This is a genomic window from Candidatus Pelagibacter sp. HIMB1517, from assembly GCF_052047895.1.
Lineage (GTDB): Bacteria > Pseudomonadota > Alphaproteobacteria > Pelagibacterales > Pelagibacteraceae > HIMB114.
Genome location: NZ_JBNAIW010000002.1, coordinates 1 through 57671 on the forward strand (window position 1 = coordinate 1; position 57671 = coordinate 57671).

The window sequence follows — 57671 nt, forward strand, 5'->3', positions numbered from 1 at the left end:
TATATATTTCCAAGAAAAATTAAAAATAAAACTAAAGGAGCAACTATTAATGAAAAAATAATTCTATTAACTAAGTTTATAGTCATGATCCATAATTCTTTTGTGTTTTATTAAATTTTTCAATAATTCTTTTTAAATTATTTATTTTGAATTCAGGCCACAAATCATTAACAAAATATATCTCTGAATATGCAGATTGCCATAATAGAAAATCACTTAATCGATTATATCCACCTGTTCTTATAATTAAATCAGGGTCACCACTACTAAATGTATAAAGATATTTTTCTATATTTTTTTTAGTAATTTTATCTTTTTTTAAATTTATTTTTTTTATTGTATTTATAATTTCTAATTTTGAACTATAATTTAATGCAACATTTAGAATTAAATTATTTGATTTAAATGAAAATTTTTTATTTGTGATTTCAATCAATTTTTTAATATTTTTTGGCAAACCGTTACTCTCACCAATAAAATTTAAATTTATTTTATTTTTAAGAAAAAAATCTTCATTTTTCGGCAAATAAGTTTCGATCAAAAAAAAAATATTTTTTAACTCTTTTGATTTTCTTTTTAAAAAATTATCTCTTGATAGTACGTAAAGTGTAAGATTTTTAATTTTGTTTTTTAGACAATAATTAATAATTTGACCTATTTTTTTTACACCTTCTTTATGGCCTAACAATCTACTTTTAAATTTTTTTATACCCCATCTACCATTACCATCCATGATTATGGCAATATGATTTGGATTTTTCATACTTTAAGAATTTCTTCTTCTTTTTCTTTTATTTTGACCTCCACTTTTTTAACAAAATCATCAGTAATTTTTTGTAAGTCATTTGATAACTTTTTACTTTCATCTTCACTAATATTCTTGTTTTTTTCTTCTTGTTTTAAAAAATCCATTCCACTTCTTCTTATATTCCTGATGGAAACTTTGATTTTTTCAGATTGTTGACTTACAATTTTTGATAATTCTTTTCTTCTATCTTCATTTAATTTTGGTACTGGTATTCTCAGCAACTGACCATCGACAATAGGATTTAAATTTAAATCACTTTCCCTAATAGCTTTTTCACAAAATTTAACATTATTTGCATCCCAAACTTGAATTGCTAAGGTTTGTGGGTCTGAAACACTTATTGTAGCAACTTGATTAATTGGCATGGATTGGCCATAAACCTCAACCTTTACCAAATCTAACATAGAAGAGTGTGCTCTTCCAGTTCTTATGGTTGAAAGATCTTTATTTAAAGAAATAATTGAGTCTTCCATTTTTTTTTCGAAAGATTTTAATCTACTGTCCGTAGTCATTTTTTTATTTTGCTAAAGATTTTACTTCCTCACTAAAATCAGTTTTTTTAACCTCAATACCTTCACCTACTTTAAACTTATAATAGCTAATTATTTCAAAATTATCTGAATTATCTTTATTAAATTTATCGATAGCTTTTTTTACTGTTAAGTCTTGATCAACAACCCAGCTTTGTCCTAATAAAGTATTTTCTGATATTACTTTATTTAATTTTCCAGTCATAATTTTTTCGATTATCTCAGGTTTTTTTCCTTCTTTACTAAGTTGCTCTTCAATTATTTTTTTTTCACTTTCAAGAAAGTTTTTATCTAAATTCTTTTCATCTAATGCCATTGGTGACATTGCAGCTATATGCATACAAATATTATTTGCAAAATTTTTTGATTCATCTTTATTTGATTTATATTTAATTACAGATACGATTTTTCCAGTTAAATCACTCGATTTATTGTGAATATAATAACTGATTTTCTGCCCATCTTTATTAATATTTTCAAATCGCCTTAATTTAATATTTTCTCCAATTTTTGAAATTAGATTAACAATAGACTCTTCAATGGTAGAATCGTTTAATTTTTGATTTTGCAATTCATCTAAGCTATTTGCGTTCAAACTAACTTCAGAAACCTTTGAGCAAAATTCTATAAATTCATTATTCTTTGCAACAAAGTCAGTTTCGGTATTAATTTCTGTTAAAGTAAAATTATTTTGATTTTCACCAATAATGATTAATCCTTCAGCGGCGTCTCTTGAGCTTTTTTTTGATGCTTTCAAAACACCTTTTTTTCTTAAATACTCTACCGATTTATCTATATCGTTATTATTTTCTTTAAGAGCATTTTTGCAATCTTGCATACCTGCTCCTGTAACTTCTCTTAATTCTTTAACTTTCTCAAGCACTGACATTTTTATCTTCCTTGTTTATTTCTTTTTTATTGCTCAATTTTTGATCTTTGGAATCTTCAGTTGATTTTTCTTTTTTTTCAGAAACTTTGATATTTTTCTTTGCATCTAAAATAGTTTTTTTAATTAAATCACAATAAAGATTGATTGACCTACGCGCATCATCATTTCCTGGAATTGGAAAATCAATATTATCCGGATCAGAATTACTATCTAATACTCCGATAATAGGAATATGAAGTTTTTTAGCTTCCAAAATAGCTAACGACTCAATATTTGTATCTATCACAAAAATTATATCTGGAAGCTTTTTCATCTCAGAAATTCCGCCTAAAGATCTTTCTAGTTTTTCTTTTTCAAGATTCATTTTAATTAACTCTTTTTTTGTAAAACCAGAGTCTTCTTGTAGTAAATTTTTCTTAAGGTTTTTTAATCGTTTTATTGAATTACTAATTGTATTCCAGTTAGTTAACATTCCTCCTAACCATCTAAAATTTACATAATAATTGTCCGTTTCTTTGGCAACTTCGGCAACAAGTTCTGAAGCTTGTTTTTTGGTAGAAACAAATAATACTTTGCCGCCACTTGATACAGATTTGTGTAATTCTAAAAGAGCAGTTTTTAAAAGCTCTAACGTTTTTGACAAATCAATGATGTGAATAGAGTTTTTTTCTCCAAAAATATAAGGCTTCATTTTTGGATTCCATCTAAAAGTCTTATGACCTAAATGCACACCTGCCTCTAACAGGTCTTTTACTGTTACTTCTGGTAAGTTCATTTTATCCTTTCCGGTTAATCCTCCAGAGAAGCTACTGCATATGCAGACCGGGGGCATAAAGCCACTTTCTCTGTGCGTATTTTATGTGGCTTATATAACTCAATGCTAAAATTACAACTGAAAATTTATTAAAAAATTGGCTTTATTTGGTAATTTTCTAGGAACTCAATATCAGATGGCCTGACATTTGATTTATGGTGAAGTTTAAAAGAATACTCTGAATTTTTATCCTTATAAATAATATTTACATTTGAAGAACCTTTCTCTTTCAATCTACTTTTAATAACATCTAAAGATTTGATATTATCAATTTCGAAACTAACTTGATCAATTGTTTGATTTTTCAAATCATCTATAAAAAATATATTTTCTAAATTAATTCTTTCAATATTATCTTTATTGGTCTCCTTCTTTACTTTTACTAAAAAAGAATTTCCAACAACAAGATTATGTCTATTTTCTACTAATTTTTCTGAAAATATGAAAAGTTCATACATTGAACTTAGATCAACTAATTTAATAATTGCATAAGGATTTCCTTTTGCGGTTTTTTTTTCTTGAATTGAAATTAATGTTCCAGCAATCATTCCGTCTTTAAGGGCATTAGTGTTTTTTAATTCTTGATATGAATATACGTTATATTTTTTTAATACTTGAAGGTTTGATTTTAACGGATGTTCTCCAACAAAAAAACCAATTGACTCAAATTCTTTTTTTATTTTTTCATTTTTGTCCCAATCTAATACGTTAAACTCTTTTATATCTTTTTGATCATTCTCAATATCATTTGAAAATAATTGATCTTGTTCATTTTCGCTAACTTTATCAGAAGATTTTGATTGTTTTATGTATTCTGGAACATTCTCAAAAAGTTTTTTTCTATTATTGTCTAAAATATCTAATGATCCAGACTTAATTAATCCTTCTAATTGTAGCTTATTTAAGTTTTTACTTTCTACTCTGCTTAAAAATTCAGAAATTGAATTAAATTTTCCATTTCTCTCTCTCTCATCTACAATTTTTGAAATAGCGTCATAACCAACAGCTTTTATTGCTGATAATGCGTAATAGATAGTTTTATCACGAGGTAAAAATTCTGCATATGAAAAGTTAATATTTGGTGGCTTTATATCAATTCTTAATCTTTTTAATTCTTCATAAAAGAAATTTAATTTATCAGTATTAGATAGTTCTGTATTCATAGAAGCGCAAAAAAAATATATTGGATAATGGGTTTTAAGGTATGCTGTTTGAAAAGCAATTAATGCATATGCGGCAGCATGACTTTTGTTAAAACCATATTGTGCAAACTTTTCTACTAATTGAAAAATGTAAATAACCTGATCTCTTGAAATACCATTTTTAACAGCCCCATCTATAAAATCCTTTTTTTGACGCTCCATTTCTGCTGATTTTTTCTTACCCATAGCTTTTCTTAAAATATCTGCTTTACTTGCACTAAAACTTGATAACGCTTGAGCAATTTGCATTACTTGCTCTTGATAAATTATTACCCCATATGTTTCCTTTAAAATATTTTCTAATTTTGGATGAATGTAATCAACTTCCTCTTTTTCATGTTTTCTAGAAATATAAGTTGGAATATTTTGCATTGGGCCAGGTCTATACAATGCTACTAATGCTATAATATCTTCAAATTTATTTGGTTTTAACTGCTTTAAAACCTCCCTCATGCCAGAGCTTTCAAGTTGAAATATACCCATAGTTTCTCCAGAGCTAAGGAGTTCAAAAGTTTTTTGATCTGCTAAATTGATTTTACTAATATCAAAATCAGGTTTGTCTTTTTGAATAAACTCAATAGTTTTTTTTATTACTGTTAAAGTTTTTAAACCGAGAAAATCAAATTTAACTAAACCAGCGTCTTCTGATGATTTCATATCAAATTGTGTAACTGGAATTGGCAAGGTTGAAGATAAATCTTTATAAAGAGGAACTAGTTCATCTAAATTTCTATCACCAATGACAACACCCGCTGCATGTGTAGCTACGTTTCTATATAACCCCTCAAGTTTCAAAGCATAATTAATTAATTTTTTTATTACTGGATCATTTTTTTCAGCTTCTTGTAATCTTGGTTCTATTGCAATTGACTCTGCTAATGACAACGGTCTCGACGGATCGAATGGTATCATTTTGCAGAGCTGATCTACTCTTCCATAAGGTAAACCCAAAACTCTACCAATATCTCTTAATGCCATTCTAGCTTGAAGTTTTCCAAAAGTAATGATTTGCGCAACTTTATTAGGATATTTGTCTTTAACATAATTGATAACTTCATCACGACCTTCTTGGCAAAAGTCGATATCAAAGTCTGGCATTGATATTCTATCTGGGTTTAAAAAACGCTCAAAGAGTAGACCGAATCTAATAGGATCTAAATCTGTGATAGACAAACACCAGGCAACAAGCGATCCAGCACCCGATCCTCTTCCTGGCCCAACAGGTATATTATTTGATTTAGCCCAATTTATATAATCAGATACAATTAAAAAATACCCTGAAAATTTCATTTTTGAAATTACGGAAACTTCATAATTCAGTCTGTCAAAATAATTTTTTTTGGTTACATTTTTATCAGTATTTACACCTAGCCTTGGATAAACGTATTTTTCTAATCTTTCTTCTAAACCTTTCTCTGCTTTATCTTTTAATATTTGATTTGTATCTTTTCCATTTTCAGAAAAAGATGGAAGTAATGGATTACTTTTTTTTGGAAAATAATTAAATTTATATTTAAAGTTTTTGTTATTTTCGAGAGCGTCAGGCAAATCAGCAAAAAGATTGTCAAATTCACTTGTTTTTTTAAAATAATGCTGATTGGAATATTTCAACCTGTTTTTTTCATTAACATAATTTTTTTCACCAACGCAAATAAAGGCATCATGAGCATTATATGAATCTTGTTCCAGATAAAATACTTCATTGGTTGCAATTAATGGTATACTTGTATCAGATGATAATTTAATTAACTTTTTTTCAAGTTGTTTTTCATGAGGCTCATCATGTCTTTGAATTTCTATATAAATATTATCATTAAAAATATCTTTAAGTTTTTTTACCTCGTTGAAACAGTATTCATCTTTATTTTTTACTAATAAATCTGAAAAAAAACTAAAGCTTCCGCCAATTAGTATAATTATTCCCTCATGATATTTTTTTAATATATTTAAATTAATATTTGGCTTATCGTCATGTTCTTGTAGATCGAGATAAGATTTAGAAGATAGTTTTAGTAAATTTTTATAACCAATTTGGTTTTTTGCATATAAGGATACTGTTCCGTAGGTTGTTTTTCCATCTACATTTTCTTTTATATAAATTTTTGTTCCTATTATAGGTTGAATGCCTTCATTCTTAAGCTGAGAAGAAAATTCTAAAGCTCCAGATAAGTTTTCAGAGTCACAAAGTCCTACTGCTGTAACACTATGCTCTTTACAATAATTAACCAATTTATCAATTTTTATTGCACCTTCACAAATTGAAAACTGGGAATGTATTTTTAAATTAATTGCTTCTACAGACATTAATTAAAATTAACAGTTCCATTTGAAATTGTTAATTCTAAATCTGACTTATTAACAAGTGATTTATTGTGAGTTGCAAACAATATTAAAGAATTTTCATCTTTAAAATTTATAAACATATCTAAAATTACTTCTGCATTTTTTGAATCTAAGCTTCCAGTTGGTTCATCTGCTAAAATAAGCTTAGGTTTGTTTATTAAGCTTCTAGCAATGGCAACTCTTTGTTGCTCTCCACCTGATAATTCCTTTGGTGTATGATTTAACCTGTTTTCTAAACCAGCTTTTGTTAATAAATTTTTAGCCAACTCTAAAGATTTAGATTTGCTTTCACCCGTATAGAGATTGGGTAACATTACATTTTCTAATGCAGTTAAATCTGAAATTAAATTAAAATTCTGAAAAACAATTGAAATATTTCTTCTTCTATAGTCAGATTTCTCTTTATCACTTAAATTAAATAAATTCTTTGAAGTATCTAAATTATATTCTCCTCTATCGGGTATATCTAACAATCCTAGTAAATGAATAAATGTTGATTTTCCAGAACCTGACGGCCCTGTTAGTGCAATCAATTTATTTGTTGTTAAATCAAGGTTTATATCATCTAAAACTACAATTTCGTCAGTCGAATCAATAAATTTTTTTTTTAAACTTTTAATTTGCAAAAAACTTTTATTCATTTTTTAAGTTTTTAATTGGTTCAAGTTTGGAGGCGCTTAAAGCAGGAAATAAGGATGCAATAAAAACAATTAAAATTGAAAAAATTGAAATCAATAAAACAGAGTCATAATTAATATAAGATGGCAATTCACTTAAAAAATATATTTCTGAGGGAAAAATATTAATATTAAAATTATTATTCAAAAAACTTCTGATATTTTCTAGATAATAAGATATAAAAATACCGAGAATAACACCAAGTGCCGTTCCTAATAAACCTATTGTTGTTCCAGTTAGTAGGAAAATTTTAAGTATTGAATTTTTTCTAAAACCTATTGATCTTAAAATCGATATTTCTTTAGATTTGTTTTTAATCAAAATGGTTAATACCGAAATTATATTAAAAGCTGCAACAACTATAATTAAAGTTAAAATAATAAACATTACATTTCTTTCAACCTTTAGAGCATCAAAAAATGTTTTATTACTATCTACCCATGAATATATGAGACGATCATTATATTTTTGTTTCAAGACACTTGTAAAGTTATTTGAGTTGTCAGGGTTGTTTATTCTTATTTCAATTTCATTTTCTTTATTTGAAAAAAATTTACTTTGATCTAAATTTGAAATTAGAAAGTTATTATCAAATTCATACATTCCAGTATTAAATATAAAACTAACTTTAAAATTAAATTGTTTTGGCAAAATTCCAAAAGGAGTTGTTTCTGTGTTATTTGATAATAAGGTTAGATTATCACCTACACCTAAAGACAATTTGCTCGCCAATTCTAATCCTACTCCAATTCCATTTTCATTTACTTTCCCTTTAACAATAGAATTTTTTAGAAAATAAATATCTTTTATCTCATTTTTAGAAAAACTTTTTACTAAAACTCCATAATTTTTAGTTTGTGTAAGAATTAATGCTTCAGAATTATTTACTAGATTAAGATCTGATATTTTAAAATTATTTTTTTTAGCAAGGTTTATGATGCTTTCTTTTTCTAAATTATATTTTCCTTTAGACTGAAATGAAATATGTGGTTGGTACCCTAGAAGTTTGTCCAGCAAATCTATTCTAAAGCCATTCATAACAGACATTACTATAATTAATGTCGCTACACCCAGCATTATTCCAATAAAAGAAAAATTAGATATGACTCTTAAAAAACCATCTTTGTTTTTTGGTTTTAGATATCTTGAGATAATTAAAATTTCAGCTTTATTTATCAATGTTATAGATTTCTTTTAACCTATTAATAACTTCTTCTTTTGATAGAATTAATTTTTCTTCACCAATTTCTTTAAATTCGAATTCATCTTTTTTTAATTTTGATCCAATTATAATTTGATATGGAATTCCAATTAAATCAAAGTTTTTAAATTTACTAGATGGATTTTCAGATGTATCATCTAAAATTGGATCAAGATTAGCATTAATTAAATTCTGATATATTTCATTGGATTTTTGATCAGCTTCATCTCCATTTTTTCCGAGATTGATAATTGCTACTTTAAATGGAGTAACTGTCTTTGGCCATTTCATAAAAGTACCATTGTATTTTGCCTCAATAATTGCTGCTGGTAACCTTGAAACACCAATTCCATATGAGCCCATTTGAGGGTTTATATTTTTTCCTTCTTTATTATTAACTAAAGCTTTCATAGATTTTGAATATTTGTCACCAAAATAAAAAATGTGACCAATTTCAATACCTTTCGTCCTTAATTGATTTTCTTTAGATACATTTTTTTCAAACTCATTAACATCATGTTTTTCATCTGTAGCTGAATAAAATTTGGAAAATCTTTCTATAATTTCATTAATATTTTTTTCTGAATAATCTACTTCATTAACATCTATATCTAATAAATTTTTATCTAAAAAAACTTCACTTTCACCAGTATCTGCTAAAATTATAAACTCATGAGATAAGTCTCCTCCTATTGGTCCAGTTTCTGCTTTCATAGGAATTGCATTAAGTTCAAATTTTTGAAAAGTTTTAAGATATGATAAAAACATTTTCTTATAAGAAAACTCTGCAGTATGTTTATCTACATCAAAAGAATAAGTATCTTTCATTAGAAACTCTCTACATCTCATAACACCAAATCTTGGTCTTATTTCATCTCTAAATTTCCATTGAATATGATAAAGCATTAAAGGTAAATTTTTATAAGATTTAATATTATCTCTAAAAATTTGAGTAATTAATTCTTCATTTGTTGGTCCATATAACAAATCCCTTTCATGCCGATCAGAAATTCTTAGCATTTCTTTACCATAGTCATCATATCTGCCACTCTCTTTCCAAATATCTGCAGATTGAATTGTTGGCATTAATAATTCTATAGCTCCAGCTTTATTTTGTTCTTCTCTAACAATTTGCTCAATATTTTTTAAAACTTTAAAGCCCATTGGTAACCAAGAGTAAATACCTGAGGCGGACTGTCTTATCATACCAGCTCTTAACATTAGTTGATGAGATTTAATTTTAGCCTCTGAGGGATTTTCTTTCAAAATGGGTAAAAAATAATTTGATAATTTCATTAAGATAAAATTTCTCTAATGTTTAAAATATTAAAATAAGTCAAAACAAAGATGATCGCAAATAATAAAGACGTAATAAATGTCGTTATAACTAATTTTTTAACAATATTTGGGTTGGTAGGCGCTCCAGGATCGGTGCCTTCAATTATATCTCCTTTCTCATGTTGTGAATTTATATTTCTAGGTAAAATTATAAATAAAACAAGCCACCATAAAATTATAAAAACAACAACTGATCCTGTAATGGACATTATAAACGAATTAAGTTTATATTAGTAAAAGGTTTTTTTGATAATCTAGATTGTAAAATTTTTCTGAGAGAGTTTTTTAAATTATCAATAAGATTATTTTCCTGTTTTTTATTATTCAGAGAGTAACTTCTGCAAATATCCAATATTTTATCTTCTAATTCATATTTAATTTCATTTAATTCCTGATCGTGCAAAGGAAGTCCTCTAAGATTTATCAAAGGAGATCTTTCTACATTACCATTTCTTGAAATTATTAAATTAATATCCATTAAACCATTATATGAAATATTTTTTCTCTCTTTTAGAGCTGGAGACTCCTCATCAATTAATCTATTACCATCGACTAAGAGCTTACCAGAATTTACTTTATTTATTATCTCTGCTTTATTTGGAAAAATCTTAAGAACATCTCCATTTTCTATCAACATTGGTTGCTTTATTTTTTTTTCCTTTGCAAAAAGGTTGTGCTCTTTTAAATGACGGTGCTCACCATGAACTGGTACTGAAATTTCTGGTCTAATCCAATCATACATTTCATGCATTTCCTCTCTGCCAGGATGACCAGATACATGAATAAATGCGTTCTCCTCAGATATAACGTTTATACCTCTTCTTACTAAAATGTTGTGCATTGAATAAAGTTTTTTTTCATTACCTGGAATAATTCTTGATGAAAAAATTACAGTATCATCTTGTGCAATATTAATATCAGGATGTGTTTCGTTACAAATTCTATTCATTGCTCCTTTTGGTTCTCCTTGGCTTCCAGTACAAAGATAAACAATTTTTTCCCTTGGCATTTGTTTAGTATCTCTTGGATCTAATGGTGGTTTGATATCAGAAAAATATCCACAAGATTTTGCAGTATTAAATATTCTATGCATAGACCTACCAACTAAACTCACATGTCTTCCAACTTTTTCAGCACATTGAAATACAGTTTGCATTCGAGCAGCATTAGAAGCAAAGGTTGTTACTATTATTCTTTTTTGTTGTTTTTCAAAAATTCTAAGCATACTTTCTTTGACATCTTTTTCTGAACCAGATCTTCCTTGAGTAAAAATATTAGTTGAGTCGCAAATCATTGCTAATATCCCCTTGTCTCCAATTTCCTTTAATTTTTTTTCATTAATATTATTACCCATCATTGGATTAAGATCACATTTCCAGTCACCGGTATGAAAAATTTTTTTACCCTTGTATTCAATTAACAATGCGTTGGGCTCTAAAATTGAATGTGTTAAAGATACGAGATCAATTTTTAAAAATTCTAAATTTATATTTCCATTCAAAGGAATTATTTTCAAATATTCATCTATATTAATTCTTTTTTCTTTAAATTTTTCTCTAATTAATGCACCCGTGAAAGGTGTTGCAAATATATTAGTTTTTAAATTTGGCCAAACATGTGTCAAAGCACCTATGTGATCTTCATGACCATGAGTTATTATAATTCCAGCACAATTATTTTTATTTTGATAAATAAAGTCTGGGTCAGGAATTATAACATCAATCCCTGGAACGTTTTCTTCTGCAAAAGTAATGCCACAGTCTACCATTAACCATTTATGATTATTAGGCTCACCAAAACCATATAAATTCATATTTGCGCCAATTTCACCGGATCCTCCAAGAGGACAAAACAAAATTTCTTCTTTAGAACTCATCAAAAATTTCTCTATTCTGTTTAATAGTTTTAACAAGTCCATAAAGGGTAATGTCTTGATTTACAATTGTTTTATACTTTAGGGATTTTTTAAATAATTTTGAATAACCACCAGTTAAAATAATAAGGTATTTTTTTTTGGATTGTTTTTGAATTTTATCAATAATGCCGTCTATCAAACAAGTATATCCAATGAATACACCTGATTTGATAGCTGTAATTGTATCTTTTCCAATGACATTTTTTTGTTTAGTAATTTTTACCAAAGGCAATTTTGCTGTAAATCGATTTAAAGCTTTCAAGGCTAGCTCGATGCCTGGTGCAATAACTCCTCCTTGATAAATATTGTTTTTTTGAACAATATCAAATGTCGTGGTAGTGCCAAAATCAATAATAATACAATTTTTGTTGTAACAGCTTAAAGCGCCTACAGAATTTACAATTCGGTCTGAACCAACTTGAGATTTTTTTTTAACATTAATTTTAATTGATTTGGTAATTTTTTTATCATTAAATTCATAAAGTTTTATATTTTGCTTAGAAGTAAATGATTTTATAATATTAAAAATTTTTGGAACAACAGAAGTTGAAAATATCAATCTAATATTATTTTTTTTTAAATAAGATTTAATGAATGATAAAGTTTTTTTTGAGAATGTAAGTAAAGAGATTGGTTTGGTAATTTTATCATTTCTGGGGTTGTATAAAGCTAATTTTATACTCGTATTACCAATATCAACTAATAAAATCATTTTATAATTTATTAAAATTTTTTTTTATAAATTCTAAAAAGTCTAACTTGTTAACCTTTTTTTTTAAATATTTATTTAAAAATGTAGTTCTATATTTTTTTAAGTTAGGACTCGAGGCTAAATTAAGCCCAATTCCAGCTATTACAAATAAACTTTTATTATTTTTATAACTCTCAACTAATATTCCGCATATTTTTTTATTATTTATCAGAATATCGTTAGGATCTTTAATTTGAATATTTTGTTCTTTTAAGCCTTTTTTTATTAAAAAATTTTTTACTATTTTTAAAACTTTATACTGATATTTTATAATATCTCTTTGTAATTTAATTTTTTTATAAAAACTTAAAAAAATATTTCCTTTTTTTGAAATCCATTTATTTCCATATCGTCCTCTTCCATTTGTTTGGATTTCTGCAGAAACAATACCATTTGTTGAGATGTTATTCTTAATTAAATTAATACAAAATTCATTTGTACTGTTTGTTTTGTCCAATAAAGAAATATGCGGTAAGTTCAAATTTAATTAAAAACCTTAGATGCCATTTCAGTTATATTAACTAAAAAAGATGGATTTATAAAATAGAACAAAATTAAAAAAGACGATGAAAACAATGAAAATTTCATACCAAGTCCAGATATATCATCAAATTTTTCTTGTTCAGTGTCAAAATACATAATTTTTATTATTCTTAGATAATAGAAAGCTGATATCACCGAACTCAACAAACCTATCACGGCCAAAATATACATTTCTGACTCTATTACAGATTTAAAGATGTAAAACTTTGCAAAAAATCCAGCTAAAGGTGGAATGCCTGCAAGTGAAAATAGTATAATACAAAAACAAACAGCAACTACTGGGTGGTTTTTTGATAACCCTCCTAAATCTCTTATGTCTTCGCAATACTTTTTATCTCTACTAAAAAAAAGAATTGAGGTAAAAGCCGCAATATTCATCACCACATAAATAAAAATATAAGATAATGTTGCAGAAATACCTGATAAAGATCCTGTAGCAAGACCCGCTAGACCATAACCCATATGCCCAATGCTACTATAAGCCATTAGTCTTTTTATATTTGTTTGACCTATTGCGGCTACTGATCCTAAGATCATTGATGCAACTGATATAAATATAATAATAGTTTTCCATTCAGCAAAAGCTCCACCAAAAGCAACAAATAAAATTTGAATAAATGCACCCATACCTGCAACTTTTGGGGCAAGAGCAAAAAACGCTGTAACCGCAGTTGGCGAACCCTCATAAACGTCTGGCGTCCACATATGAAAAGGTACAGCAGAAACCTTAAATGCCAATCCAACGATAACAAAAACTAAACCAAATATTAAACCAATATTTTCAACAGTAAAATTCTCGTTAATAATTAAATAATTAGTAGAACCAGTGAATCCGTAAATCAATGAACAGCCGTATAAAAATAATCCTGATGATAATGCTCCTAAAACAAAATACTTAACACCAGACTCAGAGGATTTTAAAGAATTTCTGTCAATTGAAGAGAGTACATATAATGATAATGATTGTAACTCGATACCTAAATATAGGCCAATTAAATTGTTTGTACTCACCATCACAAACATTCCTAATGTTGAGCATAAAATCAGTATCATATATTCAAATTTTTCTATCTTTAATCTTTTTAAATATTGACCCGTAAAAATTAATGAAAAGGCTGAAGAAATTAAAATAATTATTTTTAATAAATTTGAAAAATTATTAATTGAATAATTATTATTAAAAATCAAAATCTGGTTATCATAATTAACATACACAAGCGGTATACAAATTAATAATAATATAATGGTTATTTTTTTAATTAACGAAAAAGAATTTTTTAAAAACACACCCGCAACTAATAAAAACAAAAGTGAAAGCGTTAGAAAAATTTCAGGAAAAATATTTTGTAATTCTATCATTTTATTTAACAGCTCCCGCCAATTTAATATAATCCGTCATATTACTAGAAACCTTGTCAACACTTGATGAAATTAGATCAAGTATTAAAGCAGGATAAAAGCCTAAAACAATAGTCATGATTAATAATGGCGTTAATATTAAATACTCATTTTTGTTTAAGTCAGCTAAATTTAGAATTTTTTCGTTTGTTATTTTTCCAAACACAACTCTCCTATATAACCACAAGCTATAACAGGCAGATAAAATCACACCTGTTGCTGCAAAAAATGCAATCCAATAATTGTATTTAAAAGACCCAATTAAAACTAGAATCTCACCAACAAAACCACTAGTTCCGGGCAAACCTAAACTGCCTAGCGTAAATACCATAAACATTACCGCATACTTTGGCATTATATTTACAACACCACCATATTCTGAGATTTCTCTTGTATGCATCCTGTCATAAACTACACCTACACATAAAAATAAGGCGGATGATATTATTCCGTGACTAATCATTTGAAATATGCTTCCTTCAATGCCTTGTTTGTTAAACACAAAAATACCTATTGTTACAAAACCCATATGGGCAACGGATGAATATGCTATTAATTTTTTCATATCTTTTTGCACAAGGGCAACCAAAGATGTGTAAATAATTGCGATAATACTTAAGGTAAAAACCAATGGAGCAAAATAAACTGATGCATCTGGAAATAAACCCAAAGAGAACCTTATAAAACCATAACCCGCCATTTTAAGTAAAATTGCAGCTAAAATTACTGATCCAGATGTGGGCGCCTCAACGTGTGCATCGGGTAACCAGGTATGAACCGGCCACATCGGTGTTTTGACAGCAAAAGATGCAAAAAAACCAAGCCATAAATATTTTTGATAATCTTTATTAATTTGAATATTTAATAGTTTTTCAACATCCAAAGTTCCTGCATCAAAATAAATATAGATAATTGAAATCAACATAAATATTGATCCAAACAGAGTATATAAAAAGAATTTAAACGCAGAATATACTCTTTTTTCACCGCCCCAAATTCCAATAATTAAAAACATTGGAATTAACCCAGCTTCAAAAAATAAGTAAAAAATAAACAAATCTAATGAACAAAAGACACCTATCATCATTGTTTCCATTAAAAGAAGGGCAATTAAGAATTCTCTCAATCTTTTTTTAACACTATTAATCGTTGCTAAAATACAAATTGGAGTGATGAAAGTAGTTAGTAATATAAATGATAGAGAAATTCCATCGATTCCAACTTTGTAATTTACAAAATTAAATATCCAGTCATGTTGCTCAACAAATTGGAAGTCAGGATTGTTATAATTAAAATTATTTAATATTAAAATTGAAGCTAAAAATACAATTCCGCTTGTTAATAAAGAAATATAACCTGATGTTCTGTTAACAAATTCTTCTTCCCCTTTTAAAAAAAGTAAAAAGAAAACACCAATTAAGGGTAAAAAAGTTGTTAATGTTAAGATAGGTATTTCGTTCATATTATTAAATAAGTTAATAAAATTGTTAATCCAATTAAAATCACAAACGCATAATGATATAAGTAGCCAGATTGAAATAATACAGCACGATCAGATAAAATTTTTATTATCTTTGCAAATCCATTTGGTCCAAAACCGTCTATAATTTTTACATCACCCTTTGACCAAAAAAATGAACCAATTGCTTTAGCAGGCTTTGTAAATAAAAAGTCATACAATTCATCAAAGTACCACTTATTAAGTAAAAAATTATATAATGGCTTATGTGTTTGTTTTAAATTTTCTAAAATTTTTTCATTTCTAACATAAAAATAATAAGCAGCGAATATTATGATAACACCAGAAATTGGAGTAAATAATAAAAACCATAAAGGAGGATGTTTTAGCTCAAACTGTTCTTTAAAAAATATAGCTGATTTCCAAAAATTTTGATGATCAGTACCAATAAATATATCTTTAAATACAAAGCCTGCAAATATTGCACCTATTGTTAATACAAATAACGGAATTAATATTACTGGAGGTGACTCATGAACTTTGTCGAATTCATAATTTTGATTTTTATAATTTCCATGAAATGTTTTATAAATTAATCTCCAAGAATAAATTGATGTTAACAAAGCAGTGAAAACACCGATTGATGTTGCATAAATACCCATACTGTTCGTTGAAAAATACGCAGCTTCTAAAATTGCATCTTTTGAATAAAATCCTGATAAAAAAGGAAACCCAGTTATGGCCAGAGTTCCAATAACCATAAAAGCATATGTGTATGGAATTTTTTTATAAATTCCTCCCATTTTTCGAATATCTTGCTCTTCATGCAAGCTGTGAATTACAGAACCTGCACACAAAAATAATAAAGCTTTAAAAAAAGCATGAGTAAACAAATGAAATATTGCGATATGATAAGCACCTATACCTGCTGCAAAAAACATATAGCCTAGCTGACTGCATGTAGAATAAGCTATGACTTTTTTAATATCGTTTTGAACCAAACCAATAGTGGCAGCAAAAAAAGCAGTTGAAGCACCAATGGTTACAATTAAGCTCTGTGAAAAAGGTGAAAATTCAAAAATCGGAGAGCATCTTACTACTAAAAATACACCTGCTGTAACCATTGTAGCTGCATGAATTAATGCTGAAACTGGTGTAGGTCCTTCCATGGCATCTGGTAACCAAGTGTGGAGGAAAAGTTGAGCTGATTTTCCCATAGCACCTATAAACAAAAATACACAAATATAAGTAATTAAATTTCCATCTGTTCCTATAAAATTAATTTTTTTATCGAGTAAACTTGGAACTGCCTGAAATACTTCTGAAAAGTTTAAAGAGCCTGTATATTTGTAAATTAAAAATATTCCAATTGCCAAACCAAAGTCACCTACTCTATTAACTACAAATGCTTTTATTGCAGCAGCATTTGCACTTGGTTTTTTAAACCAAAATCCAATTAACAAATAAGAAGCTAACCCAACGCCTTCCCATCCAAAAAATAATTGTAAAAAATTATCTGAAGTGATCAGCATTAACATTGCAAATGTAAATAAGGATAGATAGCTCATGAAACGCGGTTTATCTGGATCATGACTCATGTAACCAATTGAGTATACATGAACTAAAAATGAGACTGATGTTACAACTACTAACATTACAGCTGTAAGTGTATCAATATAAATAGACCAATTTAAATTAAGCTGACCTGACGAAATCCAGTTAAAAATAACAAAATTTAAAACATCAGATCCAATGATGAATTGATATAAATAATAACAAGATATTATAGCTGATAAGAAAATTAGTGAACTTGTAATAATCTGTGAACCAAGATCACCAATTTTTCTTCCAAATAAACCTGATATTAAAAAACCGATCAAAGGTGCAAAAATAATTGTATAAGCCACGATCTAACCTTTTAAAGTATTAATGTCTTCAACATGAATACTTCCTTTATTTCTAAAAAATACTACTAATATCGCTAAACCAATGGCAGCTTCACCTGCTGCAACCGTTAAAACAAACATAGTAAAAACCTGTCCAACTATATCTTGCAAATAAACTGAAAATGAAACTAAATTTATATTTACTGAAATTAAAATTAATTCAATTGACATTAAAATCACAATTAAATTTTTTCGGTTTAGGAAAATACCAACAATACCTATGGTAAAAATAACAGCGCCAAGAAATAAGTAATGGCCTAAAGAAATATCAATCATTTAATTTAACTCCTTTAAAGCTTTCAACATCTTCTAATGAAACACCATCGTCTCTTTCTCTAGAAACTTGTTTAGTAATATCTTGTCTTTTTAAATTTTCTTTTTGCCTAAAGGTCAATAAAATTGCACCAATCATCGCAACCAATAAAATTAATCCTGAGATTTGAAAATAATGAATATAGTCAGTGTATAATACATTTCCTATTGCCTCAGTATTGGTTAAGTTATTATTAATTTGAATTTCAGAAGTTTTAATAAAACTGTCTTTATATTTCCATGTTCCAATCATCATTCCAATTTCAATTAACAGAACCAAACCTATTAATGAACCAAAAGGTAGATAGCTTAAAAAACCAGCTCTAAGTTCTTTAAAGTTTACATTTAACATCATAACGACAAATAAAAATAAAACAGCTACCGCTCCAACATAAACAATCAATGTAAGCATACCCAAATACTCTGCCCCCATCATAATGAATAAACATGAAATGCTAACAAAATCTAAAATAAGAAAAAAAACGGCATGAACAGTATTCTTTGAGGAAATTACAGCTAATGAAGAAATAATTGCTACAAAAGAAAATAAATAAAAAATTAAAGCATGCGCTAACATAATTACCTATAAGGTTTATCCAATTTAATGTTATTTGCGATTTCAGACTCCCAACGATCGCCATTTTCGAGAAGCTTTTCTTTTGTGTAGTATAATTCTTCCCTGGTTTCAGTTGTAAATTCGAAATTAGGTCCCTGAACAATTGCATCTACTGGACAAGCCTCTTGGCATAAACCGCAATATATACATTTCACCATATCAATGTCGTATCTCGTGGTCCTTCTTGAACCATCATCTTTAGGCTCTGACTCAATGGTAATTGCTTGAGCCGGGCACGCAGCTTCACAAAGTTTACAAGCTATACATCTTTCTTCACCATTAGGATATCTTCTAAGAGCATGCTCACCTCTAAACCTTGGACTAATGGGACCTTTTTCAAAAGGATAGTTGACTGTTGCTTTTGGCTTGAACATAAATTTGATTGCTAAATATAATCCTTTAACAAACTCACTTAAAAATATTGTTTTTAATAATCTATTAAATTTCATATTAATTCACCGGCAACATTTTAAAATAAACTAAAAAACCTGACACAAGAATTACCCAAGCTAAAGATACAGGTAAAAAGACTTTCCAACCTAATCTCATTAATTGATCATATCTATATCTAGGAACAATTGCTTTAATTAATGCAAAAGCAACAAACAATAAAAGAATTTTTAGAACTAACCATAAAGGAGAAGGTATTGCATTTAATGGAAAAATATCTGCTGGAGGTAACCACCCTCCTAAAAATAATATAGAACCCATAGCACACATTAATAAAATATTTGCATACTCACCTAACCAAAAAAGAGCATACATCATACCGGAATATTCTGTTTGATAGCCAGCAACCAACTCTGCTTCTGCCTCTGGTAAATCAAATGGTGGTCTATTCGTCTCTGCTAAAGCTGATATAAAAAAAATTACAAACATTGGAAAAAGTGGAATTGCAAACCAAACTTTTTTTTGTGCAACCACAATATCAATTAGATTCAAGGATCCAACACACAACAAGACCGTCACTATAATAAAACCTATCGAAACCTCATAAGAAACCATTTGCGCAGCTGATCTTAACGCTCCTAAGAAAGGATATTTTGAATTTGAAGCCCAGCCCGCCATAATAATTCCGTAAACACCAAGAGATGAGACAGCGAATAAATACAAAATACCAACATTGATATTAGCTACATAAATATTTTCACCAAATGGAATTACTGCCCATGCCAATAAGGCCAATGACATCGTAACAACTGGGGCTAAAATAAATATTACTTTATTTGCACCAGCAGGAATTATAATTTCTTTAAAAATATATTTTAAAGCATCCGCTGCAGTTTGAAGTAAACCAAAAGGTCCTACAACATTTGGTCCTCTCCTTAATTGAACCAAACCCCAAACTCTTCTATCTACCCAAACAATCATTGCTACCGCAATAAGAACAGGTACGAGTAAAAACATAATTTTTAAGACATCAAAAAATATGATATTTAAATAATTGTTTAACATTAATTTTCTGTTCCAGTTTTTCTTGGTTGTTGTTTAGCTAATTTGCATTCATTCATTGTTTGAGAAGATCTTGCCACAATATTCGTTTGATAGTAATCGATATTATTTATTTCAATTAAATGGTCTTTTTTAACATGTCTTTCAATTTTAAGATTTTCAATATCTGATGGTTGAATTTCATCATAAACGCCTAAAGATTTATGTTCACTAATCATTTCTTCTCTTAAACTTTCAAAAGAAACATAATGATGATTAGATCCTTTGCTTTTTGCAATATCATTAAATATTTCAAAATCTTCTTTTGCAAAACCTGGAGGGTAGCTGGCTTTATAAGATCTTTGTACCCTTCCTTCTAAGTTTACAAAAGAACCATTTTTTTCTGAATAAGCAGCGCCTGGTAAAATTACATCAGCAATTTTAGAATTTTCACCACCATGAGAACCTTGGTAAATAATAAATTGATTGTTTTTTTTATCTATATTCACTTCATCAGCATTTAATAAATATAAAACATCAGCATCATAAACTTTCTGCAAATTTTCTGTTTGCAAACCTAAAATTAATGAACCTACATTTGATGCAGACTGGTGAAGTATATTAAAGCTATCTAATTTATTAATATCTTTTAATAATGTTTGAACTGAAGAAATTACATTTTTAGATATTTCAGATTTTAAAACACTCTCACCTATTATAATTACAGGATTTTTTGCTTCTTTTAATAGTTTTGATTCTGAGATATTGCCAAATACCAAATCATCTAAAATTGAAATATTATTACCAATAACCTTAAATTTATAATGCTGATCTCCAGGATCTCCGATTGAGAATACTTTGCATCCAGATTTAACTGCTTTTCTAATTCTTGAGCTTATTATCGTGGCTTCTAATCTAGGATTTGCTCCAACTAATAAAATAAAATCAGCTTCATCAATTTTACTTATTGTTGTGTTAAATTTAAAATTAAAAGTATTTGATGTATCGAATAAAATATCCTTTTGTCTAAAATCAACTAATTCAGAATTAAAAACATTATTAAATAACTTTTTAAAAGCATAACTTGTTTCAAGATCAACAAGTTGACCAACTAATCCACCAAAAGTTTTTTTATTTTCTAAGTTTTGATTTATAAAACTTAAAGCTTCTTTCCATGACACCTCTTTAAATTCTCCATCTTTTTTAATGTAAGGTGCATCTATTCTGTTATTTAATAAACCATCACAAGCATAACGGGTTTTGTCTGATATCCATTCTTCATTAATTTCATCATTAATTCTTGGTAAAACTCTTTTAACTTCCCAGCCTTTTGAATCCATTCTAATATTGGAACCAACAGCATCCATAACATCGATAGTTTCAACTTTATTAAGCTCCCAAGGTCTTGCTTCATAAGAATAAGGTTTTGAAGTGAGTGCACCAACGGGACATAAATCAATTACATTTCCAGACATTTCAGATTCAATTGTGTTTTCTAAGAAGGTTGTAATTTCCATATTTTCACCGCGATTAATTGCTCCTATTTCAGAAACCCCTGCTACTTCTTCAGAAAATCTAACGCATCTAGTACAGTGAATACATCTATTCATGTGAGTTTTGATTAAAGGACCCATATATTTTTGATCAACTGATCTTTTGTTTAATTCATATCTGGATCTACCACCTCCATAATTAAATGCCTGGTCTTGAAGATCACATTCACCTCCTTGATCACAAATCGGACAATCTAATGGGTGGTTAATTAATAAAAACTCCATGACGCCTTCTCTTGCTTTTTTTACCATCGGAGTATTTGTTTTTATCACTTGTCCATCCATTACAGGCATCGCACATGATGCTACAGGTTTAGGTGATTTTTCCATTTCAACTAAACACATTCTGCAATTACCAGCTATTGATAATCTTTCATGATAACAAAATCTTGGAATTTCTTTTCCTGCAGCTTCACACGCTTGCAGTACTGTTGACCCAGCTTCAACTTCTACTTCTATTCCATCAACAGTTACTTTTGGCATTAAGCAATCTTTCTATTAGCTAAGTTTGAACACTTCTCTTCCATTTGTTCTCTAAAGTGTCTTAATAAACCTTGAACTGGCCAAGCTGATGCTTCACCAAATGCACAAATCGTGTGTCCTTCAATTTGTTTTGTAACTTCTAACAACATATCAATTTCATGTATTTCAGCATCACCTCTATTAATTCTTTCCATCATTCTCCATAACCAACCAGACCCTTCCCTGCATGGAGTACATTGACCGCAACTTTCATGTTTATAAAATCTTGAAATTCTTGAAATGCAAGAGACGATATCTTGTGATTTATCGATCACAACTATTCCTGCAGTTCCCATCCCACTTTTGGCTTCTACCAAAGCATCAAAGTCCATCAAAATATTATCACAAACTTTTTTTGGTAATAGTGGCATTGAAGACCCACCTGGAATTACTGCTTGCAAATTATCCCATCCGCCTATGACGCCACCCGCATGAGTTTCAATTAATTCTTTTAACGGTATGCTCATTTCTTCTTCAACGTTGCAAGGGTTAACAACGTTACCTGATATACAGAAAATTTTTGTTCCTCTATTTTTAGGTCTTCCAAAAGATGCAAACCATTCGGGTCCGCGTCTTAAAATTGTAGGTACAACCGCAATAGTTTCCACATTATTTACAATTGTTGGACAGCCATACAAACCAACTAATGCTGGAAATGGTGGTTTTAATCTTGGCTGACCCTTATTACCTTCTAAACTCTCTAACAATGCAGTTTCCTCACCGCAAATATATGCACCGGCACCGAAATGAATATACATATCAAAATCCCAACCACTGCCAGCTGCATTTTTTCCAATTAAATTTTTTTTATAAGCTTCATCGATAGCTTGTTGTAAAACTTTACCCTCATTAACGTACTCTCCTCTAATATAAACATAACAAGCTTTAGCTCCCACAGCGTATGCAGCTATCAAAGAGCCTTCGATTAATTTTTGTGGTTCATATCTAAGTATATCTCTATCTTTGCAAGTTCCTGGTTCAGACTCATCCGCATTGATAACAAGATAATGAGGTCTATCAGTAGTTGGTTCTTTTGGAGCAAAAGACCACTTCATTCCAGTTGGAAACCCTGCACCACCCCTTCCTCTTAATTCAGATTTTTTTACTTGATCAATGATCCACTCTTTTCCTTTTGCAATAATTTCTTTTGTATCTTTCCAATCACCTCGGTTTAATGCGTTAGAAAGGTTAAAGCTTTCATCTCCATATAAATTTTTAAAAATTCTATCTGTATCTTTAAGCATTTTTATTTAATAGTGTTGTACGGTTTTGAATTGGCTCTGAGCCTTTTCTCCCGGATTGAGAACCTATATTTGGCAACTTACCTTCTTTAAAACCTTTAATGATAGTCTCAGCTTTTTCAGCATTTAAATCTTCAAAATAATCATCATTAATCTGAACCATTGGAGCGTTAACGCAAGCTCCTAAACATTCAACTTCTATCCATGAACTATCTAATTCCTTATTTAAATGTCCTTGTTTTTCAGAAATATGTTTTTTGCATACTTCAACAACTTTTCCTGATCCTCTAATCATGCATGGTGTTGTTGTGCATACTTGAACAAAATATTTTCCAACAGGTGCTAGATTATACATTGTGTAAAACGTAGCAACTTCATATACCTTAATATATGTAATTCCTAACATATCTGCGATTAATTGAATTGCAGCAAGTGGTATCCAATTATTATTTTGTCTTTGAGCGATATATAAAAGAGGCATCACCGCACTCTTTTTTTTATTCTCAGGATACTTCTTTAAAACCTCTTCAATCTTCTTTTTATTTTCATCTGTAAACGTAAAAGATGAAGGTTGATTTTTAGCTACATGTTTTCCGCTCATCGATCAACTTCTCCAAAAACAATATCCATTGATCCGAGTAACGCTGGAACGTCAGCTAACATATGACCTTTAATTAAATAATCCATTGCTTGTAAATGTGTAAAACCTGGTGCTTTAATTTTACAACGATAAGGTTTGTTTGTTCCGTCAGCTACCAAATAAACTCCAAATTCACCTTTTGGAGCTTCAACTGCTGCATAAGTTTCACCTTTTGGAACACTATAACCTTCGGTGTAAAGTTTGAAGTGATTGATCAATGCCTCCATTGAAGTTTTCATATCTGATCTCTTTGGAGGTCCAACTCGAGTATCCAAAGTCATAATCGGACCATCTGGTAAATTAGAAAGAGCTTGAATTATAATTTTTACACTTTCTCTCATCTCTTCAATACGACAAAGATATCTGTCATAGCAATCTCCGTTTTTTCCAACTGGTACTTTAAACTCATAATTTTCATAACCATCATATGGCTGAGATTTTCTCAAATCCCAAGGTATGCCTGAACCTCTAATCATAACTCCTGAGAAACCATGATCTAAAGCTTCTTGAACAGAAACAATTCCAATATCAACATTTCGCTGTTTAAAAATTCTATTATCAGTTAATAAATTTTCTAAATCATCAATTACTTTTGGGAAAGATTTACAAAACTCTAGAATATCCTTGTCTAATCCGGTTGGTAAATCAATATGAACTCCGCCTGGTCTAAAGTAATTAGCATGTAATCTTGAACCTGAAACTCTTTCATAAAATACCATTAATTTTTCTCTTTCTTCAAACCCCCAAAGAGAAGGTGTTAGCGCTCCAACATCTAAAGCTTGTGTGGTGATATTTAAAATATGACTTAAAATTCTACCAATTTCACAAAAAGCAACTCTGATATTTTTAGCTCTGATTGGAACGTCAATGTTAAGTAATTTTTCTACAGCAAGCGCAAATGCATGCTCTTGGTTCATCGGTGCTACGTAATCCAATCTATCAAAATATGGAACGGCCTGAGTATACGTTTTATGCTCTATTAGCTTTTCAGTTCCTCTATGCAACAATCCAATGTGTGGATCTGCTCTTTCAACTACTTCTCCATCCAATTCTAAAATGAGTCTTAAAACACCGTGCGCAGCAGGGTGTTGTGGTCCAAAGTTTAAATTAACTGTTTTGAATTCTTTAGACATTATTCCCCACTCTTTTCTTGTTCTTTTTTAATGTAATCAGGACCTTGCCAAGGACTTTTAAAATCAAAATCTCTATAGGCTTGTTGCAACTTTACTGGGCCGTAAACTACTTTTTTTGTTTCTGAATCGTATCTAACTTCTTTATAACCAGTTAAAGGAAAATCTTTTCTTAAAGGAAAACCTTCAAAGTTATAATCTGTTAAAATTCTTCTTAAATCAGGATGATCGCTAAATTCAATCCCATTCATATCGAAAACTTCTCTTTCCAACCAGTTTGCAGAAGGAAATACATTGGTTAATGTTTGAATTTTTTGCTGATCCTCTAAATCAATTTTAATACTTATTCTTAAATTATTTTCATGACTTAAAAATAAATAAATAATTTCAAAACGTTTTTCTCTATTTGGATAATCTACTGCAAGAATATCAACTAGTTGTCTAAATTTTAAATCTGAATGTCTTTTTAATTGAACAACATTATCAATCAATTGATCTACATTGCAGTGACAAACTAAATTATCATTTTGAAGTTCAATTTTAGCAAATCTAAAATTTGGGCTTCCTTCAATGATAGTTTTCACTTCATCTAATGATTTCATTATCGTTGTAAAGATCCTTCTCTTCTTATTTTTTTTTGTAATTGTAATATTGCATATAATAAAGACTCTGCACTTGGAGGACATCCTGGAACATAAATATCAACGGGAACAATTCTATCGCAGCCCCTCACTACAGAATAAGAATAGTGATAATAACCACCACCATTTGCACAGCTACCCATTGAGATAACATAACGGGGCTCTGGCATTTGATCATAAACTTTTCTCAAAGCTGGTGCCATCTTGTTTGTTAAAGTTCCTGCTACAATCATAACATCGGATTGTCTTGGTGATGCTCTTGGCGCTGCGCCAAATCTTTCAAGATCATATCTAGGCATTGAAGCTTGCATCATTTCAACTGCACAACACGCAAGTCCAAATGTCATCCAATGTAATGATCCAGTTCTCGCCCAATTAATTAAAGTGTCGCTTGCAATGGTAACAAAACCCTTTTCAGAAAATTCTTCTGCAACTTCTCTAAACTCTTGTGGAATCTGATCTAATTTTGACACCGCACTCATACTATTCCCAATCTAATGCTCCCTTTTTCCACTCATAAATAAAACCTACGGTCAAAATAAATAAAAAGAACATCATCGACCAAAAACCTAGTAAGCCAATATTTCCTAAAGAGACCGCCCATGGAAATAAAAACGCAACTTCAAGATCAAAAATAATAAATAGAATTGCTACTAGATAAAACCTAACATCAAATTTCATTCTTGCATCATCAAATGCTTCAAAACCACACTCATAAGCAGAAAGTTTTTCTGGATCAGGATTGCTTGGAGAAAATAAAAAATTCACAACAATAAAAGCAAATCCAAGACCAATAGAAATGAAAAGGAATATTAAAATAGTTGCGTAATCTCTTAAAAAATCGAATAACATTTGAGCATGTTTATATAGATAATCAAGCTTGGATAAATGTGTATTTTTGACCTTTAAGATCTAAATTGTGAACTGTTTCCAATCGATTTTAAGTTTTTTGTTACGATTAATTGAGTTTAATAGGGCTTTTAATAACGGTAACTTATTTTGGCCAACTAAAGTTAAAATTTTCTTACCAGCCGACTTCACTACTTCTGCACCTTCAACAGTAACGCCCTTCATTTGTTTTTTAATGATTGATTTAAACAAATAACCTTGTCCCAAATAAGAACCCAATTTTGCATTTCTTCCGCCAAGAACACTTACATATAAATCTCCAGCTCCAGCTAAACCAAAAACAGTTTCAGAATCTCCACCAAACTTTTCGGCAATGTATTTCATTTCTTTCAATGATTGTTCAAATAAACCTGATGAAGAATTAAAAAAATTTTCTTTTTTATTTTTTACTAAATCACCAACCTGACCTATCGCAGAACCAATGACGGTTGCATAGATATTTTTTATTGCAGCACATATTTCAGCTCCCTGAATATCTCTTGAAACTTCAGGATGATAATATTTATTTTCTAAAATCTTTTTCACATAGAGTGCATACGAAGTATTTCTAGATGCAAACAAAGTTCTTGTGTGGGCTTTATTAATCAACTCTTTTGCCAAGCATGGACCCGCAGACATAATAATTTTATGATTAAAACATTTAGTAAAAAAATAATCACTTATTGGTACTAATTTTCCCTTAAGTTGTGCAATCCCTTTAGTAATTAATAAAATTGGACAATCTATTTTTAATTTATTTAAAATTTTAATCGCCCAGTCAATTCCTTTAGTATTTGTTCCAACTATAATTAAATTTATACTATCGTGATTGATTAAATTAATTTCATCCTCATTATAAAAATGAATATTTTTTGAATATTTTAATTTAAGCGACTTATCTTTTCTTGTTTTTTTTAAGATATTAATTTTTTTTCGATCAAAAGGACTTCCGATTACAGAAGTTTTAGTTTTATTATGATCTAATAAAGAAGTGTAAGCATTACTTGCAACACCAAATCCTAAAACTAATGTATGAATTTTCATCTTAATTTAAAATATTTTTTCAAAAATAACTGTATCAAAAAACCTAGTAAGATTAAAAACAAAAACATTAAATTACCCATAACTTGAAATGGAGTTTTTTTGTTAAGGGTATTGTAAGTAGAGACAAAAGATGACTGTTTATAAGGCGAAGAAATATTTGACGAAACACCGTAAGGGTTTATGCTGGCTGACAATCCTTGATTAGTTGATCGAAAAATATGTTTTCCCTCTTCTATTGCTCTAAAAATAGAATGAGAGAAATGTTGATATGTACCAATTGATCGATTGAACCAAGCATCTTCTGATAAATTAAATATTACATCATAATTATTTTTATTTATATTTAAATTACCGGTATCTATAACTTCGTAGCAAATAAGTGGTAATATCAAATTTCCATTTATATTAATTTGATTTCTATTTTTACCTTTTGAAAACGATTGGTAACCAAAAGTAACTTTTTTTAAATTTAGTTTTGCAATTAAACTTTCAAAAGGAATAAACTCTCCAAAAGGAACAAGGTGAATTTTACGGTATTCATTAACCACTTCACCACTTGCATTAAAAACTATGAAAGTATTATAGATTTTACCTTGCTCATCCTTAGTATTTCCTCCTAATATAATTTTTTGATTATCTTTAAATTTGTCTTTAATTATATTTTTAAAATTATTTTTGCTGACAAAAGAATACGAGCCCTCAGGCCATAGAAAAATTGAGTTATTTTTTTTTTCATTAGGTTTACTAATTTTGATTAAATTTTTTAAATAATCATCTGGATAAGATGATATTTCAATTAAACCTTCATTAGGTTGCACAACTACAACCTCTTGATCTTTAGTCTCTAATTTAATTTGAAGTCTTCCAGTACCATACATGTAATTAATACCTATTATTAAAATAAAAATTAACATTCTGTTCACTGACTTTCTTTTGTTCTCACAAAAAAATAAATATGGAAAACAGAAGAAAAAAATGGTTATAAAATTTAAACCAAAGGTCCCAATAACATTTAAAATCTGAATACTTTGTATTTCATCACTTAAAGCGTAGACAAATAAGTTCCATGAAAACCCTGTAACGTAAGATCTAATATATTCTGTTAAAGCTAAAATGATTGTAAAATTTAATATAAAAAAAAAACCAAACTTAAAAAAACGTCTAAAAATATAAAAACCAAATCCATAAAACAAAGATAAGACAAAAGGTAAACCAATTATTGCAAAAGGCTTTAAAACCAAAACTTCAGGGTCAAAATTTAAAGAGTAACTAATCCAATATAAAGAAAAAGAAAAATAACCAAAAGCAAAACTCAAACCATAAATAAAGAAAACTTTTGGCCCATTAAGCTCGTTAATTTTTAATAGATATAAAAGTGCAGGAAAGATAATAAAACAAAAACTCACATTATTATATGGTGGCAATGAAAAAGAAAGTAATGCACCCAATAAGAAAATTATTATAAAACTAAATTTACTTTTTAAAAATTGTTCAAAATTCATTTTACTAATGAATATAATTATTTAATTGGTAATTTATCTGCCTTCCAAGAAGACTTATAAACTGTATCTGATCTTAAAAACCCATCTGAAACATTAAATGTTTTAAATCCTTTTTTTTCAAAAATTTCAGCTGCATTTTGTGAACGAGCTCCACTTCTGCATATAAAAAAAATATTTTTATCCTTGTCTAAATTTAAATTATCAATCTCTTGTTCAAAATTTGGGTTGAACTCTCTTTCTTCACCCTTTTGGAATTGATATGATACAAAATGAGTAACAAGTCCCAATGCTTCACCATCCGGTCTTCCAACAACATCCCATTCTTCTGGAGTTCTAACGTCAATTAAATAGTGACCGTCTTTACCTGCTAAATCTTTAAGTTCTAAAGCTGTAATTTGTTTGACCATAATTTTACTTTTATCTTACTAATTAAAAATAAAAAAGTATTGATTAAAGCGGTTAATTTGGGTTCGTTTGTCCAACTTATAAAGTCATGTGGGAAAGTGTAGGATTTTGTAAGATGGTGCCCAAAGAGAGAATCGAACTCCCGACCTACTGATTACAAATCAGTTGCTCTACCAATTGAGCTATTTGGGCACGTGGCGATTATTATAATTAAATTCTCAAAAATACAAATGAATTGTTGAGTTAAATAAAGAAAAAAAATAAATAACTATCAATGATTAAGCAGTATTTTTGCAAGTGTTGTAATAAAAAACAAACTAGTTTTTTGACGCCTAAAATTCTAAGAAAATCAATCTACCAAGATCAATATGAAATAATCTTTAAAAAAATTTGCAACCACTGCTCTCAAAATAATATCTATCTTTTAAAAAAATCTTCAAAAACGTATGAATTAAGATGGAAGGAGCTAAGTGATCTTGAAGAAAGAAATATTGATTTGGAAAATGAAATACATCGAATTGAAGAGAGGCTAAAATTTAGAAAGAAAAATCAAAAAATTACAAAAAAAGAAGAAGATTGGTTTATTAAAAAAATAAAACAGATAAAAACAAGTAACCAAAAAGAACTAGATAAAGTAAAAAAAGACTATAGAGCTAAAATTGCAATTAAACTAAAATATAAGACAAAATGATCAAATCGATAAAATCAAACTTAAATCAATTTATAATAGGTAATGATGATAAAATAGAATTATCAATGGCAGCAATTATTGCTGGTGGAAGTATTTTGTTAGAAGACCAACCAGGAACTGGAAAAACAACCTTTGCAAAACTTATTGCAAATAGTTTAGGTTTAGATTTTAAAAGAATTCAGTTTACATCAGATATGTTACCATCTGATATTAATGGCTTTGTTAAATATATTAACAATGAACCAAATTTTCAAAAAGGTCCTATTTTTTCTAACATTATTCTTGCTGATGAATTAAATCGTGGAAATCCAAAATGCCAAAGTGCTTTTATGGAAGCGATGGAAGAAAAATCTGTAACCATAGATGGATCAACGCACAATCTTCCACAACCATTCTTTGTTATTGCAACACAGAACCCAACTGAGCAAGTTGGTACTTATCCATTACCCGAGTCTCAGCTTGATCGTTTTATGATTTCATTTTCAATGAATAAGTTAAATCACGATCAAGAAAAACAAATTTTAAAACAAAAAAGTAATAACCAAGATATTAATTCATTAAACATTAATATTCAAAAAACTATGAATGAAGTTAACCAAATTGAATGCAATGATATTGTAATTAGCTATATTCAAAGTTTAACGGAACAAACTAAAAAAATTAAATTTGAAACCATTCTGTCAACTAGAACTCTTCTTTATACTGTTCAAATCTCAAAAGCTTTGGCTTATTTAAATGAAAAAAAATATGTCACATTTGATGAGGTACAAAAAACATTTCCTTACATATTAAAACATAGAATTAAAAATGTTGATTTTGGAGTTGATATTTTAGGATATATTCAAAAAGAAATTATCGAAAAAGTACCTGTACCTCGTTAATGATTTCTAAAGCATTAAATCATTTTTATTTCAAAATTATTAGAAAAAAACTAAAGCAATACCCAGATCCAAGTATCAATAGAAAAAACATTTATATCTTTCCAACAAAAGATGGATTTCAATTAGGATTATTTTTAATCACCGCTCTTATTGCATCAACAATTTATCAAATTAACCTTGGATTAATTATCCTGGTTACCCTTTCGGTTCTATTCTTTCTTTCAATTTTAATTACTTATGAAAACTTGAACCACATACAAATTAAAGACTATGAAAATATTATTGATAGCAATGGAAAAGAGCCTTTAAAATTAATTATAAATAATAGTTCTAAACAAAAAAAAATTAACCTAGACATTATTGATAACAAAGATGTTTTAAAGTCTGAGACTTTTAATTTAAATACTGGCGCTAATATCATATCATTTACAAACCCTTTTCTAAAACGAGGGTGTTATGATTATCCTTTGCTTAAAATCCAAACGATTTTTCCATTTGGAATTACAAAAGCATGGAATTGGTTTCAGCTAAAAGAAAGGTTCTACGTCTACCCTTCACCTATAATGTATTTTAAAGATCTAAATCATTTTTTAGTTGAAACTTTAAAATATAAATCAGATTTTAGTGAAGATTTTGATGGAATAGATCAGTTCCAAGAAGGAATGAGTGAGAGTAAAATTGCTTGGAAAATATCAAATAGTAAGGATCAACTTTATATTAAAAAATTTGACTCAAAGTCAGAGTCTAAGAAAATACTCATAGATTATAATCAAATCCCAATTCAAGATCATGAAAAAAAACTTGGTATTATGGTTTTTCTATTAAAGGAATGTCTTCAGCAAAATAAAATTTTTGCCATAAAAATAAAAGATCAATCCTCTGATTTTGGAGATAACAAAAAACACTTTGAGCATTGTTTAAAACTTATTGCGGAGGCTGATTAATGAACATTTATTTTAAATTATCAGTATTTATTATTCTCTCTCAACTTGCGTTGATGTTTCAAAAGCTTGAATATGAAAACTTTTTATATGTTCTTGCAATTACAATCACAGTTTTATTTATTAAATATAAGAACATTATCATTCATGCCTTAATCAGGCATCCATCTTTAATTATATTAATGGGAATTCAGTTTGTATTTGAAGATTATACGATCACTAAGGATTTTTTTATTAACTGTCTTTACATTCTTCTTTTATTTAAGTTCTTAGAAACAAAGAAAAAAGATTACTTTTTCTTTGTCGCGCTATCTATTTTTGTAACCATCTCAAACCTGATTAATAACCAAAATTTATTAAGCAGTATCATTAGCGGTTCATCTGCAATTACTGCTATTGTTTTATTATACCTAATCAATCAAAAAGAGCTAATCACTCTAAACATACAAAACTTAAAACGAATTGTACTGATTAGCGTATTTACAGTTCCTATTATTATTCTTACCTATCTTTTCTTCCCAAGAGCAGAAGTAAAGGTAAGTTTATTTGCTAATAAATCAAACAACCTTGGAATTCCTGATAAAATTTCACTAGGCTCATTTCAACAAATCACGCTTGAAGATGAAGATGTATTTAATGTTAAATTTTTTGAAAAAGTTAATCAAAATCAACTTTATTTTAGAGTGAAAACCTTTGAAATACTTGATCAGTTAAAAAATTGGAAAAGTATTAATACCAAAGTGACTTTTAAAAAAAATGATCAAATTATTAAAAGATCAAAAGATCAACTTAAATATGACCTTATATTATTTAATCACGGGAAAAATTGGGTACCAGTTTTAGATTATACAACCCCAAGAACTTACGACTCTAAATTTGATAGTTACAATTTAACTTACCGGTTATATCAAAAAATGAATACTAAAAAGAAATTTGCATTTTTTGCTCAAAGCATCTCTCCTATCACCAATTTAAGCGTCAAAGAAAAAAGTTACTATTTACAAATTCCAAATACCGTAGACCCAAAATTAATCACTTGGGCTCAAGATAAAAAAATAAATAAATCTGATTTAGAGTTTGCTGAGTCCTTAATGAGTCATTTTAAAAACCAAAATTATTTTTATAACCTAAAGCCCAATCCCATTGGCAACAACTATTCCAAATTCTTTTTTGAAACGAAAGAAGGTTACTGCGAATATTTTGCGGGAACCATGGCCTTACTATTAAGAGCCGCTGATATTCCTTCTAGAATTGTCACTGGTTATTATGGAGGTCGTTACAATAACTTGGGTGATTTTTATACTTTCTCTCAGGAAGATGCGCATTCATGGGTTGAGGTATGGATTAGTAATACAGGCTGGGTAAGGTTTGATCCAACACAAGTTATACCGCCTAGTAATATAAAAAATACGATTAACAGTTTTGAAAGAGAAGAAAACAATATTGCCATTGAACAAAACGAATTTGTAAAATTTTTTGGAGATAAAGGTTTGAATCTCTGGGTTAAATATATCGATTATCAATGGACCAATTTTTTAATTAATTATGACTCTGACCAAAGAAGTAAGCTCATATCGCAAATTAAGTCTCTTAATCAAGCAACCATTTTTGAGATCATAAAATATATTATCTTATCAATCACATCATTAATATTTGTGTTGGTAATGTTTGTTATTATAAGAAAAAAGAATTATTCCGATTTATTGTTTTTTTTAATTATAAAAAAACTAAAACTTAAAGTTAAAAATTATGAAACTCATCAAGATATAATTAGCAGAGCAAATATCACTGACACATTAAAAAAGATAATCTTAATATATGAAGAGAGTAAGTTTTATAAGAAAAGGTTAAATTTAATTCATTTTATAAAAATACTCTTTGATCTAGCTGTTTCATCAAGTAAAACGGCACGATGAATTTAATTTTAAAAAAATTTATTAAAGATCCAAAGAATATTGGCGCCATTGCACCCTCATCAAATCGTTCTGCAAAAAAAATTGCTGAACTCGTAAATCTAAAATCTACTAAAAATATTATTGAAATTGGTGGAGGCACAGGCGCGCTGTCACAGTTTATAAAAAATAAAAACCTAACAATTATTGAGCGAGATAAAGATCTTTATGAGGTTTTAAAAAGGAAATACAAATGTAATAATATTGTTCATAGCTGCGGTTTAGCATACCTTAAAAATGTAAATGAAGAATACGGCTTAATAATATCGATTCCAATGATGAAAAATGATGTAAAATTAAACTTAATTAATATTATCAATCAACATTTATCTGAAAACAAAATTCAATGGTTTATTATACTTGGATATCGGTATTTTAATCAATTTGAACAACTTCGATTTAAAAATAAAAAAAGACATTTAGTCATCAACAATATTCCTCCAGCATTTATATGGCATTATTTTTAAAAAAATATCTTATTAATTTTATTTTTTTATTTTTAGCTTTTGCACTATTTCAAAAAGTTATTTGGATTAAAGATTTTTTTGGAATGAGAACCAATTATATTGAAATATTATATAATTTTACTGTCAATTATAATGGGGTGAAAGATATCCCTTTTCATTTTAAAATGCTTTTTATAAGGAATATTTTAATCTACCCTTTCCTTGCTGCAATAATTTGGATGTTTTTGTTAGAAAAAGCGAAAACAAATACAATTGTCATAGACTTTTTTGAAAAAATTAAAGACTTAAAATTTATTAATATTGTCACAAAGATAAGTTTTAAATTATTGTTAAATTTTAAAGTTTATTTTCTAATAAGCTTATTTTTTTATTTTCAAAAATTAGATTTTTTTGATTTTATTTTAGTAAATAAAGATTTAAAAAATACTAAACAACTCTATTACAATCCAAATAATATTGAATTTAATAATCCTGCACAAAAGAAAAATTTAATCCTATTTTTCACAGAGTCTTTAGAGTATCAAATAAGATCATTAGATCTAAAAAATCCTATTCAAAAAATAGATGATATCAAAGGTAATTACATTAATAACTTTAAACATGCACCTGCAACAGGCTTTAGTATTGGTGCGGTAGTTTCAAGCCAATGTTCTGTACCTTTTTATCCAGCAATTTCTATGAATTTAACTTTGTTTAAAAAAAATGAACTCATGTGCCTTAGTGATGTCCTGGCAAACTATAATTATGAACAAATCTTTTATATCACCGTTTCAGGTGATTTTCATCTATTTGGCAATTTTAACAAAGAACATAGTTTAAAAGTCATTGATAAAAATAAAATTGTTGAAGACGGTCTACCTAAAGAAAGATTAACTGGTTGGGCAGACGGTGTGCATGATGATGATTTTTTAAAACATGCCAGCAAAAAAATTATTGAATTACACAAATCAAAAAAACCCTTTAATGCAACAATTATTACTACCGACACTCATTTTCCCTACCTAATCTCACCACGATGCAAGGAACCTGTAAAATTAAGTAAGAACAAAAAAGAGGAATATTTTAATAAAATTGTCAGATCATACAGATGCTCAAGTGAATATATTAGTAATTTTTTTAATGAGCTTGAGGAAGCTGGTGTTCTTGATAATACTGTTGTTGTTATTACGGGTGATCATACTATGGCTAATAAAAAAGAATTTACTATTTCTGAAAGTTTAGACAGAAACATTTACTTTAAGATGAATAATATAAAACCCTTTTTAAGAGATAAAATTAATCACTTTGATATTGCACCAACTATTTTAGATTCATTAGGCTTTTTGCCGCCTGATAATTCTAGATTTGGTTTTGGTGTATCAGCGCTTAGAGATGACTTTGACTATAAGTCTCATTATGAAAAAGTTATGGATAAGAAAATTGTAAGTGATTATTTGATTCACGAATTATTTAATACATCCCAATAAAAAAGGCCTCAAATCATTGAGGCCTTTTTCAAATGTAAAATTAAAAAAAATTATTTTAATTCTAAATCTTTAGTTTTGTAACCATTTGCAGTTGTCTGCGCTGATAATGCTGGGACAGCAGTCTCGTTTTTTCCAACATAAACAACTGTAATCTTACCTGCAGTTGTACCTTCTGTTGCAGTAGCACCAGAAGTTAAACCGTTTTCACCAGGTTGAGATGTTCTGATTAAAATAGAACCTTTTTGATAGTTACCAACTGCACCCGTACCTGCACCACTAATTGCGATCACCGCATTAGTAGTCGAAGATTTAAATGGGTTTTTAAACTTTAAACCACCATCTTGAGTACCAAAGTGACAAGCGATACCACCTTTTAACCCAGCAACTGTTCCATTAGTGGTACTTCCTCTAGTGAAAGCAGTAGATCCGCAACTTGAATAAGTTGATGCAGGAGTTGTGTGGAATAAAGCTCCTGATGCATCTTGTACACCGTTGTTTAACAATGTTAATTCTGTTTCAATAAATCTTACAACCGAGTTAAAGTTTGCTTCAGCAACTTTTTCTTTTGCTGACTCAGTGTATGATTGATATCCAACGATTCCAACACCTGCTAATACTCCAATAATTGCAACAACAACTAGAAGTTCTACAAGTGAGAAACCTTTTTGAAGTGTTTTTTTCATATATATATATTTCCCTTTTATTTAGCTAAATTTAGGGATTAATTAAATAAAGTCGCCCAATAATGCAAGTATTTAACCAAAGTTTGATTTGCACTTTATTATTAGTATTCTGAAATTATAAATGAAAAAAACGCTTAAAATGCTTTATTTAGGTAGTTTTCCTTTAAAAAGGGCCTTTTGGTTCTATGGAAACATTATACCTTTAATTTATTTTATTTGCTTATTCTCAGTTGTATTGTTTTTTCAAGAAGAACCTTTAGAATCGATTTTAAATTTAAAATTTACTTTCAATTACACCTATCAGAAATTAATCGTCATTGTACTTGGGGCAATATTTTTAATCTACGCTTATATTTCAACTATTGGAATATGGAGAAGTGCTAACAAATTTGAAGGTAAAAAGTATTGGTCAATACTTGCAAAATTATCAATCTTATTAGCCATGTTAAGTTATTTAAAGGATATGTATAAATATTTTTTTTAGTTACCTTAAAGTAAAGTTCTTTATATTTGGTGTATCGATTTGATTATCATCTTTATAATAAATCACTTGAAATTTTCTATCTCCGGTTATTTTAGAACCATCAGTAGAATAGTCAGGATGAACTCTAAAGACAATGTTTCCTTTTAATGTTAAATTAGCATCATTTGCATCATTTGGGTCACTTAAAGAATAAACTTGTTTGAGCGTTCTGTTTTCAAATGGATTTTTAAAATTAGCTAAACCAAAGCCAAGATCATGATATTGCGCTGATCCAGTCAGAAAAGAGTCAAGATTATGAGTCTCTTTTGTCCATTTAGCATTTCCAACTTTGATTAATGCAGATTGGTTTTGGATATTATTATTTAAAATAATCAGTTCAGTTGAAAAAAAATCTACAACAGTATCTAAGTTTTGTAGAGCAACTTTTTGTTTTGCTGTTTCAGTGTACCTTTGAAAACCAACTATCCCAACTCCTGCCAGTACTCCAATAATAGCAACTACAACAAGTAGCTCAACCAGTGAAAAGCCAGAATTTTTTTTCATGAAGATTATTTGTATATGATCTTTTTACAAATTTCTTCAATATTTTTCTGATTATTATTAATCCAATTTTTGGTTTCTTTGATTATTAATTGTTCAATAAAAGACTTTGCTTGATTTATTTCATCAAACTGCTTCACTTCGGATAAATCAAAGTTAAGTTCCTCAAGGTTTCTCAATTCATGAGATTTGAAGTATTCAATAAGTTCTTTATTACTATTGGAGTCTAAAATTACTTTTTCTAATTTTTCCTGCATTTGTTCGATTTTTGAATTGGTTAGGCTGTAAACTTCTTTGATACCCTGATCATCAATCTTGACTTTGCTCGACAATTGTTGACTTAAGTGTTCTAATTTGTCTAAGATTTCTTTTTCGTTTCCACTATCCTCTTTCACTTGAGCTGGTGTTATTTGCTGAGTAGCTAGATTTGGATGATTAGCGACTGTGGTTGGTTGAGTTGTAATATTGTTAACAAGTGATTGGCTAATTTGCATCTCAATAATTTTATAAATATTATTTAATCTTAAATTTGATTGATATTCAGGATCGTTCTTTTTTTCTTCTTCTTTTCTAATTTTTTCCTCTTCTAGGTACTTGTGCAGCTGATCTATGCTAGTTTTCATTTGACCTTCAATGGCATCAAAACGATTTTGGATATTTTGCTCGTACTCTTTAAGTTTAAAGTTAATCTTTTCATCTTGAGCAACTTTACTTTGTTCAAGTTGCGAAATTTGTTGTTGAATATTGTTATTTAAACTTTCATTTAAATTATTTGATAATTCTTCAATTTTAAAATCTAAGTTTTCAATACTGTTTTTTAAATTTTCTGATGAGCTTTCTATTTGAGTTAATCTTTCCTCAAAAATACTATTTTGATCATTGATTTTAGATATCTTCTCATCAATCTCATTATTGATTTGATTATTAAAAATATCTAATTTTAGTGCAATTTCCTCTGAAGGATCCTTAGACTGAATTTCGTTAAGAGCCTGATCAACTTTGTTGAATAAAGTTACCTGTTTTTCTTCAAGTTGCTCAATTCTTTCAATAAATGGATCTTTTTCTTCTGATCTTTCTTTTAATTCATCTATTTCACGATGAATTTCTTTTAATTCATCTGAGTACGGTCCTTCATATTCATTATCTAATAACAATGTCTCCTCGTCCGCTACCTCTTTATTTAAAACAAGTACTTCATTCTCATGAACTTCATTGCTCAGTAACAAAGAAGACCCTGTTCCACTGGTTACTTCTTGATTTAGCAATAAAGCGCTTTGATGTTCGACAATTTCAGTTATTTTTTTTGATCTTTGATCGATATTATCTTTCGAATCGCTCCCATAGATTTTATTTAAAACCAGAACATTGCCATCCAAAGCCTTTGATATCTTTTGGTTAAATTCTTCTTTCTCTGATGTTAAAGCGTTGTCTTTAGACAATTTTTCTTTCGCCTCTTTAAGTATTTCTTTAATAGAATTGTTCTTTTCAAACATATATATTACGAATCAATAGATAAAATTTAACAAAAGCGTTACATTATGCAAAACAATAGCAAAGTAGATGTTGAGGATTTAATCAAAGCTACGCAAAGAGTATATGAGTCTCGATACGAAAATCCTATTCTGCAAAAAGATCAAATCAATCATGTAGAAAAATTTGTTATAAACTCATCAAATCAATTGTGCGCTAAAATAATTAAAAAATTAAGTTTAGGATTATTGTAATTTAAGTGTTTGGATCAAATAAAAACAAAAGCAATTCAGTACAAGATGAAACTTTAAAAGATCATTCCAAAAAAATTGTTATAGGTGTTTCGGTACTTATATTTTCAATCATTTTAATACTTGCGTTAGAAGTTTACACGATCAGTTTAAAAGGATCACAAGCAAGGCAAATCAGAATTGGAAAAAGCGCTGAAGAAAAGTCAAAAACAATTATGACTCAAATGGCTAAAATTGGCAAAGAAACCAAAGATTTAGAATATAAGTATATTAAGTCGTTACAAACTATTATGTCACCAATGGAGTTTCAAAGTTTTAAAAATTCTATCTCAGGTCTTGCGAGCGATAATAACGTATTTATTACTACAATTAATGAAGGTAAAACCCAGAAGGTAAGGGATTATAAAATGTATTCGATTAATCTTGAACTGTTATCTGGCTATACCAACTATGTTAATTTTAAAAAGGATATTTCAAAAACACCTTTTAGAATAAACTTTGAAAAAGAGACTATTATTAGAGAGACACCATCTTCTTCAAAAATTAAAGTGAATGCAATCATTAGTGCAATTATCTTTGAAAAAAAAGACAAACTCTTTAAAGATAAAAAAAAGTTTATAGAACAAATGAAAAGGGCTGAAGAACGAAAACTTGCAAGAGAAAAAAAATTAAAAGAATTTAAAGAGCAAAAAAATAATTAATTATTTGAAAATTGCCTGATACAAAGGCGTTAAGCCTTCAAACACAATCGATAATTCTGGGAATACTGCTAAAACACTATCTTTATAAGGTATGCTAACAGTTACTAGAGCCAATAATAAAAGGATTAATAAATAAACAAGCATTCTTGTTCTTGCACCTTGCGAAAGTGAACTTTTCTTTTTCTTTTTTCTCTCTGCTTTAAATTTTTCTAAATTTTCGTCCATCTCACTTTTAGATGGCATTGTGTTATCATCATCATCAAAAGAAAAATTCATTTTTTCATCTTGTTCAGCAGCTGAAATTGCTTCTTCGGTAGATGATGGTATTTGAACATCATCATTAATTTGATTTGAAGTATCTAGGTTTGTTTGATCTAATTGTAAGGTCGCATCATTCTCAACTGGTTTATAAAACCATTCTTTAGAACATACTCCACACTTAACTTGACGACCCTCGGTTGGAATTTGGTCGGCGTTGACCTCAAATTTTTTTAAACCACAGATACAATCAATAATCATAAGAAATCTTGTTTTTACAGTTTAATAGTATAAAGTTTATCACATGTCTATCGAACAAAAAATCAATGGGGATAATGGTATTTTAGAACTGGGACAGGAGATTGATTTAGACCAATCGCCAGTAGTCAGAGAAAATATCAAGGAATTATTTGAAAAGTGCAAATCTGTGTCAGTTGATTTGGCAAAGGTCAGTTACATTGACTCTTCTGGAATAGCTTCATTAGTTGAAGGGATGCAAACTGGAAAAAAAACGAATAAACCTTTTGCCCTAATCAATGTCAGCAATGAGGTAATGAAAGTTATCAAACTAGCTCACCTTGATAAAATTTTTAAAATTGAAAGTCAAAGTGGTAAAGATGCGGGATCCGCACCTGCACCTGAGCCTGAAGCGGCACCACAAGAAACAGCAAGTGATAATATCGATATGACAGGTAGTGAACCAGCAGCAACACCTGCTGAAGAAGCTCCAGCTGAAGAAACAGCAACCGGAAATGATAATATTTCTCCTCAAGTTAGTCGTGATGATGATGGAGACGATAAAATTAAATTCAAAAGATAATTTTAAGTGGTAGTTGAGATCTACCTTTTTTTATTTGGCCTTATCATTGGAAGTTTTTTCAATGTCTGTATTTTAAGATTACCAAAAAATCAGGATATATTTTTAAAACAATCCGCCTGCCCAAATTGTAATAACAAGCTCAAATGGTTTCATAACATACCATTAATTAGTTTTATTTTTTTGATAGGAAAATGTAATTTTTGTAAAAAAAGAATTAGCTTTCAATACCCTGTGGTAGAAATACTTACGGCTATAATTTTTGTTTTTAGTTATTTAAAATTTGATCTAACCCTAAATGCGTTGTTCTTTTCAATTTTTGTATCTTCATTACTCATAATTTTTTTTACTGATTTAAATGAATATTTAATCTTAGATATTTTTACACTACCTCTGAGTTTGATTGGTTTCATCTTGTCGGCAACAAACCTTAATCCCTTTAATGTTCTAATTGCAGATTCATTTGCAGGCTTAATCATTGGCTTTAGTGTGTTTTATTTGATCCGCTGGTTTTTTTTCAAATACAAAAAAATTGAAGGTATGGGGCTTGGAGATGCAAAATTAATGATGATGATTGGTGCTTGGCTTGGTTTAAAATCAATCTTATTTGTCATGTTTTTTTCTTCAGTTGTAGCTCTAATAATAGCAATTCCTTTGACTATAATTAAAAAAGATAAACGTTATCCTATACCTTATGGCTGTTTTATAACGTTAGCTGCCTTTTTATATATTTTGGTGGGTGATACTTTCTACAAATTCCTTTTATAATCATTTATGATCTTTTGTAGAGATTCGTAATAAATATGGAATTAATTAACTCCGAAATTCAAGAAACCAGAAGCTTAATACAAGATAAAAAATTTACCTATGCTGAAAGTAGAGCTTCAGTTCTCTTAAACAAACAACCTGGAAATCCAAAAATTTATGAACTTCTAGGTGATATTTATTTTAACCAAAACTTTTATAAAAAATCGATTTGGTATTATCTTGATGCGTCCACACGAGATCAAAATAACAAGGATGTTTTATATAAGCTCGGAGAAAATATTTATTATCTCAAATATTATGAGCTCACTGAAGCTTTAATGAAAAATATTATTGAAAAAGATCCTTTATATACTCAAGCATATATCACTTTAGGTCTAGCTCAACAGGAAATGGATAATACTGAAGAAGCAATCATGTGTTATGAGGATGCCATTAATATTAATCCTAAAGAAGTTTTCGCCTATCTTAATTTAGCCTTACTTCATAAAAAGAATAAAAATTTTGATGAAGCAATCAAGGTTTATCAAAATGCAATTACAAATAACCCTAATAACCACTTTATATTAAGCAATTTAGGAAACTTATTTTACCTTCAGAGAAAATATGATGATGCAGTATTATGCCATGAAAGAGCAGTAAAAATAAAACCAGATTCTACAATTGCTCATTTTAATTTTGCTAATACACTTTATCACTCAGGGAATTTTGAACGAGCAAAAGAAATTTATGAGATGACCTTAAATTTAAACCCCGATTTTAGTCGTGCAAATTCTAACCTAGGGTCTATTCAGCTCTTAACTCAAAACTTTAATGAAGGTTTTGAACGCTACCACTCTAGAATATTTAATGATCCATTATTAAAAAATATCTTAAGTAAAAAGAAAACAATTTGGCGTGGTGAGCCTTTGACCGGAAAGAGGATACTGGTTTGTAGCGAAAGTGGTTTTGGAAATATCATACAATTTTCAAGATACATCCCTCTTCTAAAACAACTTGATTGCGAGATTGTATTTAGTTGCCCAATGGAAATTCAGCACTTATTTGAAAATATATCTGAAATCGATGAATTTATTTTACCTGATCAAAATTATGATAATTTTTTTTATTGGGTCCCACTATTAGATCTACCTAAAATTTTAGCACCAAATATTTTAGATCAATGCCCACAACCCACGGATATTAAAGTGAATGATAATAAGCTTGAAGAATGGGAAATGTTGCTTGGAGTTGATCAAAAAATAAAAATTGGCCTTTGCTGGCAAGGGGATCCTGCAAATCCAAGAGATCACTTAAACAGTGTAAATCTAACTATGTTTAAAGATATACTATCTATCCCAAATGCATCATTTATTTCACTTCAAAAAGGTTTTGCAAGAAACCAGGTGCAAGCAAATGAATTAGAAAAACAAATCATTGATTATGATCCTTTAATTGATCAAGGGTCAAATAAGTTTCTAGATACTACAGTCATATTAAAATATTTGGATTTAGTGATTACTACAGATACATCAATTGCTCATCTTGCGGGTTCTCTTGGAACTCAAACATGGGTATTGTTGTCTAAAGTCCCTGACTGGAGATGGTTTTTAGAAAAAGAGGAAAGTGTTTGGTATGATAATATGAGATTGTTTAGGCAAAAAGATCATCATTGGGAAGATGTTTTTAAAAATTTAAAAAGTGAATGCGAAACATTAGTTCATAATATTTCAGAAATTAGAAAAGAAAACGATCCTACTTTAAAAGCTTAGACCAAAAATTTCCATTTATATCACCAGATAATGATTTCATTCTCTCAATCATCAATTTGGTTTTTCTAAAAATAACAACATCTTTTGTCATAACGGATCTCATTTCTTTATTCTTTGTAACAAGATAAGCAAACAACTCTGCTTTATCCTCAAATTCATTATTTTTTGCATAGTTACTTACAAAACCTCTTCCGTCAGATAAAATTTCATTTACGTTCGCTTTCAAGTTTTCTGGACTATATGGATTTCTATTAATATTAACCCAATCATCATCCACAACTGCTTTGGTCAATGTACTGTCAATTACATGATAATATTCATGATGAAAGATATGTTTAATAATTTGTGGTTGGCCAGCATCAATTTGTTTTTTTATTTTTTGAACCGATAACATAAAAACACCTGGGGATTGATCATAATGAGACGGCGCTAATCCTTCTGGTGATGAGCCTAGGGCTTTAATGTCACCACAAATCAGAACAAATTTTAGACCAGCCTTTCCTAAAAAAGATGTTGGGTAAAGATCGATTTGAGAGACAATGATATCAACAATAAAGTCATTATCTTTATTTGTTTTGGCACACGTAAAGTCTTTAGCCTGATAGTCTGATGTAGAAAATACAAATGATATACCCTTGTGAGATAACATGAAATTTGATGGGATATCTTCCATGCCTACGTTTAAATTTCCTTTACTTTTATCAAATACAGCTAACCGGTTATAGTCAGGATTAATAGCAAGACCTCTAAATCTAATTTTGCATCCCTTGTTATTATTTTTTTTACAACTTTCTAAAGCTTGGGCTTCAACTTGATCTTGTGATTTCTTATCTAATGCTTGAAAAAAAGAACCAGTAAGAGACTCAGCAATCGCCCCATTATAATCTGGGTCTTTTTTTCGGAGTACTTGTAATTCATTAATATATTCTTTTATAAACTTAGCTCTTCCTTCATAAAAAGCTTTGTTATTAGATAAAGATGGAAAAGCATATAAACTAAATATTAGTAAATAAAAACTAACTCTCATTAATAAATAATTTTAAAGAAAAGTAACTTTTAATATCTCTGTAAGACTCTGGGTAACAGCTCATATAAACTTCTGATGGTTTAATAGATTTTGTTATTAGCACAAGCTGATCAAGATTTTCTTCTTTGGTCTTAGTTTCAAATTCAAAATTTTTAAAATACTCCCCCCATTCCCCTATTAAAGATCTGCAATAATCTACATTACCTATGCGATGATCTCTAAAAGCGATCACGCCATAAACCTCTTTATTGCCATTTAGATAATAGTAATATTTATTAAAATGGTTTGATTTTTTTTTAGGTTTTACAATTTTACAGCTATAACCTTTTTGAGCAGGTGAGCAGTCACCTGTTACTATTGCATATCTAGGATCTAAAACCTGTCCTAAAGGTTGAAAAAAGATTTTGTCTATTGGATTTTTTGGTAATTGAATATCTGTATTTACTAATTTTTCTTTAACAATTTCTTTTTTTTGAATTTTATTTTGGGGCTCTTTGTTATCCACTTGCTCAACTTTAGTAGTTTCTGCTGTACCAGGCTCACCTGCATGAACAATTTCTTTGGGTAACATTAAACATATTAATAAAAAAAATACTTTTAAAGTTGACATTAAGTAATGTATATCAATATTCGATTTTAACTGAAATCTTTCATGAACGAAGTTATTGAGCAAAATATAAAAGAAATTATGACTTTACCTGGCTTAAAAAAGGTAAAGGATGAGGTAAAATCTTTGGTTGCTTATCTTGAAACTGCTGCTGAGAGAAAAAAATCTGGCCTTAGCGATTCTCCAGATATTTCAAATCATTTAATATTTTCTGGAAACCCTGGAACTGGTAAAACGACAGTGGCTAGAATTTTAGCAAAAATTTTTAGAGAACTTGGACTAATTTCTGGTGGAAAATTAATTGAAATTACAAGAAGTGATCTTGTGGTTGCTCAAAAAGGTGAAACGGCAGTAAAAGCTGCAGACAAATTCAATAGTGCCATTGATAATGTTTTATTTATTGATGAAGCATACACATTGGTAAAACCAGATGATCCTAATGACTTTGGACAAGAAGCTATAGATGAATTGTTAAAATACATGGAGGATTATCGTGATCGATTAATCGTCATTGTTGCGGGCTATGAAAATGAAATGCACAAATTTATTGATGCCAATGCGGGTTTAGCTTCACGTTTTAAAAGAACAATTTTATTTGAAGATTATAATGATTTAGATCTTTATCAAATTTTTTATAAATTTACGAAAGACAACCAATACCTGATTCAAGGTGATGCAAACAACACTCTTAAAGACTGTTGTAAAAAAGTTATATCCATCACTGGAGACAAGTATTCAAATGGTCGAGATATTAGGCGTTTCTTTGAAGCAACGCTTCAACAGCAAGCAGTGAGACTTGGAAAACAAGAAAATAAAACTAAAGTTGATTTAATGATGCTTAAAAAACAAGACCTTGAAAACGCTATTCAAAATTTTGGTTAATAACTTGCATCAGTTGATATAGCAATTGCAGCATTACTCCATCCATCAGTTCCGCAAAGTGCCTGACCTGCTGCTACGGTCATGAATGGCATTGAAGCGTTATAACGATCAGCAACTGGTACGTTTGTATAACCTCTGTTAAACCACTCAGAATGTTTTTTTCCAGTCGCATTGGATACTGCGCTGCCTCCTTGCAAACTATTTGTATCAGTTCTTTCAGTCCCTGCTAATCCATCTTCATAATAAGCTATGATATGAAATAATGAGTCTTGTATTTTACAATTCCAACCAAGTTGAAAACCACCACCACGGTGACAAACAATTTGTAACATTCCTTTTTTATGAGTATCTTGCCCTTGAGTATCAATGGTTATCATTTTTTTATCTGGAAACCACGGATTAGTAAAATCTTTAAAATGTTCTTTAACAGAGTATACAAATTGCCCACAAGTAGTATCTGCATTAATTTTCATTCCAGTGGCAGTGCCATCAGTATTAATTTCATTCATTGCTGAGGAAAGTTCGTTTGCTATTACAGTATATTCAAAATCTATAGCTCTAACGACTGTTTGAACATTTTGTGCATAAACTTTTTGTTTTGCATTCTCAACATATCGGTCATACCCAACAATTCCAACACCAGCTAATACCCCAATGATAGCTACAACAACAAGTAATTCTACGAGTGAAAATCCTTTTTGCATTCTTCAGAGTTAATAATACTATTTGATATTAACTGCAAGGTTGACCAGATGACCCACCACAAGCGCCACCTGCATCTGCAGCTATAGTACTATTTTGAATATACCATGGACTTGGGTTTCCACAATCTGCTTGGGCTTCGGCTTCGGTAGCTCTTTTATTTCCACCAAAAAATTTAATCCAAACACAATCTGATTGCGTTTCTGTTAAATCTGTTGTTCCAGGTGACATAGTTCCACCACATAAACCATCTGTCGTATTCCAACGCCCTCTATCTTTTAAATAATTAATTACAAGGACTCTACAAGCATCCATACCAATCGGACAACCTCCTCCATTACCAAAATTGCCAAACATTGAATAACAAACTAATTGTATCTGGCCTTGTCTGTGAGAACTTTGACCAACGGTATCAACAGTAATAGCCTCTAAACTTGGATTCCATGGGTTTTTAAATTCAGCAAAATGCTCTTTCACACTAAATAAAAAATCATTGCATGTGGTTGTAGAACTAATTTTGTTTCCAGTTGCTGTACCATCAGATTGAACTTCATTAACTGCACTTGAAAGCTCGTTGTTTGCTACCGTTAACTCAAAACCTACAGCTCTTGAGACTGTTTCATAATTTTGTATAGCAACTTTAATTCTAGCATTGTTGACATATCTGTCATACCCAACAATTCCAACACCCGCTAATACTCCAATGATAGCTACAACAACAAGTAATTCTACGAGTGAAAAACCTTTTTGATGCATGATAATTCAATAATAAAATTCTTTTTATATTTCAATACCTAATATTGTAATATCATCATGAAGCTTTTGATTTTCTATAACTAATAACTGGTTGATTAAAGATATCACTTTTTTTATTGGCTGATCTTTTAATTGGTTAATTGTTTTTTTAACTCCGTCTCTTCCAAATTCATCTCCAGACTGAACTTTACCTTCGGTAACGCCATCGGTAAAAGTAAGAAAAAGTGCTTTTTCATTTTTTGGGTTATAAGTTTGAACGATAAAGTCATTAAGTTCAATTTCCATCATTCCCATAGGTGGAGATTTGCTTTCAAGATCAACAAATGAACCATTGTCCTTTGCAATCATGACAGGCTCATGCCCAGCGTTTATAAATTCGATAGCTTTAATTTTTTTGTAATAAATTCCCATCACTAAAGTGACAAACATGCCTTGAGATGAGGTTTCGCAAAGTTCTTTATTTACTCTCCATGCAATTTTTTGTAAATTTTTTTCAATCTTTGTTAAACTTCTGAAAAGTGCAGAAGTTTTTGCCATTAAAATTCCGGCATGCATGCCTTTGCCAGATACATCAGCTAAAATAAATGCATATCGATCACTATCAATGTCAATACAATCATAAAAATCTCCAGAAACCCCTTTTGCAGCAATGTTACTTGCATAAAAATTATCTGGAAAATAAGCCTCAGATGGAATTAAACTTTTTTGAACATCTGCAGCAACTTGAAGATCATGTTTTTCACGATCTCTAAACTTTTTTCTCTCCAATGAGGAATAAATTTTTGCTTTTAATAGTGTGCTATTAATAGGTTTGGTTAAATACTCATCAACCCCAGCTTCGATACATCTTACAATCGTATCCTCTTCTTTAAAACCACTAATCATAATAACCGGAATATCTTTGAGTTTAAAACTTTGTTTCATTTCCATTAAAACTTCATAACCATTTTTTCTGGGCATCAACACATCAAGCAAAACAGTATCATAATCAGATTTATTAAGTTCATTCATTGCCTCAACTCCATCAAAGCAAGTCATTGTCTTATGCCCTTCTCTTTGCAATTGTCTCTCAATCATTTCGCAATTACTTTTATTATCATCTACAATTAAAATTTTACCTGTAATTAAATTATTCTTATCTTGCTTAGCCAAAGGTTTAATCATTGATGCAAGTTTATTTAAAATTTCACTCTCTTCTGAATTTATTTTTTGTTCTTTTGTAGATACATTTAGCTGAACAAGTTCTTCTAAATTTGAATTAAATTTTTTTGTCTCTTCTAAAAGATTTTTAATATCAGGATGATTTTGATGTGAAGAGTCAAGATCCTCTAAAATCATTTCGCTATAACCAAGAATAATGTTTATGATGTTTCTTAAATCATGCCTTGTTTTTTTTTGGTACTCCAAGACCTCATTGGACTCTAAATTTAAAACATCATCCGAAACAGCTTGATTGATTTCATCAATCAGTTTTTGTGAAGCATCAATGATTTTATTTAATTCATCTTCAAATTCATCAAGCGATTGGGAGACTCTCTTTTCATTTAATATACTAGCATAAGATAGAATGATATTTGATGGCTCTAACAAACGTTGTTTAAGTGCTTCTATATTGTTTCTATCAATTGAAGACATATGCAATCATACTTAACATAATTGATTAATAATCTAAAAAAAATTTAGATTATAATGTTAAAAAAATAGGTAAATTAATATAAAGAATAACAATGTTAAGAGCGCTTAAAGTACTCACTATTTCTATCTTTTCTTTATCTAGTTCCATTGTTTTTGCATCAAACCTCATCTTGTTTGATAAACCCATCAAGGAATACAGAATAAAAAACTACGAAGGTGAAAATAAAATTAGTAGAATTAAAAGCTTAGATGACGAGGTTATCATTACCCATAAATCTAGTAGTTCGGCATCTGGGTTGTTTTATGATATTAATATTAATTTGCGAAAACAAGGTTATCGTTATTTAAATTTTGAATGGAAAGTTGAAAAATTCAAAAATACAGATGAGACGAAGAAAAAGTTTCATGATTTTCCAGCTCGAGTTTATCTCACCTACAAAGATGGAATGATGCCGTGGAACAAATATTTTATTAATTATGTATTTTCTAATACTAATTTGAAAAATACTCATTGGAAAAGTCCATATAACAATCTGTTTACCAAATCTTATGATGTTGCTTTAAACGGTTACCATGATCCAGGTTTTTATTGGATAAAACACAAAGTGGATTTAAGAAATGATATTCAAAAATTTTGGAACATCGATATTGATTACTTAGAGTCCATTGCCTTAATGGTTGATACCGATAATACAAAAACAAAAACTGAAACTTCTTTTAAAAACATTTATTTAAGTAAAAACTAATGCAATTTTTAAATAAAATAAAAATGAGCTTATATCAAAAGCTATCCGTGTTGGTGTTTTTGATATCAATGATGGCAATACTTGTTTTTGGAACATTTACTTTCGTACAATATTCTAATGATGTTAAAATTGAAAAATCTGCTTTGTTAAATAACCTAAGAGACAGACAATTAGAAACAATCAATGAATATTACAAAAATTTAGAAAATTTAATTTTATCAAAAAGCCAATCACTTGACACAAAGATGGCTTTAACTGATTTTGATAAATCTTACAAAGAAATTAAAATCACAGAATTTCAAAAGGAAGATTTAAAAAAAAATATAAGAATTTTTTATGAAGATCAATTTAAATTTAGAATTCAAAATGAATTTAAAGATGTGGATCAAACCCAGTTAGATCTTTTCTTAAAAATAGCTTACGCATTTGGAGAACAACAAGATCAAACACTTTATTTACAAAACGCCTATCTAAATAACCCTGACCACCCGATGGGTTTTAAAGATAAAATTTATTATTTAAATGATGATACAAAATATAACTTGGTAACTCATCCAAAATATCATGATAGATTTAAAAAATTCAAAGATTCAAATAATTTTTACGATGTATTTTTAATCTCTAAGGAAAATCTGCAAATTGTATATTCGGTTGTTAAAGAAACTGACTATGCAACAAGTTTAAAAGATGGCCCTCATAAAGATACAAATTTTGCTAAAATGGCAAAAAGAATTGTAAATGAATATGAAAGTAATGCATTTAAAGAACCTGAAGTTTATTTTACAGATTTTGAAAGATACGGCCCCTCATACTTTGCGCCGGCTGCATTTGTAATGGCACCTATTTTTAATGCAGATGGCGATTTTAGCGGGGTGTTTGCTGCACAAATTAAAGCTGACAATTTAAATCGAGTGATGGCTAATAATTATCAATGGAAAAAGATTGGTTTAGGTCTTACTGGAAATTCTTATCTTGTTGGTGAAGATTTATTACTAAGATCAGATCTAAGATTATACATTCAGGATAAAGAAACATTTTTTAAATCAATTAGTAATCAAGATAATAAAAAAAATATAAATAGAATTAGAAATTTAACCACCTCAAACCTTCTTTTAAAAGTTGAAAACGAGTCTGTTGATATGGCTTTTGATCGTGAAACTGGAATAAGAGTTTCATCTAATATTCAAAATAAAGAAGTCTTGTCATCTTATACCTTATTTGAATTTAAAAATATTAAGTATGCTCTTGTTACTGAAATGCAGACAAGTGAACTATTTGGTCCAATTCGAAACTTATTCATTAATATGTCATCTGCAGTTTTGGTTGCTCTATTATTGGCTTTTGCTTTAACAACCTATTTGATTTTAGGCCTATTAAAACCACTCAGGAGTTTAATTGAAGTCTCAGAGAGAATTAAGCTTGGATATTACAGTGAAAGAGCTCGAGTTCAGACAAGAGACGAAATAGGTGAATTATCTAAATCATTTAATGAAATGGTAAATGCTGTTGAGTCAGATGTCATTCGAAGAGAAAAAGATAAACAAACGGTAAGTGTTTTAAAAGAAGAGGCTGAGCAAGCAAATAAAGCTAAAAGTGCTTTTTTAGCAAACATGAGTCATGAACTGAGAACTCCAATGAATGCCATTATTGGGTACAGTGAAATTTTAACTGAAGATGCTACAGACAATCAGCACCAAGAATATATTCCGGATTTAAAGAAAATTAATTCTGCAGGAAAACATTTGTTACAATTAATTAATGACATTTTAGACATTTCTAAAATTGAGGCTGGAAAAATGGAACTTGATGTTCATGAAGTTGATTTTGTATCACTGGCTCAAGAAGTGGCGGATACCAGTGAAGCACTTGTGGTTAAGAGAGGAAATACATTAAAAATTGTAAAAGATGAAAGTATTAAAAATATAAAGGGTGACAGTGTTAAAATTAAACAAATCTTATTTAATTTAATTTCAAACGCTGCAAAATTTACAGAAAATGGAACGATTACATTAGGCTATAAAACGTATCAAGATGACAACAACTTTTTGAGTATTTATGTTCAAGATACTGGAATTGGAATTGAAAAAGATAAAGTTGCTAAAGTTTTTGAAGAATTTGGACAAGCAGACAGTTCCACAACAAGAAAATATGGGGGCACAGGATTGGGGCTGTCTCTTGTAAAAAAGTTTTGTGAACTCATGGGTGGATCTATAAAACTTGAAAGTGAAATTGGAAAAGGATCCATCTTTACCGTAACCATACCTAAAAATGTATCAACGTCAGAAACCATAGCAGACGATGTAAAAAATAACGAAATAATTGAAACTGGAAAAAAAATAATTCTTGTTGTTGATGATGATAAATCAGCAAGGGATTTGATTAAAAGAAATCTGGAAAAAGAAGGGTACATTGTTTTAACCGCATCAAATGGAAATGAAGCCATAGAAATTGCAAATCAAAAAAATCCTCATTTAATTACGCTTGATATTATGATGCCAAAAAAAAGTGGCTGGGAAACGCTTAAGACGTTAAGAGAATATATCAAATTTAAAGATACCCCTGTGATTATGATCTCTATGTTAGATGATGATAATACAGCAAAAGGATTGGGTGCAGACGATTATTTAAAAAAACCGGTCGACCGAAATAAATTAATTGATGCAATAACAAAACAAAAAGAAAAAATGAAAAACAATAACATCATGATTATTGATGATCTAAAAGATAACCGTGACATCGTAAAAAGACATTTAAAAGATTATAATTTCAATTTTTCAGAAGCGAATAATGGACAAGATGCCATTGAAAAACTTTCAAAAAAACCAGTTGATGGAATAATTCTAGATCTGATGATGCCTGTCATGGACGGATTTGAATTTTTAACAAGGGTTAAAGAGTATAATCAATTAAAAGATATTCCAATTATCGTGCTTACTGCAAAAGATTTAAACTCTGATGAAGTTATAAATATCGAAAAGGATGTATCTTTAATTATTCAAAAAACCGATCTTGGAGAAAAAGCAATTAAAGAACTGGTAAATAATTTAGTTATTGAAAAAAATTAAATATCAGAATCTATATCTGTTCCAATATTACCTTCTTTGCGCTGTTGTTTTTTTAAAATATCTTGAATATTTCTTCCATTTCTTTCAACAACATAAAGAATTTTCCTTAATCCCACTTCAATCCGATACACTAAAAAGATAAGAATAATAACAATTAAAGATATGAAAATTAATTCTGCCATTAGGATATAAATTTATTAATTTTTTCTAATAATCTTGGAAGTTCAACTGGCTTTGTATCAAACTCATCACAACCAGCATCTAAACATTTTTTCTTATCAGACTCCAATGCATGAGCAGTTAAAGCTATTATTGGAGTTTTTATACCATCTGCTCTCAATTTTTGCGTAATCTCCCATCCATCCATTTTTGGTAAACTCATATCCATTAAAATCACATTATAATCTGGAGACTTTCCTTTGTTGTAACCTTCTTCACCATCTATCGCCATATCAACTTCAAAACCTTTTTTAATAAGTCTTCTAGATAACATATCTCGGTTCATCTCATTATCTTCAACTAAAAGAATTTTTGTCATGATATTTTTATACAGGAATTTGTAAAAATCTAAAAGATAAGATTAAATTTTAAATAGTTCAATTTTAAATATACCCTCTTTGATCATGTTTACAAACCCACCTTCAATAACTGAAATATTGTCTATTCCCATTTGATCCTGAAGAAATTTGACAGTAATTGCGCTTCTCCAATTTGATTTACAGAAAAATATTTTTGGTGTCTCTAACGGATACCCTTTGTAATAAGGGCTTTCAGGGTCTAACCAAAATTCAATAACTCCCCTTGGCATATTAATTGCGCCTTTCACTGTCCCTGTCTTTTCCAACTCTCTAGGATCCCTAATATCAAAGAGTAAAGGTGTAGGATTATTTTTTTCTAATATATCTTTGGCTTCTTGAGGAGTTAAAATATTTACCTCTTTTTGAGCTTCTTCAACTAATTCTGTAGATGTTTTTTTTAATTTCATTAAATGAATTAATAGTCAGCATCAGTCGAGATTGGATAGTTAGTTCCAATTTCCCAGTCAATACCTCGGTTAGTTGAACCGCACAGAGCTTCACCTGCGCCAGGCTGCATAAATGGACCATTGGCAAAACCTGTAGCACCATTGTTATCCCAAATTTGTGATGAAGTATAACCTGCTCTCGTTAAATTAGTTAAACCTCTATTATATGATATTCCAATAATTGATTGGTCAGCATTAGATCTTGCAATAAATTCTGATGAGTCACCACTTTCAGTATAACCTTCTGCACTATATGTGGTGCCATCTCGGTAATGAGCGTAAACCATAAAATTAGAGCTTTCAACTGGACAATTCCATCCTTTTCTAAAACCATTCCCACTTGGTGTGGACCTGTTGCACATTATTTGCACCATCCCTTTTTTATGTTCTCCTCTGTATTCAGAGTCTACTGTAATCATTTTTTTATTTGGAAACCACGGATTAGTCATATCTTTAAAATGTTCTTTTACTGAAAAAACAAAATGTGCGCATGTGGAATTAGAAGATATTTTGTCTCCTGTAGCAGTTCCGTCAGGTGCAATTTCATTCATGGCTGAGGACAAATCATTTGAGACAACGGTATATTCGAAATCAACCGCTTTTAAGATTGTTTGAATATTTTGCTCAAACACTTTCATTTTTGCATTTTCAACATACCTATCGTACCCAACAACCCCAACACCAGCTAAGACACCAATGATAGCTACAACAACGAGTAACTCCACGAGTGAAAAACCATTCTTAAATTTATTCATTAAATATTTATATTAAATTAACTCCCAGGGGTATATGCGGCATCAGTATCAATATTATCGGTTCCCGTATTCCAATCTCCATGGGTGTCTTGATCCCATCCACACTCAGTTTGTGCAGTAGCTATGTTTTCAGTGTACTTGCCGCCTATGCCTTTATGTGATTGTCGTGGTGTAATTCCGCTTACACCTTTTGGGTCGTAATAAACAATTACTCTAAATCTAGCTTCTAACATTGGGCACCCTCCTCCTGAACCATAACCACCTGATGCCCTATAACAAAAGAAAGATATCATGCCTGGTTCATGGGTATTCCAGGCACGGTTATCAACAGTGATACTAGTTTTATCTGTTCGGTATGGATTTCTAAAAGCTGTATTATCTTTTAGTAAATGTTTTTTCATTGATACCAAAAATTCAATACAAGTCGTATCACCGCTAATTTTATTTCCTGTAGCATTCCCATCTTTATCATATTCATCAACGGCACTTCCAAGATCATTTTTAACAATAAGATCTTCTGTTTCCATCATTCTTAAAATTTTTTCATAATTTTGGTCTAGAACTTTTCTTTTTGTATTTTCAACGTATCTATCGTATCCAACAACACCAACTGAAGCCAAGACACCAATGATGGCTACCACTACTAATAATTCGACAAGTGAAAACCCTTTTTGAGTCATAGAACTACTTTACCAAAAAAATTAGATTATAGAAATTTTCTTAAAAAATACTCAATAATCAGCTTCAGTTAAAATTGAATTGGTAACACTCCAGGCACCGTATACAGGATCTGTACTTGCAGAGCTATCTGACCATCCGCAATCAGATTTTTTTTGAGGCCAATTTGTTGAAAAATTCCCCCCACCTATGTATGCAACCATTTCTTTTGGTTGAGGACCAGATCCTTGTGAACCTCTATCTGTAAAATAAGTATGCACCCTAGCAGCGGCAGCTCCGGAACTTATTGCGCAACCAGATCCTGATCCAAAACCTCCATTAGTTAAATAGCAGTACATTTGGATATGGCCTTTTTTATGATTTGCCCTTCCTTCAGTATCTATTGTAATAGCTTTTTTTCCTTTCACCCAGGGGTTTTGAAATCCGTTTTCCTGACCTTCAAAATGCTTTTTCAAAGACCAAATAAAATTATAACAAGTCGTAAATTCTCCAACTTTTGACGCAGTAGCCTCTGTTATTCCTGATGTTGTTGGTGTTCCATCTGAATCTCGCTGTATCCAATTTCCCGCATTATCTCTTTCTCTCATTGCTGAACCAAGATTGTTTTGTAAAATTGTAAATTCAGTCTCAAAAGCTCTTACAATAGTATTATGCATTTGTTCCAAAACTTTACGTTTAGTATTTTCAACGTACCTGTCATACCCAACAATCCCAACCCCGGCTAAAACACCAATGATGGCTACCACTACTAATAATTCGACAAGTGAAAATCCTTTTTGAGACATTCTTTTTGGTAACATGATTTACCTGATTCTCCAAGAAACTGGGGTTAAAATAACTTTTTCTCTAGCTTGTAAATTTTTTGTAAATCCGTGAGTTTCATTGAGCGCTGGGTTGGTATAATTAAGATCTACCTTTATTCTTCTTATGCCAGGAGTATATGTTTCTGGATTTGAGGAACAGTCATGTTCTTTTCCACAACTTTTATAAAATACATTCGTTAATCCAGCTTTAAATTGATCCATAGTAATTCCAGTTTGAGGTGTGATCCTTAAAGGTGTAGAGTTTCCATCAAAGGATTGGTTAACTGTCCATCCTGATGGAATATTGGTTATGTCAATACTATCCTCATCATCCATGTAAATTGAATTTGATGACCCATCATTATAAAAACTAAATTCAACAGTATTTGGAACAGTGGTTGATGTAAAACCATAATCAGCTGTAACCGTTGCAACTTCTCCTTCGGTTCCAATATCTCCTTTTACCACAGGAGCTGAAACAATGGATTCTAATGGTATGAGTTGTCCTTCTGGTCCTCGACCACATGATAATATTCTATAATACGCAACGTCTTCACCAGGTGGAACGTTTATAGATGGAGCGGTATCATGGTCAGTTACTAGAGGATATTTAGCAAATGTTGTTTGCCATTTTGTTTGATTGTCTCCTGTTAAACTTAATCCCATCACAGTTAAATGATTTTTATCAGCATCAGCTTTTGTAGCATTATCATTTACAGTGCTTCCGCTGCCTTCATTAAATTTATAATAACTTATTAAATTAGGTTCAGAACCAGTAAGACGCGTTCTGTAATTATCAGCAATATTTGATTGTGTTCTAGAGTTGCTCCAGATTCTAACTTCGGTAATATTCCCAAGCCAAGGAACGCCTTGAAATTCTACACCATTATTTTTTGCTGTTGTTACAGTATCACCCGTTGTCCCTTCATCAAAACCATTAAGTCCATTTCCAATAACAAGTGGCAAATAATCCACACTCGTATCACCATCTGTATTTTGATTGGGGAGCAAATTGGCTCCTGTTGCGGATGTCCCAAACGTTGTGTCAGAATTGTTAAAACTCGCATCCCAAGTACCGGTGAGCATTCCATTTTGATAAATACGAGTATTTCCTGTTGCAGATCCTCCATCCC

At 29.6% G+C, this 57671-nt stretch carries 59 protein-coding genes and 1 tRNA gene (1 of these 60 running past the window's edge); 15 read left to right on the forward strand and 45 right to left on the reverse strand.

The genetic code is table 11. The annotated features are described in order from the left end of the window. Positions 1-82: 82 nt before the first annotated feature. From uppS to ACTTAT_RS01710, 30 genes are all read right to left on the reverse strand, one after another. A complete protein-coding gene (gene uppS, locus ACTTAT_RS01565; protein ID WP_440679298.1) occupies positions 83-763 on the reverse strand; it encodes a polyprenyl diphosphate synthase in 681 nt (226 codons plus the stop codon). Further along, on the reverse strand, positions 760-1320 hold the full coding sequence (frr, locus tag ACTTAT_RS01570; protein WP_440679300.1) for a ribosome recycling factor: 561 nt from the start codon (positions 1318-1320) through the stop codon (positions 760-762). Before frr ends, uppS begins: the two co-directional genes overlap by 4 nt. A 4-nt stretch (positions 1321-1324) precedes the next feature. Beyond that, positions 1325-2227, reverse strand: a complete 903-nt coding sequence (gene tsf, locus ACTTAT_RS01575) for a translation elongation factor Ts (protein ID WP_440679301.1) — start codon at positions 2225-2227, stop codon at positions 1325-1327. Then, on the reverse strand, positions 2214-3002 hold the full coding sequence (gene rpsB, locus ACTTAT_RS01580; RefSeq protein ID WP_440679302.1) for a 30S ribosomal protein S2: 789 nt from the start codon (positions 3000-3002) through the stop codon (positions 2214-2216). The genes tsf and rpsB overlap by 14 nt, the downstream gene beginning before the upstream one ends. A gap of 128 nt (positions 3003-3130) precedes the next feature. Further along, positions 3131-6547 carry a DNA polymerase III subunit alpha gene (dnaE, locus tag ACTTAT_RS01585; RefSeq protein ID WP_440679303.1) on the reverse strand — a complete coding sequence of 1139 codons (3417 nt, stop codon included), beginning with the start codon at positions 6545-6547 and terminating at the stop codon, positions 3131-3133. Next, positions 6547-7227 (reverse strand): ABC transporter ATP-binding protein, encoded by a 681-nt coding sequence (locus ACTTAT_RS01590; RefSeq protein WP_440679304.1) that lies wholly within the window; start codon positions 7225-7227, stop codon positions 6547-6549. Before ACTTAT_RS01590 ends, dnaE begins: the two co-directional genes overlap by 1 nt. Next, on the reverse strand, positions 7220-8443 hold the full coding sequence (locus ACTTAT_RS01595; protein ID WP_440679305.1) for an FtsX-like permease family protein: 1224 nt from the start codon (positions 8441-8443) through the stop codon (positions 7220-7222). The genes ACTTAT_RS01590 and ACTTAT_RS01595 overlap by 8 nt, the downstream gene beginning before the upstream one ends. Further along, the gene (gene proS / locus ACTTAT_RS01600) at positions 8433-9761 is read right to left on the reverse strand and encodes a proline--tRNA ligase (protein WP_440679306.1); all 1329 of its coding nucleotides are present in this window, start codon (positions 9759-9761) and stop codon (positions 8433-8435) included. Before proS ends, ACTTAT_RS01595 begins: the two co-directional genes overlap by 11 nt. Further along, positions 9761-10012 carry a DUF1467 family protein gene (locus ACTTAT_RS01605; RefSeq protein WP_440679307.1) on the reverse strand — a complete coding sequence of 84 codons (252 nt, stop codon included), beginning with the start codon at positions 10010-10012 and terminating at the stop codon, positions 9761-9763. The genes proS and ACTTAT_RS01605 overlap by 1 nt, the downstream gene beginning before the upstream one ends. Next, a complete protein-coding gene (locus ACTTAT_RS01610; RefSeq protein ID WP_440679308.1) occupies positions 10012-11679 on the reverse strand; it encodes a ribonuclease J in 1668 nt (555 codons plus the stop codon). The genes ACTTAT_RS01605 and ACTTAT_RS01610 overlap by 1 nt, the downstream gene beginning before the upstream one ends. Further along, complete coding sequence (locus ACTTAT_RS01615) at positions 11669-12430, reverse strand: type III pantothenate kinase (protein ID WP_440679309.1); 762 nt, start codon at positions 12428-12430, stop codon at positions 11669-11671. The genes ACTTAT_RS01610 and ACTTAT_RS01615 overlap by 11 nt, the downstream gene beginning before the upstream one ends. Position 12431: 1 nt before the next feature. Next, the gene (locus ACTTAT_RS01620) at positions 12432-12926 is read right to left on the reverse strand and encodes a biotin--[acetyl-CoA-carboxylase] ligase (RefSeq protein WP_440679310.1); all 495 of its coding nucleotides are present in this window, start codon (positions 12924-12926) and stop codon (positions 12432-12434) included. Positions 12927-12952: 26 nt separating this feature from the next. Beyond that, on the reverse strand, positions 12953-14371 hold the full coding sequence (gene nuoN / locus ACTTAT_RS01625; protein ID WP_440679311.1) for an NADH-quinone oxidoreductase subunit NuoN: 1419 nt from the start codon (positions 14369-14371) through the stop codon (positions 12953-12955). Between the two features lies 1 nt (position 14372). Then, positions 14373-15872: an NADH-quinone oxidoreductase subunit M gene (locus tag ACTTAT_RS01630; RefSeq protein ID WP_440679312.1), complete on the reverse strand. Its 1500-nt coding sequence runs from the start codon at positions 15870-15872 to the stop codon at positions 14373-14375. After that, a complete protein-coding gene (nuoL, locus tag ACTTAT_RS01635; RefSeq protein ID WP_440679313.1) occupies positions 15869-17776 on the reverse strand; it encodes an NADH-quinone oxidoreductase subunit L in 1908 nt (635 codons plus the stop codon). The genes ACTTAT_RS01630 and nuoL overlap by 4 nt, the downstream gene beginning before the upstream one ends. A gap of 3 nt (positions 17777-17779) precedes the next feature. Continuing rightward, a complete protein-coding gene (gene nuoK, locus ACTTAT_RS01640; protein WP_440679418.1) occupies positions 17780-18088 on the reverse strand; it encodes an NADH-quinone oxidoreductase subunit NuoK in 309 nt (102 codons plus the stop codon). After that, positions 18084-18704 (reverse strand): NADH-quinone oxidoreductase subunit J, encoded by a 621-nt coding sequence (locus tag ACTTAT_RS01645; protein ID WP_440679314.1) that lies wholly within the window; start codon positions 18702-18704, stop codon positions 18084-18086. The genes nuoK and ACTTAT_RS01645 overlap by 5 nt, the downstream gene beginning before the upstream one ends. Before the next feature lie 2 nt (positions 18705-18706). After that, a complete protein-coding gene (nuoI, locus tag ACTTAT_RS01650) occupies positions 18707-19192 on the reverse strand; it encodes an NADH-quinone oxidoreductase subunit NuoI (RefSeq protein ID WP_440679315.1) in 486 nt (161 codons plus the stop codon). Position 19193: 1 nt separating this feature from the next. Continuing rightward, entirely contained in the window at positions 19194-20198 is a 1005-nt protein-coding gene (gene nuoH / locus ACTTAT_RS01655) for an NADH-quinone oxidoreductase subunit NuoH (protein WP_440679316.1), read from the reverse strand. Continuing rightward, positions 20198-22210: an NADH-quinone oxidoreductase subunit NuoG gene (gene nuoG, locus ACTTAT_RS01660; protein WP_440679317.1), complete on the reverse strand. Its 2013-nt coding sequence runs from the start codon at positions 22208-22210 to the stop codon at positions 20198-20200. The genes nuoH and nuoG overlap by 1 nt, the downstream gene beginning before the upstream one ends. Continuing rightward, complete coding sequence (gene nuoF, locus ACTTAT_RS01665) at positions 22210-23493, reverse strand: NADH-quinone oxidoreductase subunit NuoF (RefSeq protein WP_440679319.1); 1284 nt, start codon at positions 23491-23493, stop codon at positions 22210-22212. Before nuoF ends, nuoG begins: the two co-directional genes overlap by 1 nt. Next, a complete protein-coding gene (nuoE, locus tag ACTTAT_RS01670; protein ID WP_440679320.1) occupies positions 23486-24091 on the reverse strand; it encodes an NADH-quinone oxidoreductase subunit NuoE in 606 nt (201 codons plus the stop codon). The genes nuoF and nuoE overlap by 8 nt, the downstream gene beginning before the upstream one ends. Further along, entirely contained in the window at positions 24088-25263 is a 1176-nt protein-coding gene (locus ACTTAT_RS01675; protein WP_440679321.1) for an NADH-quinone oxidoreductase subunit D, read from the reverse strand. Before ACTTAT_RS01675 ends, nuoE begins: the two co-directional genes overlap by 4 nt. Next, positions 25263-25862, reverse strand: coding sequence for an NADH-quinone oxidoreductase subunit C (locus ACTTAT_RS01680; protein WP_440679322.1), 600 nt, complete (start codon positions 25860-25862; stop codon positions 25263-25265). The genes ACTTAT_RS01675 and ACTTAT_RS01680 overlap by 1 nt, the downstream gene beginning before the upstream one ends. Next, complete coding sequence (locus ACTTAT_RS01685; protein ID WP_440679324.1) at positions 25862-26383, reverse strand: NuoB/complex I 20 kDa subunit family protein; 522 nt, start codon at positions 26381-26383, stop codon at positions 25862-25864. The genes ACTTAT_RS01680 and ACTTAT_RS01685 overlap by 1 nt, the downstream gene beginning before the upstream one ends. A 1-nt stretch (position 26384) precedes the next feature. Continuing rightward, on the reverse strand, positions 26385-26753 hold the full coding sequence (locus ACTTAT_RS01690) for an NADH-quinone oxidoreductase subunit A (RefSeq protein WP_440679326.1): 369 nt from the start codon (positions 26751-26753) through the stop codon (positions 26385-26387). A gap of 60 nt (positions 26754-26813) precedes the next feature. Beyond that, positions 26814-27833: a glycerol-3-phosphate dehydrogenase gene (locus tag ACTTAT_RS01695; protein WP_440679327.1), complete on the reverse strand. Its 1020-nt coding sequence runs from the start codon at positions 27831-27833 to the stop codon at positions 26814-26816. Then, positions 27830-29335: an apolipoprotein N-acyltransferase gene (gene lnt / locus ACTTAT_RS01700; RefSeq protein ID WP_440679328.1), complete on the reverse strand. Its 1506-nt coding sequence runs from the start codon at positions 29333-29335 to the stop codon at positions 27830-27832. The genes ACTTAT_RS01695 and lnt overlap by 4 nt, the downstream gene beginning before the upstream one ends. Before the next feature lie 17 nt (positions 29336-29352). Beyond that, positions 29353-29742: a rhodanese-like domain-containing protein gene (locus ACTTAT_RS01705; protein WP_440679329.1), complete on the reverse strand. Its 390-nt coding sequence runs from the start codon at positions 29740-29742 to the stop codon at positions 29353-29355. A gap of 114 nt (positions 29743-29856) precedes the next feature. After that, positions 29857-29932 (reverse strand) — tRNA-Thr (locus ACTTAT_RS01710). Positions 29933-30014: 82 nt separating this feature from the next. Between ACTTAT_RS01710 and ACTTAT_RS01715 the strand changes: the two genes are divergently transcribed. From ACTTAT_RS01715 to ACTTAT_RS01740, 6 genes are read left to right on the forward strand one after another with little or no spacing between them, the layout of a single operon-like run. Beyond that, a complete protein-coding gene (locus ACTTAT_RS01715) occupies positions 30015-30431 on the forward strand; it encodes a hypothetical protein (protein ID WP_440679331.1) in 417 nt (138 codons plus the stop codon). After that, positions 30428-31312 (forward strand): AAA family ATPase, encoded by an 885-nt coding sequence (locus tag ACTTAT_RS01720; RefSeq protein WP_440679332.1) that lies wholly within the window; start codon positions 30428-30430, stop codon positions 31310-31312. The genes ACTTAT_RS01715 and ACTTAT_RS01720 overlap by 4 nt, the downstream gene beginning before the upstream one ends. Continuing rightward, positions 31312-32256, forward strand: coding sequence for a hypothetical protein (locus tag ACTTAT_RS01725; RefSeq protein ID WP_440679333.1), 945 nt, complete (start codon positions 31312-31314; stop codon positions 32254-32256). The genes ACTTAT_RS01720 and ACTTAT_RS01725 overlap by 1 nt, the downstream gene beginning before the upstream one ends. Beyond that, complete coding sequence (locus ACTTAT_RS01730; protein WP_440679334.1) at positions 32256-34169, forward strand: transglutaminase family protein; 1914 nt, start codon at positions 32256-32258, stop codon at positions 34167-34169. The genes ACTTAT_RS01725 and ACTTAT_RS01730 overlap by 1 nt, the downstream gene beginning before the upstream one ends. Then, a complete protein-coding gene (locus ACTTAT_RS01735; RefSeq protein WP_440679335.1) occupies positions 34166-34672 on the forward strand; it encodes an rRNA adenine N-6-methyltransferase family protein in 507 nt (168 codons plus the stop codon). The genes ACTTAT_RS01730 and ACTTAT_RS01735 overlap by 4 nt, the downstream gene beginning before the upstream one ends. Next, the gene (locus ACTTAT_RS01740) at positions 34657-36138 is read left to right on the forward strand and encodes an LTA synthase family protein (protein WP_440679336.1); all 1482 of its coding nucleotides are present in this window, start codon (positions 34657-34659) and stop codon (positions 36136-36138) included. The genes ACTTAT_RS01735 and ACTTAT_RS01740 overlap by 16 nt, the downstream gene beginning before the upstream one ends. A gap of 50 nt (positions 36139-36188) precedes the next feature. Here ACTTAT_RS01740 and ACTTAT_RS01745 read toward each other — a convergent pair whose 3' ends face one another. Further along, the gene (locus tag ACTTAT_RS01745; protein ID WP_440679337.1) at positions 36189-36821 is read right to left on the reverse strand and encodes a type IV pilin protein; all 633 of its coding nucleotides are present in this window, start codon (positions 36819-36821) and stop codon (positions 36189-36191) included. Between the two features lie 121 nt (positions 36822-36942). Between ACTTAT_RS01745 and ACTTAT_RS01750 the strand changes: the two genes are divergently transcribed. Beyond that, positions 36943-37305 (forward strand): hypothetical protein, encoded by a 363-nt coding sequence (locus ACTTAT_RS01750; RefSeq protein WP_440679338.1) that lies wholly within the window; start codon positions 36943-36945, stop codon positions 37303-37305. Here the strand turns inward: ACTTAT_RS01750 and ACTTAT_RS01755 are convergent, their stop codons facing one another. Both ACTTAT_RS01755 and ACTTAT_RS01760 read right to left on the reverse strand, forming a co-directional pair. Further along, positions 37306-37848: a type IV pilin protein gene (locus ACTTAT_RS01755; RefSeq protein WP_440679339.1), complete on the reverse strand. Its 543-nt coding sequence runs from the start codon at positions 37846-37848 to the stop codon at positions 37306-37308. It abuts the gene before it with no gap. Between the two features lie 5 nt (positions 37849-37853). After that, positions 37854-39338, reverse strand: coding sequence for a hypothetical protein (locus ACTTAT_RS01760; protein WP_440679340.1), 1485 nt, complete (start codon positions 39336-39338; stop codon positions 37854-37856). Positions 39339-39383: 45 nt separating this feature from the next. Between ACTTAT_RS01760 and ACTTAT_RS01765 the strand changes: the two genes are divergently transcribed. After that, positions 39384-39569, forward strand: a complete 186-nt coding sequence (locus tag ACTTAT_RS01765) for a hypothetical protein (protein WP_440679341.1) — start codon at positions 39384-39386, stop codon at positions 39567-39569. A 5-nt stretch (positions 39570-39574) separates the two neighbouring features. Then, positions 39575-40267 carry a type 4a pilus biogenesis protein PilO gene (gene pilO / locus ACTTAT_RS01770; protein WP_440679342.1) on the forward strand — a complete coding sequence of 231 codons (693 nt, stop codon included), beginning with the start codon at positions 39575-39577 and terminating at the stop codon, positions 40265-40267. On the opposite strand, the gene ACTTAT_RS01775 is transcribed toward pilO, so the two are convergent. After that, entirely contained in the window at positions 40268-40786 is a 519-nt protein-coding gene (locus tag ACTTAT_RS01775) for an MJ0042-type zinc finger domain-containing protein (protein WP_440679343.1), read from the reverse strand. It abuts the gene before it with no gap. A gap of 43 nt (positions 40787-40829) precedes the next feature. Here ACTTAT_RS01775 and ACTTAT_RS01780 point away from each other — a divergent pair, with 43 nt between their 5' ends. Genes ACTTAT_RS01780 through ACTTAT_RS01790 form a run of 3 tightly spaced genes read left to right on the forward strand, consistent with a single transcriptional unit; the run spans position 40830 to position 43858 of the window. Further along, positions 40830-41345 (forward strand): STAS domain-containing protein, encoded by a 516-nt coding sequence (locus ACTTAT_RS01780; protein WP_440679344.1) that lies wholly within the window; start codon positions 40830-40832, stop codon positions 41343-41345. A 6-nt stretch (positions 41346-41351) separates the two neighbouring features. Continuing rightward, positions 41352-42110: a prepilin peptidase gene (locus tag ACTTAT_RS01785; RefSeq protein WP_440679345.1), complete on the forward strand. Its 759-nt coding sequence runs from the start codon at positions 41352-41354 to the stop codon at positions 42108-42110. Positions 42111-42145: 35 nt separating this feature from the next. Further along, on the forward strand, positions 42146-43858 hold the full coding sequence (locus ACTTAT_RS01790) for a tetratricopeptide repeat protein (protein ID WP_440679346.1): 1713 nt from the start codon (positions 42146-42148) through the stop codon (positions 43856-43858). Here the strand turns inward: ACTTAT_RS01790 and ACTTAT_RS01795 are convergent. Both ACTTAT_RS01795 and ACTTAT_RS01800 read right to left on the reverse strand, forming a co-directional pair. Next, on the reverse strand, positions 43842-44885 hold the full coding sequence (locus ACTTAT_RS01795) for a putative zinc-binding metallopeptidase (RefSeq protein ID WP_440679347.1): 1044 nt from the start codon (positions 44883-44885) through the stop codon (positions 43842-43844). The two genes, ACTTAT_RS01790 and ACTTAT_RS01795, sit on opposite strands and share 17 nt — an antisense overlap. Continuing rightward, the gene (locus ACTTAT_RS01800) at positions 44875-45495 is read right to left on the reverse strand and encodes a hypothetical protein (RefSeq protein ID WP_440679348.1); all 621 of its coding nucleotides are present in this window, start codon (positions 45493-45495) and stop codon (positions 44875-44877) included. The genes ACTTAT_RS01795 and ACTTAT_RS01800 overlap by 11 nt, the downstream gene beginning before the upstream one ends. 42 nt (positions 45496-45537) lie before the next feature. Between ACTTAT_RS01800 and ACTTAT_RS01805 the strand changes: the two genes are divergently transcribed. Continuing rightward, a complete protein-coding gene (locus ACTTAT_RS01805; protein ID WP_440679349.1) occupies positions 45538-46374 on the forward strand; it encodes an AAA family ATPase in 837 nt (278 codons plus the stop codon). On the opposite strand, the gene ACTTAT_RS01810 is transcribed toward ACTTAT_RS01805, so the two are convergent. Genes ACTTAT_RS01810 through ACTTAT_RS01820 form a run of 3 tightly spaced genes read right to left on the reverse strand, consistent with a single transcriptional unit; the run spans position 46371 to position 49467 of the window. Next, on the reverse strand, positions 46371-47078 hold the full coding sequence (locus ACTTAT_RS01810) for a type II secretion system protein (RefSeq protein WP_440679350.1): 708 nt from the start codon (positions 47076-47078) through the stop codon (positions 46371-46373). The genes ACTTAT_RS01805 and ACTTAT_RS01810 overlap by 4 nt on opposite strands. Positions 47079-47106: 28 nt before the next feature. Continuing rightward, complete coding sequence (locus ACTTAT_RS01815; RefSeq protein WP_440679351.1) at positions 47107-47832, reverse strand: type IV pilin protein; 726 nt, start codon at positions 47830-47832, stop codon at positions 47107-47109. 24 nt (positions 47833-47856) lie between these two features. Continuing rightward, on the reverse strand, positions 47857-49467 hold the full coding sequence (locus tag ACTTAT_RS01820; protein WP_440679353.1) for a SpoIIE family protein phosphatase: 1611 nt from the start codon (positions 49465-49467) through the stop codon (positions 47857-47859). A gap of 92 nt (positions 49468-49559) precedes the next feature. Here ACTTAT_RS01820 and ACTTAT_RS01825 point away from each other — a divergent pair, with 92 nt between their 5' ends. Continuing rightward, positions 49560-50213 (forward strand): DUF3047 domain-containing protein, encoded by a 654-nt coding sequence (locus ACTTAT_RS01825; protein WP_440679354.1) that lies wholly within the window; start codon positions 49560-49562, stop codon positions 50211-50213. Positions 50214-50236: 23 nt separating this feature from the next. Continuing rightward, a complete protein-coding gene (locus ACTTAT_RS01830; RefSeq protein WP_440679355.1) occupies positions 50237-53278 on the forward strand; it encodes an ATP-binding response regulator in 3042 nt (1013 codons plus the stop codon). A gap of 181 nt (positions 53279-53459) precedes the next feature. On the opposite strand, the gene ACTTAT_RS01835 is transcribed toward ACTTAT_RS01830, so the two are convergent. The 6 genes in view from ACTTAT_RS01835 to ACTTAT_RS01860 are tightly spaced (at most 51 nt apart) and all read right to left on the reverse strand, a layout consistent with a single transcriptional unit that may run on beyond the window. Further along, a complete protein-coding gene (locus ACTTAT_RS01835; protein ID WP_440679356.1) occupies positions 53460-53816 on the reverse strand; it encodes a response regulator transcription factor in 357 nt (118 codons plus the stop codon). 42 nt (positions 53817-53858) lie between these two features. Beyond that, positions 53859-54263 (reverse strand): rhodanese-like domain-containing protein, encoded by a 405-nt coding sequence (locus ACTTAT_RS01840; RefSeq protein WP_440679357.1) that lies wholly within the window; start codon positions 54261-54263, stop codon positions 53859-53861. A gap of 8 nt (positions 54264-54271) precedes the next feature. Then, positions 54272-55057 carry a prepilin-type N-terminal cleavage/methylation domain-containing protein gene (locus ACTTAT_RS01845; protein ID WP_440679358.1) on the reverse strand — a complete coding sequence of 262 codons (786 nt, stop codon included), beginning with the start codon at positions 55055-55057 and terminating at the stop codon, positions 54272-54274. A gap of 17 nt (positions 55058-55074) precedes the next feature. Continuing rightward, positions 55075-55737: a type IV pilin protein gene (locus ACTTAT_RS01850; RefSeq protein ID WP_440679359.1), complete on the reverse strand. Its 663-nt coding sequence runs from the start codon at positions 55735-55737 to the stop codon at positions 55075-55077. A gap of 51 nt (positions 55738-55788) precedes the next feature. Next, entirely contained in the window at positions 55789-56535 is a 747-nt protein-coding gene (locus ACTTAT_RS01855; protein ID WP_440679360.1) for a type IV pilin protein, read from the reverse strand. Positions 56536-56538: 3 nt separating this feature from the next. Further along, on the reverse strand, positions 56539-57671 hold the 3' portion of the coding sequence (locus ACTTAT_RS01860; RefSeq protein WP_440679361.1) for a LamG-like jellyroll fold domain-containing protein. The gene runs 733 nt beyond the window's last position; 1133 of the gene's 1866 nt are visible here — the last part of the coding sequence; the start codon falls outside the window, past its right edge — the gene reads right to left on this strand; the stop codon is at positions 56539-56541.

Excerpts from the sequence above, each read along its gene's own strand:
- ACTTAT_RS01610 (WP_440679308.1), bottom strand. The coding sequence starts at position 11,679 with ATGAGTTCTAAAGAAGAAATTTTGTTTTGTCCTCTTGGAGGATCCGGT.
- ACTTAT_RS01715 (WP_440679331.1), top strand. The coding sequence starts at position 30,015 with ATGATTAAGCAGTATTTTTGCAAGTGTTGTAATAAAAAACAAACTAGT.
- tsf (WP_440679301.1), bottom strand. The coding sequence starts at position 2,227 with ATGTCAGTGCTTGAGAAAGTTAAAGAATTAAGAGAAGTTACAGGAGCA.
- ACTTAT_RS01750 (WP_440679338.1), top strand. The coding sequence starts at position 36,943 with ATGAAAAAAACGCTTAAAATGCTTTATTTAGGTAGTTTTCCTTTAAAA.
- nuoF (WP_440679319.1), bottom strand. The coding sequence starts at position 23,493 with ATGCTTAAAGATACAGATAGAATTTTTAAAAATTTATATGGAGATGAA.
- ACTTAT_RS01835 (WP_440679356.1), bottom strand. The coding sequence starts at position 53,816 with ATGACAAAAATTCTTTTAGTTGAAGATAATGAGATGAACCGAGATATG.
- ACTTAT_RS01780 (WP_440679344.1), top strand. The coding sequence starts at position 40,830 with ATGTCTATCGAACAAAAAATCAATGGGGATAATGGTATTTTAGAACTG.
- nuoI (WP_440679315.1), bottom strand. The coding sequence starts at position 19,192 with ATGAAATTTAATAGATTATTAAAAACAATATTTTTAAGTGAGTTTGTT.
- nuoH (WP_440679316.1), bottom strand. The coding sequence starts at position 20,198 with ATGTTAAACAATTATTTAAATATCATATTTTTTGATGTCTTAAAAATT.
- ACTTAT_RS01815 (WP_440679351.1), bottom strand. The coding sequence starts at position 47,832 with ATGCATCAAAAAGGTTTTTCACTCGTAGAATTACTTGTTGTTGTAGCT.
- ACTTAT_RS01630 (WP_440679312.1), bottom strand. The coding sequence starts at position 15,872 with ATGAACGAAATACCTATCTTAACATTAACAACTTTTTTACCCTTAATT.
- ACTTAT_RS01790 (WP_440679346.1), top strand. The coding sequence starts at position 42,146 with ATGGAATTAATTAACTCCGAAATTCAAGAAACCAGAAGCTTAATACAA.
- ACTTAT_RS01725 (WP_440679333.1), top strand. The coding sequence starts at position 31,312 with ATGATTTCTAAAGCATTAAATCATTTTTATTTCAAAATTATTAGAAAA.
- lnt (WP_440679328.1), bottom strand. The coding sequence starts at position 29,335 with ATGAATTTTGAACAATTTTTAAAAAGTAAATTTAGTTTTATAATAATT.
- uppS (WP_440679298.1), bottom strand. The coding sequence starts at position 763 with ATGAAAAATCCAAATCATATTGCCATAATCATGGATGGTAATGGTAGA.
- ACTTAT_RS01795 (WP_440679347.1), bottom strand. The coding sequence starts at position 44,885 with ATGAGAGTTAGTTTTTATTTACTAATATTTAGTTTATATGCTTTTCCA.
- ACTTAT_RS01605 (WP_440679307.1), bottom strand. The coding sequence starts at position 10,012 with ATGTCCATTACAGGATCAGTTGTTGTTTTTATAATTTTATGGTGGCTT.
- ACTTAT_RS01730 (WP_440679334.1), top strand. The coding sequence starts at position 32,256 with ATGAACATTTATTTTAAATTATCAGTATTTATTATTCTCTCTCAACTT.
- ACTTAT_RS01760 (WP_440679340.1), bottom strand. The coding sequence starts at position 39,338 with ATGTTTGAAAAGAACAATTCTATTAAAGAAATACTTAAAGAGGCGAAA.
- ACTTAT_RS01680 (WP_440679322.1), bottom strand. The coding sequence starts at position 25,862 with ATGAAATCATTAGATGAAGTGAAAACTATCATTGAAGGAAGCCCAAAT.
- nuoE (WP_440679320.1), bottom strand. The coding sequence starts at position 24,091 with ATGAGCGGAAAACATGTAGCTAAAAATCAACCTTCATCTTTTACGTTT.
- ACTTAT_RS01830 (WP_440679355.1), top strand. The coding sequence starts at position 50,237 with ATGAGCTTATATCAAAAGCTATCCGTGTTGGTGTTTTTGATATCAATG.
- ACTTAT_RS01590 (WP_440679304.1), bottom strand. The coding sequence starts at position 7,227 with ATGAATAAAAGTTTTTTGCAAATTAAAAGTTTAAAAAAAAAATTTATT.
- ACTTAT_RS01695 (WP_440679327.1), bottom strand. The coding sequence starts at position 27,833 with ATGAAAATTCATACATTAGTTTTAGGATTTGGTGTTGCAAGTAATGCT.
- ACTTAT_RS01805 (WP_440679349.1), top strand. The coding sequence starts at position 45,538 with ATGAACGAAGTTATTGAGCAAAATATAAAAGAAATTATGACTTTACCT.
- ACTTAT_RS01800 (WP_440679348.1), bottom strand. The coding sequence starts at position 45,495 with ATGTCAACTTTAAAAGTATTTTTTTTATTAATATGTTTAATGTTACCC.
- proS (WP_440679306.1), bottom strand. The coding sequence starts at position 9,761 with ATGAAATTATCAAATTATTTTTTACCCATTTTGAAAGAAAATCCCTCA.
- ACTTAT_RS01740 (WP_440679336.1), top strand. The coding sequence starts at position 34,657 with ATGGCATTATTTTTAAAAAAATATCTTATTAATTTTATTTTTTTATTT.
- frr (WP_440679300.1), bottom strand. The coding sequence starts at position 1,320 with ATGACTACGGACAGTAGATTAAAATCTTTCGAAAAAAAAATGGAAGAC.
- ACTTAT_RS01855 (WP_440679360.1), bottom strand. The coding sequence starts at position 56,535 with ATGTTACCAAAAAGAATGTCTCAAAAAGGATTTTCACTTGTCGAATTA.
- rpsB (WP_440679302.1), bottom strand. The coding sequence starts at position 3,002 with ATGAACTTACCAGAAGTAACAGTAAAAGACCTGTTAGAGGCAGGTGTG.
- ACTTAT_RS01645 (WP_440679314.1), bottom strand. The coding sequence starts at position 18,704 with ATGTTAGCGCATGCTTTAATTTTTTATTTATTTTCTTTTGTAGCAATT.
- ACTTAT_RS01840 (WP_440679357.1), bottom strand. The coding sequence starts at position 54,263 with ATGAAATTAAAAAAAACATCTACAGAATTAGTTGAAGAAGCTCAAAAA.
- ACTTAT_RS01735 (WP_440679335.1), top strand. The coding sequence starts at position 34,166 with ATGAATTTAATTTTAAAAAAATTTATTAAAGATCCAAAGAATATTGGC.
- ACTTAT_RS01755 (WP_440679339.1), bottom strand. The coding sequence starts at position 37,848 with ATGAAAAAAAATTCTGGCTTTTCACTGGTTGAGCTACTTGTTGTAGTT.
- ACTTAT_RS01615 (WP_440679309.1), bottom strand. The coding sequence starts at position 12,430 with ATGATTTTATTAGTTGATATTGGTAATACGAGTATAAAATTAGCTTTA.
- ACTTAT_RS01845 (WP_440679358.1), bottom strand. The coding sequence starts at position 55,057 with ATGAATAAATTTAAGAATGGTTTTTCACTCGTGGAGTTACTCGTTGTT.
- ACTTAT_RS01825 (WP_440679354.1), top strand. The coding sequence starts at position 49,560 with ATGTTAAGAGCGCTTAAAGTACTCACTATTTCTATCTTTTCTTTATCT.
- nuoN (WP_440679311.1), bottom strand. The coding sequence starts at position 14,371 with ATGATAGAATTACAAAATATTTTTCCTGAAATTTTTCTAACGCTTTCA.
- ACTTAT_RS01690 (WP_440679326.1), bottom strand. The coding sequence starts at position 26,753 with ATGTTATTCGATTTTTTAAGAGATTACGCAACTATTTTAATATTCCTT.
- ACTTAT_RS01820 (WP_440679353.1), bottom strand. The coding sequence starts at position 49,467 with ATGTCTTCAATTGATAGAAACAATATAGAAGCACTTAAACAACGTTTG.
- ACTTAT_RS01720 (WP_440679332.1), top strand. The coding sequence starts at position 30,428 with ATGATCAAATCGATAAAATCAAACTTAAATCAATTTATAATAGGTAAT.
- ACTTAT_RS01850 (WP_440679359.1), bottom strand. The coding sequence starts at position 55,737 with ATGACTCAAAAAGGGTTTTCACTTGTCGAATTATTAGTAGTGGTAGCC.
- ACTTAT_RS01685 (WP_440679324.1), bottom strand. The coding sequence starts at position 26,383 with ATGAGTGCGGTGTCAAAATTAGATCAGATTCCACAAGAGTTTAGAGAA.
- ACTTAT_RS01705 (WP_440679329.1), bottom strand. The coding sequence starts at position 29,742 with ATGGTCAAACAAATTACAGCTTTAGAACTTAAAGATTTAGCAGGTAAA.
- ACTTAT_RS01810 (WP_440679350.1), bottom strand. The coding sequence starts at position 47,078 with ATGCAAAAAGGATTTTCACTCGTAGAATTACTTGTTGTTGTAGCTATC.
- ACTTAT_RS01675 (WP_440679321.1), bottom strand. The coding sequence starts at position 25,263 with ATGTCTAAAGAATTCAAAACAGTTAATTTAAACTTTGGACCACAACAC.
- ACTTAT_RS01775 (WP_440679343.1), bottom strand. The coding sequence starts at position 40,786 with ATGATTATTGATTGTATCTGTGGTTTAAAAAAATTTGAGGTCAACGCC.
- ACTTAT_RS01745 (WP_440679337.1), bottom strand. The coding sequence starts at position 36,821 with ATGAAAAAAACACTTCAAAAAGGTTTCTCACTTGTAGAACTTCTAGTT.
- dnaE (WP_440679303.1), bottom strand. The coding sequence starts at position 6,547 with ATGTCTGTAGAAGCAATTAATTTAAAAATACATTCCCAGTTTTCAATT.
- ACTTAT_RS01765 (WP_440679341.1), top strand. The coding sequence starts at position 39,384 with ATGCAAAACAATAGCAAAGTAGATGTTGAGGATTTAATCAAAGCTACG.
- nuoG (WP_440679317.1), bottom strand. The coding sequence starts at position 22,210 with ATGCCAAAAGTAACTGTTGATGGAATAGAAGTAGAAGTTGAAGCTGGG.